General features: G+C 61.2%; 50 protein-coding genes and 1 pseudogene (1 of these 51 running past the window's edge). 29 read left to right on the top strand and 22 right to left on the bottom strand.

What is annotated here, in order from left to right:
• Both QZR30_RS26215 and QZR30_RS26210 read left to right on the top strand, forming a co-directional pair.
• On the top strand, positions 1–619 hold the 3' portion of the coding sequence (locus QZR30_RS26215; protein WP_043050558.1) for a carboxynorspermidine decarboxylase. The gene continues 479 nt to the left of window position 1, outside the view; only the last 619 of its 1,098 coding nucleotides appear in the window; its start codon lies beyond the left edge, outside the window; the stop codon is at positions 617–619.
• A gap of 28 nt (positions 620–647) precedes the next feature.
• Positions 648–1,892 (top strand): saccharopine dehydrogenase family protein, encoded by a 1,245-nt coding sequence (locus tag QZR30_RS26210; RefSeq protein ID WP_274358385.1) that lies wholly within the window; start codon positions 648–650, stop codon positions 1,890–1,892.
• Between the two features lie 201 nt (positions 1,893–2,093).
• Here QZR30_RS26210 and QZR30_RS26205 read toward each other — a convergent pair whose 3' ends face one another.
• Complete coding sequence (locus QZR30_RS26205) at positions 2,094–2,873, bottom strand: IclR family transcriptional regulator (protein ID WP_311904581.1); 780 nt, start codon at positions 2,871–2,873, stop codon at positions 2,094–2,096.
• Positions 2,874–3,087: 214 nt separating this feature from the next.
• Between QZR30_RS26205 and QZR30_RS26200 the strand changes: the two genes are divergently transcribed.
• The 8 genes and pseudogenes from QZR30_RS26200 to QZR30_RS26160 all read left to right on the top strand — a co-directional run bounded on the left by QZR30_RS26200 (position 3,088) and on the right by QZR30_RS26160 (position 9,575).
• Positions 3,088–3,870, top strand: a complete 783-nt coding sequence (locus QZR30_RS26200; protein WP_311904580.1) for an ABC transporter substrate-binding protein — start codon at positions 3,088–3,090, stop codon at positions 3,868–3,870.
• Complete coding sequence (locus tag QZR30_RS26195; protein WP_046072262.1) at positions 3,867–4,535, top strand: amino acid ABC transporter permease; 669 nt, start codon at positions 3,867–3,869, stop codon at positions 4,533–4,535. The genes QZR30_RS26200 and QZR30_RS26195 overlap by 4 nt, the downstream gene beginning before the upstream one ends.
• Positions 4,532–5,284, top strand: coding sequence for an amino acid ABC transporter ATP-binding protein (locus QZR30_RS26190; protein ID WP_046072261.1), 753 nt, complete (start codon positions 4,532–4,534; stop codon positions 5,282–5,284). Before QZR30_RS26195 ends, QZR30_RS26190 begins: the two co-directional genes overlap by 4 nt.
• Positions 5,281–6,549, top strand: a complete 1,269-nt coding sequence (locus QZR30_RS26185) for an NAD(P)/FAD-dependent oxidoreductase (protein ID WP_056846478.1) — start codon at positions 5,281–5,283, stop codon at positions 6,547–6,549. The genes QZR30_RS26190 and QZR30_RS26185 overlap by 4 nt, the downstream gene beginning before the upstream one ends.
• Positions 6,550–6,670: 121 nt before the next feature.
• Positions 6,671–7,435 carry a methanethiol S-methyltransferase gene (gene mddA / locus QZR30_RS26180; RefSeq protein ID WP_442967609.1) on the top strand — a complete coding sequence of 255 codons (765 nt, stop codon included), beginning with the start codon at positions 6,671–6,673 and terminating at the stop codon, positions 7,433–7,435.
• A 430-nt stretch (positions 7,436–7,865) separates the two neighbouring features.
• A pseudogene (locus QZR30_RS26170) lies at positions 7,866–8,104 on the top strand (DUF6124 family protein).
• A gap of 210 nt (positions 8,105–8,314) precedes the next feature.
• Positions 8,315–8,689, top strand: a complete 375-nt coding sequence (locus QZR30_RS26165) for a hypothetical protein (protein ID WP_311904578.1) — start codon at positions 8,315–8,317, stop codon at positions 8,687–8,689.
• A 625-nt stretch (positions 8,690–9,314) separates the two neighbouring features.
• A complete protein-coding gene (locus QZR30_RS26160) occupies positions 9,315–9,575 on the top strand; it encodes a phosphopantetheine-binding protein (RefSeq protein ID WP_311904577.1) in 261 nt (86 codons plus the stop codon).
• Positions 9,576–9,648: 73 nt separating this feature from the next.
• Here QZR30_RS26160 and QZR30_RS26155 read toward each other — a convergent pair whose 3' ends face one another.
• The 4 genes from QZR30_RS26155 to QZR30_RS26140 all read right to left on the bottom strand — a co-directional run bounded on the left by QZR30_RS26155 (position 9,649) and on the right by QZR30_RS26140 (position 11,957).
• Complete coding sequence (locus QZR30_RS26155) at positions 9,649–10,038, bottom strand: hypothetical protein (RefSeq protein ID WP_311904576.1); 390 nt, start codon at positions 10,036–10,038, stop codon at positions 9,649–9,651.
• Between the two features lie 125 nt (positions 10,039–10,163).
• Positions 10,164–11,072 (bottom strand): glutaminase B, encoded by a 909-nt coding sequence (gene glsB / locus QZR30_RS26150; protein ID WP_046072259.1) that lies wholly within the window; start codon positions 11,070–11,072, stop codon positions 10,164–10,166.
• Positions 11,073–11,128: 56 nt separating this feature from the next.
• Positions 11,129–11,473 carry a hypothetical protein gene (locus QZR30_RS26145; RefSeq protein WP_046072258.1) on the bottom strand — a complete coding sequence of 115 codons (345 nt, stop codon included), beginning with the start codon at positions 11,471–11,473 and terminating at the stop codon, positions 11,129–11,131.
• 73 nt (positions 11,474–11,546) lie between these two features.
• The gene (locus QZR30_RS26140; RefSeq protein ID WP_311904574.1) at positions 11,547–11,957 is read right to left on the bottom strand and encodes a hypothetical protein; all 411 of its coding nucleotides are present in this window, start codon (positions 11,955–11,957) and stop codon (positions 11,547–11,549) included.
• Positions 11,958–12,066: 109 nt separating this feature from the next.
• On the opposite strand from QZR30_RS26140, the gene QZR30_RS26135 reads away from it, so the two are divergent.
• Complete coding sequence (locus QZR30_RS26135; RefSeq protein ID WP_056846494.1) at positions 12,067–12,921, top strand: AraC family transcriptional regulator; 855 nt, start codon at positions 12,067–12,069, stop codon at positions 12,919–12,921.
• 165 nt (positions 12,922–13,086) lie between these two features.
• Positions 13,087–14,169 carry an LLM class flavin-dependent oxidoreductase gene (locus tag QZR30_RS26130; protein WP_057022699.1) on the top strand — a complete coding sequence of 361 codons (1,083 nt, stop codon included), beginning with the start codon at positions 13,087–13,089 and terminating at the stop codon, positions 14,167–14,169.
• Between the two features lie 57 nt (positions 14,170–14,226).
• On the opposite strand, the gene QZR30_RS26125 is transcribed toward QZR30_RS26130, so the two are convergent.
• The gene (locus QZR30_RS26125) at positions 14,227–15,021 is read right to left on the bottom strand and encodes a class II aldolase/adducin family protein (RefSeq protein ID WP_046072256.1); all 795 of its coding nucleotides are present in this window, start codon (positions 15,019–15,021) and stop codon (positions 14,227–14,229) included.
• A 106-nt stretch (positions 15,022–15,127) separates the two neighbouring features.
• Positions 15,128–16,033 (bottom strand): LysR family transcriptional regulator, encoded by a 906-nt coding sequence (locus tag QZR30_RS26120; protein WP_046072255.1) that lies wholly within the window; start codon positions 16,031–16,033, stop codon positions 15,128–15,130.
• 212 nt (positions 16,034–16,245) lie between these two features.
• Between QZR30_RS26120 and QZR30_RS26115 the strand changes: the two genes are divergently transcribed.
• The 5 genes from QZR30_RS26115 (at position 16,246) to QZR30_RS26095 (ending at position 21,658) form a co-directional block, all read left to right on the top strand.
• Complete coding sequence (locus QZR30_RS26115) at positions 16,246–16,857, top strand: cysteine dioxygenase (RefSeq protein WP_046072254.1); 612 nt, start codon at positions 16,246–16,248, stop codon at positions 16,855–16,857.
• Positions 16,854–18,437: a rhodanese-related sulfurtransferase gene (locus QZR30_RS26110; RefSeq protein WP_311904572.1), complete on the top strand. Its 1,584-nt coding sequence runs from the start codon at positions 16,854–16,856 to the stop codon at positions 18,435–18,437. Before QZR30_RS26115 ends, QZR30_RS26110 begins: the two co-directional genes overlap by 4 nt.
• 85 nt (positions 18,438–18,522) lie before the next feature.
• Positions 18,523–19,482 (top strand): ABC transporter substrate-binding protein, encoded by a 960-nt coding sequence (locus QZR30_RS26105; protein ID WP_068967020.1) that lies wholly within the window; start codon positions 18,523–18,525, stop codon positions 19,480–19,482.
• A gap of 65 nt (positions 19,483–19,547) precedes the next feature.
• Positions 19,548–20,717 carry an acyl-CoA dehydrogenase family protein gene (locus tag QZR30_RS26100; RefSeq protein ID WP_311904570.1) on the top strand — a complete coding sequence of 390 codons (1,170 nt, stop codon included), beginning with the start codon at positions 19,548–19,550 and terminating at the stop codon, positions 20,715–20,717.
• The gene (locus QZR30_RS26095) at positions 20,714–21,658 is read left to right on the top strand and encodes a D-isomer specific 2-hydroxyacid dehydrogenase family protein (RefSeq protein ID WP_311904569.1); all 945 of its coding nucleotides are present in this window, start codon (positions 20,714–20,716) and stop codon (positions 21,656–21,658) included. The genes QZR30_RS26100 and QZR30_RS26095 overlap by 4 nt, the downstream gene beginning before the upstream one ends.
• Before the next feature lie 126 nt (positions 21,659–21,784).
• Here the strand turns inward: QZR30_RS26095 and QZR30_RS26090 are convergent, their stop codons facing one another.
• The 5 genes from QZR30_RS26090 to QZR30_RS26070 all read right to left on the bottom strand — a co-directional run bounded on the left by QZR30_RS26090 (position 21,785) and on the right by QZR30_RS26070 (position 28,256).
• Complete coding sequence (locus tag QZR30_RS26090; RefSeq protein WP_056846484.1) at positions 21,785–22,534, bottom strand: energy transducer TonB; 750 nt, start codon at positions 22,532–22,534, stop codon at positions 21,785–21,787.
• Positions 22,531–22,977 (bottom strand): protein TolR, encoded by a 447-nt coding sequence (gene tolR / locus QZR30_RS26085; RefSeq protein WP_311904566.1) that lies wholly within the window; start codon positions 22,975–22,977, stop codon positions 22,531–22,533. The genes QZR30_RS26090 and tolR overlap by 4 nt, the downstream gene beginning before the upstream one ends.
• Before the next feature lie 14 nt (positions 22,978–22,991).
• Positions 22,992–23,684 carry a protein TolQ gene (gene tolQ / locus QZR30_RS26080; protein WP_046072248.1) on the bottom strand — a complete coding sequence of 231 codons (693 nt, stop codon included), beginning with the start codon at positions 23,682–23,684 and terminating at the stop codon, positions 22,992–22,994.
• Between the two features lie 48 nt (positions 23,685–23,732).
• Positions 23,733–25,598 (bottom strand): phytase, encoded by a 1,866-nt coding sequence (locus QZR30_RS26075; protein ID WP_059397627.1) that lies wholly within the window; start codon positions 25,596–25,598, stop codon positions 23,733–23,735.
• Between the two features lie 144 nt (positions 25,599–25,742).
• Positions 25,743–28,256 carry a TonB-dependent receptor gene (locus QZR30_RS26070; protein ID WP_311904564.1) on the bottom strand — a complete coding sequence of 838 codons (2,514 nt, stop codon included), beginning with the start codon at positions 28,254–28,256 and terminating at the stop codon, positions 25,743–25,745.
• 381 nt (positions 28,257–28,637) lie between these two features.
• On the opposite strand from QZR30_RS26070, the gene QZR30_RS26065 reads away from it, so the two are divergent.
• Both QZR30_RS26065 and QZR30_RS26060 read left to right on the top strand, forming a co-directional pair.
• Positions 28,638–29,552 carry a GGDEF domain-containing protein gene (locus tag QZR30_RS26065; RefSeq protein ID WP_046072245.1) on the top strand — a complete coding sequence of 305 codons (915 nt, stop codon included), beginning with the start codon at positions 28,638–28,640 and terminating at the stop codon, positions 29,550–29,552.
• Position 29,553: 1 nt separating this feature from the next.
• The gene (locus QZR30_RS26060) at positions 29,554–30,591 is read left to right on the top strand and encodes an AraC family transcriptional regulator (RefSeq protein WP_046072244.1); all 1,038 of its coding nucleotides are present in this window, start codon (positions 29,554–29,556) and stop codon (positions 30,589–30,591) included.
• Here QZR30_RS26060 and QZR30_RS26055 read toward each other — a convergent pair.
• The 5 genes from QZR30_RS26055 to QZR30_RS26035 all read right to left on the bottom strand — a co-directional run bounded on the left by QZR30_RS26055 (position 30,578) and on the right by QZR30_RS26035 (position 35,870).
• Positions 30,578–31,459, bottom strand: coding sequence for a LysR family transcriptional regulator (locus QZR30_RS26055; RefSeq protein WP_046072243.1), 882 nt, complete (start codon positions 31,457–31,459; stop codon positions 30,578–30,580). The genes QZR30_RS26060 and QZR30_RS26055 overlap by 14 nt on opposite strands.
• A 199-nt stretch (positions 31,460–31,658) precedes the next feature.
• Positions 31,659–32,276 (bottom strand): isochorismate family cysteine hydrolase YcaC, encoded by a 618-nt coding sequence (ycaC, locus tag QZR30_RS26050; protein ID WP_043051487.1) that lies wholly within the window; start codon positions 32,274–32,276, stop codon positions 31,659–31,661.
• A 24-nt stretch (positions 32,277–32,300) separates the two neighbouring features.
• Complete coding sequence (locus tag QZR30_RS26045; protein WP_046072242.1) at positions 32,301–34,139, bottom strand: amidohydrolase; 1,839 nt, start codon at positions 34,137–34,139, stop codon at positions 32,301–32,303.
• Positions 34,136–34,726: an antibiotic biosynthesis monooxygenase gene (locus tag QZR30_RS26040; protein WP_043051489.1), complete on the bottom strand. Its 591-nt coding sequence runs from the start codon at positions 34,724–34,726 to the stop codon at positions 34,136–34,138. Before QZR30_RS26040 ends, QZR30_RS26045 begins: the two co-directional genes overlap by 4 nt.
• Before the next feature lie 238 nt (positions 34,727–34,964).
• Complete coding sequence (locus QZR30_RS26035; RefSeq protein ID WP_274358373.1) at positions 34,965–35,870, bottom strand: LysR family transcriptional regulator; 906 nt, start codon at positions 35,868–35,870, stop codon at positions 34,965–34,967.
• A gap of 204 nt (positions 35,871–36,074) precedes the next feature.
• Between QZR30_RS26035 and QZR30_RS26030 the strand changes: the two genes are divergently transcribed.
• Complete coding sequence (locus tag QZR30_RS26030; protein ID WP_043051491.1) at positions 36,075–36,473, top strand: helix-turn-helix domain-containing protein; 399 nt, start codon at positions 36,075–36,077, stop codon at positions 36,471–36,473.
• Between the two features lie 58 nt (positions 36,474–36,531).
• Complete coding sequence (locus QZR30_RS26025) at positions 36,532–39,303, top strand: ATP-binding protein (protein WP_311904558.1); 2,772 nt, start codon at positions 36,532–36,534, stop codon at positions 39,301–39,303.
• Here the strand turns inward: QZR30_RS26025 and QZR30_RS26020 are convergent.
• Positions 39,250–40,704 (bottom strand): winged helix-turn-helix domain-containing protein, encoded by a 1,455-nt coding sequence (locus QZR30_RS26020; RefSeq protein ID WP_311904557.1) that lies wholly within the window; start codon positions 40,702–40,704, stop codon positions 39,250–39,252. The two genes, QZR30_RS26025 and QZR30_RS26020, sit on opposite strands and share 54 nt — an antisense overlap.
• Before the next feature lie 150 nt (positions 40,705–40,854).
• Positions 40,855–41,805, bottom strand: a complete 951-nt coding sequence (locus tag QZR30_RS26015) for a GlxA family transcriptional regulator (protein WP_043051494.1) — start codon at positions 41,803–41,805, stop codon at positions 40,855–40,857.
• 180 nt (positions 41,806–41,985) lie between these two features.
• Between QZR30_RS26015 and QZR30_RS26010 the strand changes: the two genes are divergently transcribed.
• Entirely contained in the window at positions 41,986–42,708 is a 723-nt protein-coding gene (locus QZR30_RS26010; RefSeq protein WP_046072237.1) for a pirin family protein, read from the top strand.
• Between the two features lie 142 nt (positions 42,709–42,850).
• Entirely contained in the window at positions 42,851–43,237 is a 387-nt protein-coding gene (locus tag QZR30_RS26005; protein ID WP_082561440.1) for a hypothetical protein, read from the top strand.
• A gap of 321 nt (positions 43,238–43,558) precedes the next feature.
• Here QZR30_RS26005 and QZR30_RS26000 read toward each other — a convergent pair whose 3' ends face one another.
• Positions 43,559–44,518 carry a GlxA family transcriptional regulator gene (locus QZR30_RS26000; protein ID WP_046072236.1) on the bottom strand — a complete coding sequence of 320 codons (960 nt, stop codon included), beginning with the start codon at positions 44,516–44,518 and terminating at the stop codon, positions 43,559–43,561.
• A gap of 108 nt (positions 44,519–44,626) precedes the next feature.
• Here QZR30_RS26000 and QZR30_RS25995 point away from each other — a divergent pair, with 108 nt between their 5' ends.
• Complete coding sequence (locus tag QZR30_RS25995; protein ID WP_046072235.1) at positions 44,627–45,169, top strand: acyl-CoA thioesterase; 543 nt, start codon at positions 44,627–44,629, stop codon at positions 45,167–45,169.
• Between the two features lie 21 nt (positions 45,170–45,190).
• On the opposite strand, the gene pvdP is transcribed toward QZR30_RS25995, so the two are convergent.
• Positions 45,191–46,816, bottom strand: a complete 1,626-nt coding sequence (pvdP, locus tag QZR30_RS25990) for a pyoverdine maturation tyrosinase PvdP (protein WP_046072234.1) — start codon at positions 46,814–46,816, stop codon at positions 45,191–45,193.
• Positions 46,817–46,958: 142 nt separating this feature from the next.
• Here pvdP and pvdM point away from each other — a divergent pair, with 142 nt between their 5' ends.
• The 3 genes from pvdM to pvdO are packed head-to-tail and all read left to right on the top strand — an operon-like array spanning position 46,959 to position 50,496.
• Positions 46,959–48,308: a pyoverdine-tailoring dipeptidase-like protein PvdM gene (gene pvdM / locus QZR30_RS25985; RefSeq protein WP_068967006.1), complete on the top strand. Its 1,350-nt coding sequence runs from the start codon at positions 46,959–46,961 to the stop codon at positions 48,306–48,308.
• Positions 48,309–48,326: 18 nt separating this feature from the next.
• Entirely contained in the window at positions 48,327–49,595 is a 1,269-nt protein-coding gene (gene pvdN / locus QZR30_RS25980) for a pyoverdine-tailoring periplasmic protein PvdN (RefSeq protein WP_059397634.1), read from the top strand.
• A 28-nt stretch (positions 49,596–49,623) separates the two neighbouring features.
• Positions 49,624–50,496 carry a dihydropyoverdine dehydrogenase gene (gene pvdO, locus QZR30_RS25975; protein ID WP_046072231.1) on the top strand — a complete coding sequence of 291 codons (873 nt, stop codon included), beginning with the start codon at positions 49,624–49,626 and terminating at the stop codon, positions 50,494–50,496.
• A gap of 86 nt (positions 50,497–50,582) precedes the next feature.
• Here the strand turns inward: pvdO and QZR30_RS25970 are convergent, their stop codons facing one another.
• A complete protein-coding gene (locus QZR30_RS25970; RefSeq protein ID WP_046072230.1) occupies positions 50,583–53,072 on the bottom strand; it encodes a TonB-dependent siderophore receptor in 2,490 nt (829 codons plus the stop codon).
• A gap of 393 nt (positions 53,073–53,465) precedes the next feature.
• On the opposite strand from QZR30_RS25970, the gene QZR30_RS25965 reads away from it, so the two are divergent.
• Together QZR30_RS25965 and QZR30_RS25960 are read left to right on the top strand one after the other, a co-directional pair.
• Positions 53,466–55,115, top strand: coding sequence for a cyclic peptide export ABC transporter (locus QZR30_RS25965; protein WP_046072229.1), 1,650 nt, complete (start codon positions 53,466–53,468; stop codon positions 55,113–55,115).
• Between the two features lie 132 nt (positions 55,116–55,247).
• Positions 55,248–56,837 (top strand): condensation domain-containing protein (locus tag QZR30_RS25960; RefSeq protein ID WP_311904550.1); only part of this gene is annotated, 1,590 nt, incomplete at its 3' end.

Genomic DNA, 56,837 nt, shown 5'->3' with positions numbered 1-56,837 from the left:
GTTCCACAACAACTGCGAGAACGGCGACTTCAGCCTGTTCGACAAAATGCTTGGCACCATCGAGGAACGTTTCGGTGAGCTGCTGCACAAGGTCAAGTGGGTCAGCCTCGGCGGCGGCATCCACTTTACCGGTGAAGGCTACGCGCTGGACGCGTTCTGCGCGCGCTTGAAGGCGTTCTCCGAGAAGTATGGCGTGCAGGTGTACCTGGAACCGGGGGAAGCTGCGATCACCAACAGCGCCTCCCTGGAAGTCACCGTGCTCGACACTCTCTACAACGGCAAGCACCTTGCCGTGGTCGACAGCTCCATCGAAGCCCACCTGCTGGATCTGCTGATCTATCGCCTCAATGCCAAGCTGGCGCCAAGCGAGGGTGAACACACCTACATGGTGTGCGGCAAATCCTGCCTGGCCGGGGACATCTTCGGCGAGTATCAATTCGATCGTCCGCTGGCCATCGGCGATCGGCTGTCATTCATCGACACCGCGGGCTACACCATGGTCAAGAAAAATTGGTTCAACGGCCTGAAAATGCCGTCCATCGTAGTGAAACAACTCGACGGTACAGTCGAGGTGGTTCGTGAATTTGGTTACGACGACTACCTGTCCAGCCTTTCCTAAGCTGGCGGATATAGGAGAAATAAAGCAATTGAAAAAGAACGTTCTTATCATTGGTGCAGGAGGTGTCGCCAAGGTGGTGGCCCACAAGTGCGCGCAGCACAACGACGAACTCGGTCGTATTGCTATCGCGTCGCGCAACATCTCCAAATGCCAGGCCATCATCGACAGCGTCAAGGCCAAGGGTAGCCTCAAGGTACCCGCCGATATCCAAGCCTTTGCGCTGAACGCCCTGGACGTGGAAGCGACCAAAGCCTTGATCCGCGAAACTGAGTCACAGATCGTTATCAACGTCGGTTCCGCGTTCCTTAACATGTCGGTACTGCGCGCCTGCATCGATACCGGCGTGGCCTACCTCGACACCGCCATCCACGAAGAGCCGGGCAAGGTCTGCGAGACCCCGCCGTGGTACGGCAACTACGAATGGAATCACCTGGAAGAATGCAAACAGAAGAACATCACCGCCATCCTTGGCGTGGGCTTCGACCCAGGTGTCGTCAACGCGTACGCCGCGCTGGCGCAGCAACAGCATTTCGACCGCATTGATTCGATCGACATTCTCGACGTCAATGCCGGCTCCCATGGCAAATACTTCGCCACCAATTTCGATCCGGAAATCAACTTCCGCGAATTCACCGGGCAGGTGTGGAGCTGGCAGAACAGCCAGTGGACCAGCAACACCATGTTCGAAGTCAAACGCACCGACGACCTGCCGGTAGTTGGCTCGCAGAACCTCTACCTCACCGGCCACGATGAAGTGCACTCGCTGTCGAAAAACCTCGACGTGCCCAACGTGCGTTTCTGGATGAGCTTCGGCGAACACTACATCAACGTGTTCACCGTACTGAAAAACCTCGGCCTGCTCTCCGAGAAGCCAGTCAAGACCGCCGAAGGCCTGGAAGTGGTGCCGTTGAAAGTGGTCAAGGCCGTGCTGCCTGACCCGTCTTCGCTTGCCCCGGGCTACACCGGCAAGACCTGCATCGGCGACCTGGTCAAAGGCACCAAGGATGGCCAGTCGCGGGAAATGTTCATCTACAACGTGGCTGATCACGAAGAGGCGTATGCCGAGACCGACAGCCAGGGCATCTCCTACACCGCAGGCGTTCCACCGGTCGCTGCTGCGCTGCTGGTTGCGCGTGGCGAGTGGGATGTGAAGCACATGGCCAACGTCGAGGAACTGCCGGCTGAGCCGTTCCTGAAAGCGCTGGATGTGATGGGCCTGCCGACCCGGATCAAGGACGAGAACGGTGATCGCGCTTGGGATGCGATTGCCTGATAGGCGATAGCTGACTACACAAAAAAATGCGCCCAACCGGGCGCATTTTTTGTTTGGGTATTCTAGATATTCCCAGAACGCTGGAGAGCCAAATGTGGGAGGGAGCTCGCCCCCGATGGCTGTGTGTCAGCCAGCCTGTTCTTTACTGACCCACCGCTATCGGGAGCAAGCCCCCTCCCACATTTTGATCTGCTTTGCCTGTTATTCCAGGTTACGCGCCGAGTTGCTCAGCGCTCTTGAGCATTGCAACAACGCCGGTGCAAGCTGCTTTTCAGCCGCCGCCTGGCTCCAGCGACTAGTGGGCGCCACCACATGCACCGCCGCTACCGGTCGACCGTTGGCGCCCAGCACAGGCGCGCCGATGGTCATGTCGCCCAGGAACAGTTCCTGGCCATTTACCGCATACCCCTGCTCACGTACTTGCTGCAGCGACTCCAGAATTTGGTCGACGTCTGTCACGGTATGGCTGGTATGCGCCACTCGCTGACTGTTCTGGATAAGTGCCAGCGCTTCATCCTGCGGCAAGGCGCTCAAATACGCCCGCCCCGACGCGGTGCAGTACATCGGCACCCGCGAGCCGATCGGCATGTGCACCGGCACAAACCCGGCGCTGACAAACCGCGCAATGTAAGTCATGTCATGGCCCGCCGGCTCGGTCAGGCACGACGTCTCACCGGTCAACCGCGTCAACTCGGACAAGAACGGGTTGGCCACTTCAATCAGCGAATGCGCATCCAGGTAACTGAACCCCAGCTCCAGCACTCGAGGTGTGAGTTGGTAATGCCGTGTGCGCGAGTGTTTCCGAAGGTAACCCAGGCTTTCGAGGGTAAACACCATGCGCTGGGCCGAGCTTTTGGTCATGCCAGCAGCCTCGGCCGCCTCTGCAAGGCTCATGCTGCGGCGTTGGGCGCTGAATGCCTTGAGCACCGACAGGCCTTTTTCCAGGGATTGGTTGTGCAAACTATTGCGGTCTTCGGGCATGGCGAACTCGCGGGCTGGTCAATCAGGCGTGGCGATATTTCTACCTTAAAAGCTGTAAAATGACCACAAAATATCGCATATCGATACGATAAGTTCATTTATAAAACTTTATTAGGTCGTTTACGATTTTTCTGATTCAAAATGGCATAGAGCTTGCGGTTTTATCAGCAGTCGCTTGCGCAACTGACTTCTGTTTTTCTTATGGAGCAACCCGATGAACAGTCTTTCGCCCTTGTTTCGCCGCCTTGCCTTCGGTGTGTGTGCCACGCTTTGTATCAGCGTTGCGCACGCAGAGAGTGCGTCCTCGTACAAAGTCGGGGCAACGGCCAGTGGTTCGCCGTTTACCTTCCTCGATATCAAGAGCAATAGCATTCAGGGTGTGATGGTCGACGTGGCCGAAGCCGTGGGCAAGGCCGGTGGGTTCAGCAGCCAGATCGAGCAGACCAACTTTGCCGCGCTGATCCCTTCGCTGACTTCCGGCAAACTGGACTTTATTTCCGCCGGCATGCTCAAGACCGAAGAACGCACCAAGGTGGTCGACTTCAGCGCACCGGTGTATGCCTACGGTGAAGGCCTGATCGTCAGCGCCGACGACAATGGCGCATATCCCGACCTCACCCCGCTGAAAGACCAGGTGGTCGGCGTGCAAGCCGGGACGATCTTCTACGACCAATTGAACAAGCTGGGCATTTTCAAGGAAGTCCGCACCTACGACTCCATCGGCGAGATGATCCGCGACCTGTCCCTGGGCCGCATCAAGGCCGCCGTCGGCGACCAGCCGGTGGTGGCTTACCAGATCCGCCAGAAGCTGTTCAAAGGCGTGAAACTGGCGTCTGACTACCAGCCCACCAATGTCGGCGAAGTTTGTCTGGTGGTGCGCAAGGGCGATGTCGCAACCCTGGAGCGCCTGAACAAAGCCATCGCCAGCATCAAGGCCGATGGCATCCTGGACAGTATTCTCAAGAAATGGGGGCTGGATACCCAGGCGCGCCCATGAACCTGGCTGAGTTCCTGCAAAACGCCCAGGACTTCCTGCCGATCCTGCTGCAAGGCGCCTGGGTGACAATCCAGATCACGGTGTTGTCGTTCCTGCTCAGCAGCGCCATCGGCCTGGTGCTGGCGTTGCTCAAGCTGTCGCCGATCCGTGCGTTGTCGTGGACGGCCAGTACCATCATCAATGTGATCCGTGGCCTGCCGATCATCGTGCAGCTGTTCTACATCTACTTCGTGCTGCCGGACATGGGCATCCACCTCACCGCGTTCTACGCCGGAGTAATTGGCATGGGCATCGCCTATTCGGCGTACCAGGCCGAGAACTTCCGCACCGGCATCATTGCCGTCGAACAGGGCCAGCGTGAAGCCGCCGAGGCCCTGGGCATGCGCCCGATGCTGATGATGCGCCGGGTGATCCTGCCCCAGGCATTTCGCATCGCCCTGCCGCCCTACGGCAACACTTTGGTGATGATGCTCAAGGACTCGTCCCTGGTGTCCACCATCACCGTGGCGGAGATGACCCGCCAGGGCCAGCTGATCGCCTCGTCGACCTTTCAGAACATGACCGTCTACACCCTGGTCGCCCTGCTCTACCTGCTGATGAGCTTGCCGCTGGTATATGGCCTGCGCCGCATGGAGCAGTACCTGGGCCGGAGGAAAAAAGCATGATCGAGATTCGTCAGCTGCAAAAACACTACGGCGACCACCGCGTGCTGCACGGCGTCGACCTCGACGTGGCCAAGGGCGAAGTGGTGTGCCTGGTCGGCCCCTCGGGCTCGGGCAAATCCACCCTGCTGCGCTGCATCAATGCACTGGAAGCCTACGACGGTGGCCATATCAAGGTGTTCGGTGAAACTGTGCAGCGCGCCAGCAAGACCGTGCACACCCTGCGCAGCCGCATGGGCATGGTGTTCCAGCGTTTCAATCTGTTCCCCCACCGCACCGTGCTGGAAAACGTGATGGAAGGCCCGGTGTACGTCAAAGGTGAGCCGCCGCGGCAAGTGCGCGAGGAAGCCCTGGTGCTGCTGGAGAAAGTCGGCCTGAGCGCCAAGGCCGACGCCTACCCGGAACAACTCTCCGGCGGCCAACAGCAACGCGTGGCCATCGCCCGCGCCCTGGCGATGAAACCCGAGGCCATGTTGTTCGACGAACCCACCTCGGCCCTCGACCCGGAGCTGGTCGGCGATGTGCTGGCGGTGATGCGCACGCTCGCCGATGAAGGCATGACCATGATCGTGGTCACCCACGAAATGGGCTTCGCCCGTGAAGTAGCCGACCGTGTGTGCTTCCTGCATGGCGGCTATATCGTCGAAAGCGGCCCCGCCGAGCAGGTGCTGGGCAACCCACAGCATGCGCGCACCCAGGACTTCCTGCGGCGCGTGCTGCACCCCACCGGCAACACGCGGAGCCTGTCATGAAGTCGTTGTGGTCGGCGACTGCACCGTCAGTAGTGCCCACGCCCGCGTTGAACGAGTCAGTGAAGGTCGATGTGGCGATTGTCGGCGCTGGCTATACCGGCTTGTCGACAGCGCTGCACCTGGCCGAGCGTGGCGTGCACGTGTGCGTGCTGGAAGCCCATGAGCCAGGCTGGGGCGCATCGGGGCGTAACGGTGGGCAGGTCAACCCCACGCTCAAATATGACCCGGAGCAACTGGTAAGGATGTACGGGCCGGAGCGCGCCGAGACGCTGATCTCCACGGTGTCGGGCTCGGCAGACCTGGTATTCAAGCTGATCGAGCGACATGGCATCGATTGCGCCCCGGTGCGTAAGGGTTGGATGCAGGTGTCTTACAACGAAAGAGGCGTGACCAGGCTGCATGCGCGGGCGGACCAATGGGCTCGGCGCGGTGTGCCGGTGCAACATCTGGATGCCCGTGCAGTGGCGGCGCGCATGGGCAGCTCGGCGTTTGCCGGCGGCTGGCTGGATGGGCGTGCCGGCGCGATCCAACCCTTGGCATACGCCCGTGGCTTGGTCGCAGCGGCATTGGCGGCCGGTGCGCGGGTGCATGGCCACAGCGCGGTGACAGGGTTGCAGCGCCAGGGTTCGGCTTGGCAGTTGCAAACAGCGGGTGGCGCGCAGGTCACGGCCGATCAAGTGGTGCTGGCGACCAATGGCTACAGCAGTAACCTGTGGCCCGGCATGGCTCAGAGTGTGCTGGCGGCCAACAGTTTTATCGTCGCCACCAAGCCATTGAAGGGTCACGCAGCCCAGAGCATCTTGCCGGGCCAGGAAACCGTGTCTACCGCACAGAGGTTGCTGCTGTATCTTCGTAAAGACGCCTATGGGCGTCTGCTGATGGGTGGCCGCGGGCTGTTCAATGACCCCACCGGACCAGCCGACTTTGCCCACTTGGAGCGCTCATTGGCGCTGCTGTTTCCGCAATTGGGACCGCTGGAATTCGACTACCGCTGGGCCGGGCGTATCGCGATCACGCGGGACTTCATGCCCCATGTCCACGAACCGGCGCCGGGGCTGACCTTGGCACTGGGCTGCAATGGGCGTGGGATCGCGCTGTGTACCAGCCTGGGCCAGCAACTGGCCGGGCGGCTGTGCGACAGCCATACAGAGTTTGCCTACCCGGTGACGCCGTTGCAGCGGTTGCCGTTGCATGGGTTGCAGCGGTTTTATATTGGCGCTGGGGTGGCTTGGTACAGCTTGTTGGATCGGCTCAATATCGGTTGATCACATTTCAAGCACTGTCAATTTTCACAGGTTACCGCACGAGCAATACCCGCTAGGCTCACGCATCGGAGTTCAGGATGAGCTGGCTGAGTTGCAGGGCGATGAGCCGATGGAAAGGGACATGTTTATGAACAATCCAGACAGTCGCGCCGCCCGAGTCATCGGGCTGGCGTACAGCACCTGCTGTTATTTGGCGTTTTTGTTTACCTGTTTATATTTGATCGGTTTCGTTGGCAGTGTGGTGGTGCCTAAAAACATCAACGATGGGCCATTGGTTGCGTGGCCCACAGCCGTCTTGATCAACGGCGCACTGATCATTTTATTCGGCGTGCAGCACACGGTAATGGCCCGCAAAGGTTTCAAGCGCTGGCTGGCTACATTCATTCCCGCGCCGGCTGAACGCTCCACCTATGTACTGCTCAGCAGCCTGGTGCTCGGGGTGATGTTCTGGCTGTGGCAACCCATTCCCGACAGCGTCTGGGAGGTTGAAGCCGTGTGGGCCAAGACACTCCTGACCGGCCTGTTCTGGATGGGCTGGGGTATCGTTTTGCTGGCAACCTTCTTGATCAGCCACTTCGAACTGTTCGGGTTGAAGCAGGCGATTGATCGTTGGCGCAACACGCCGCAGCAGGCACCGATATTCAGGACCCCGTTGCTCTACAAAATCGTGCGTCACCCGCTGTACCTGGGGTTTTTGATCGCGTTCTGGGCAACACCACATATGACGGTGGGTCATCTGGTGTTTGCGCTGGGGATGTCGGTTTATCTGTTCATAGGCGCCCGCTTCGAAGAAAGGGATTTGGTGGTGCTGTTTGGCGAGCGCTATCGGCGTTATCAGAGTGAAGTGGGCATGGTTGTGCCGCGCCTCAACAGGCCCCGTCGCTAACCCACTGCCGCCTACCCACTGTAGGAGCGAGCTTGCTCGCGAAGATCGTCAACGATAACGGGGGTAACCTGGATGACCGTAGGGCCAGTAAGTTTTTCGCGAGCAAGCTCGCTCCTACGGGGGGGTATGGCTCGGACGTTTCCCACAGCTGTTTCAGGTTGTCGCTCGGAACTTCGCTGACTAACCTCTGGCCGTCGCTGCCAATTCAGCGACCGGATTTGACCGTCCGATTAATTGAAGTACTGTCACCCCGATACCTATTTCAGGCGTTTTTTTGTGTCTGAGGTATCGTGTCGCGGCGGCTGTACGCGGGATACCTTCGGGTATGCCGGATTTCCTTTGATTGCCGGTCGGTCAACCTGCGTACAGCTGCCACCCTCTTTGCTTGACCGCGAATGTTGGCAGTTCCACTAATCTTAGGACCTTCAACATGATCAAAGACACTCCCAATCCCCCAGAAAAACTCTTTACCGTGCGCCCCAACCTCGGCACGGAAACTCTGCTGATCAACGCCTCCAAGACCTAGCCTCGATTACCGACATCGCCACCCAACTCGCTTTCGAAATCGACGGCCCCCAACGCAATGTAGCGCTGGGCATCTGCCGAATGCTCGAAGGCGTGCAGTTGCTTGTGGACAAAGTCTTGGATACCGCCCATCCAGTCGCCTAGAAAGTGATCGTTCCTGCGTTCACTGCATGGGAACGATCAAACTGCGTAGGGCAGTGTATGCAGACGCAGTAAACACTCCATGAGTTGAAGCGCTATCGCTAAATCGCCTAAAAAACTGTCAACTCTCACAGGCTATTAGTGAACAAAAAACCGTCATCATAGCCGCGTCAAAGTGATGCTTTGGGCAAAAACAGCGAAAGGAAACTTATCATGACCTACCCACTTCAAGGCAATTATGATGGCGGTGTCGGAAACGTATACCGTCTGGTTATTAAAAACTTCAACGAATCAGGGGGGAGCTTCAACGCTGACTTTCATGACACGCGTACTAACGTATGGGAGACCGTGAAAGGGAGTTATAATTTTTTCAGCGATGATCGCCAAGAAACCGTACTTGAATTCCGAACCAAGGCAGGCTCTTGGCGCTGGGAGGCGGACTTCGTTGACAAAGCGCCTTCCTTTAAGAAATGGGTAGCTCACTTTACGCCCGCCACAAGTACCGTCAAAGAGCCAACCGAGTTTATTAAGGAGTCCGACACACCGAAACCCCGCCCCACGGCAGACGAAGTGCAACTTGAACCTTGACTCGACACTTGGCGATCGATCTCACGCGCTGCGTGGGATCGATGTCAGTTAAAACACCGACCACCCAATCCGCTCACTCGACAATTCCAACGCCTTCATCCCCGCCAGCGAGTTCCCCCGCCGCCTACCTGCTCTTGCCCGGTTTGGTGGGCAATATCGACGGTAACAGCGTGAAGTGAGCATGATTGTGCCGCAACTCAGAAAGCGGCGCCGTTAGCCTCCTTGTAGGAGCGAGCTTGCTCGCGAAGATCGTCAACGATGACGCAGGTAGTCTGGATGAACGCGGGGCCAGTGAGTTTTTCGCGAGCAAGCTCGCTCCTACAGTGAGGTCGTGGAACCTAGTAACCACTCAGACTTCTCCAACGGTTTTTTCAGGTCGTCGCCTTGAATGAAGCTGCCTACCCTGGTGCCGTCGCGCCCACCCCAACAAGCCGCCAGCTCAACTTTTTAGTGTTCGGAACTTTTTCTAAAATTACAACTGCCAAACATGACAGTTTATTGAAACTTATCTCAATAAAAAACGAAAAAATATTCTTATTTCGTCTATAAGAACCCACCGAAAAACTTGACACCTAATTACATGATAACTAATGTTCAACGTAACCTATCAATAGAGAACCTAACCATGAGCACTGCCAATGACCTCTCAAGAGAGGACATCACTAGACGAGTAATTAGTGTCATAGAAGACCATAAAGAAGTCACAGATAAAGTCTCGCTCCAGTCATCGACTTCTAGTCTCGACTTGGACTCTCTGAGTACTATTGGAATAATCATGGCAATAGAAGATGAATTTTCATTAGACATTCCGGACGTAGAGGTAGAACAGTTAAGAACTATAGAACAACTTATTGACTATATTTCAGCAGCCACGCAGGCTCTCTGACCCTCTTGACGTGCCTAGCTTTAAAGTCGCCCCTGCATTCTAAGCAGGAGCGGCTCCTTACCTGACCCCAAAACTATTTTATTAGCCAGGTATCGGTAGAGCTGATTAGAGGCGGGCACGAAGTTTCTTGATAAGCAAGAAATTTATCATCACTTTGGAGGAACGCATACTTTGCGCCTCTCGCCCGTACAAACGTCATCGACCCACACCCATCAACGTTAAAGGTATAGACGTCACCCACACTTGTCGGAATTCTAAAAAAGTATAAATTAATCTCACCTCGGGAAAACGCTGTCATCGTTGCACCTGTGTGCGCCTTACCTTCATTATCGCTTACAGAAACGGTATATCCCCCTCCTCTTGCAGGAGAAATCACTCCTATGTTTTCATGGGATTTTACATCGCGTTCCGCATAAGCATTAATACAAATAAAACTAATTAAATATAAAAATTTAGAATTCATAAGCTATCGTCCTTGAAACAGCACATCTGTGCCGGAAATTTGAATGCCAAACCGCTCAAATTGAGCAACCCTAGATATCATAATGCCATCATCCATTGAATGGAATGCTTGATTCCTTGATATCTTCAGAACACCGACCACCCAATCCGCTCACTCAACAACTCCAACGCCTTCATCCCCGCCAGCGAGTTGCCCGCCGCATTCAACTCCGGCGACCACACGCACACCGTGAACTGCCCCGGCACCACCGCGACGATCCCGCCACCTACCCCACTCTTGCCCGGCAGCCCGACGCGGTAGGCAAAATTGCCCGCCTCGTCATACAGCCCGCTGGTGGCCATGATCGAGTTGACCTGCTTGGTCTGGCGCGCTGTCAAAATCTGCTCGCCACTGTGGGCACTCACGCCTTCGTTGGCCAGGAAACTGAACGCCCGGGCCAGGTCCAGGCAGCTCATCTGCAAGGCGCAGTAGTTGAAGTAGCTGTGCAGCACCGCGTCCACATCGTTGTGAAAGTTGCCGAAGGATTTCATCAGGTAGGCCATGGCCGCATTACGTGCGCCATGCTGGGCTTCGGACTCGGCAACCAGGCTGTTGACCAGGATCTGCGGGTTGCCCGACAGGCGCCGCACAAAGTCACGCATCGACAGGATCGGCACGGCGAAGCGCGATTGGTTGATGTCGCAGATCACCAGGGCGCCGGCATTGATAAACGGGTTGCGCGGGCGGCCGCGTTCGAATTCCAGTTGCACCATGGAGTTGAACGGCTGCCCCGACGGTTCATGGCCCAGGCGTTCCCAGATGCTCTCGCCGCCGTGATCGATGGCCTGCACCAGGCTGAACACCTTGGAGATGCTCTGCACCGAGAACAGGGTGTCGGCGTCACCGGCGCAATAAGCTGCGCCGTCATTACCGTATACCGCGATACCGAGTTGGTCGGCAGGCACATCGGCCAGTGCGGGAATGTAGTCGGCCACTTTGCCGAGGCCGATCAGGGGGCGCACTTCGTCGAGGATCGACTCGAGCAGCGCCTGCATATCTTGTCCTGTCATCTTTGTTTGAATCAGTAAAAAAACCAGGCGCGCAGGATACGTTAATGGGCGCGGAAGCCCCACACAATCTCTACCACCCGCTCGGCAACCACAACGTACATCAGGATCAACAACAGTTGCAGCGCCAAGTGATAGCGCAACTTGGCCAGCCTTCGAATGCCATCACTGACGTTCAGCAACATCAATAGCGTCGACAGGATAATCAGCCCCCACCCGGCGACGTTGGAGGCGAACACCCCGATAAACAACTCACGCTGCCCCACCAGCGTATTGGTCCCCGCCGCGAACAACAGCGCGCACACCAGCAGATTCTTTACGTTGTCGAAGATCTGTGTGCTCAGGTCGTTGTCCAGCAACGCCAGATACCGTGTCCATAACGTGCGCATGCTTGAGTACCGAGTGGGAAGGCTCGTCAATCAAGGTAGTTCAATTGTGGGCGCTGTCGAGCGTTGGCCAGGCTTAGAAATGCGCCACATCCGAGACCTGCTCATCCAGCACATCCCGGGCCAGCGCCCAGGCGCGGTCCTTGGACTCCACCACCAGCAACGGGTAGCCCCAGGCCTTGCCGAATGTCACGGCAAAGGGCTTGAGGGCCAGGCGCTTGGCGGCGCTGGGTTCGACCTGGATCATGCCTCTGACGTAAGCGCGTAACGCCGCCTTGTGCGTCTTCATCCAGATCGAGGCCTGCTTGCGTTCTTCATGGGAGTGCGCGTGAGTGTCTTCATCCACGGCTTTCTCGTGCAGCAGCACGAAGGGCTGCTTGCGGGCCAGCAGGCGTTCGAAAAGCAGAAAGGCATCCTCTGGGCCGCCCTGATTTGGCGCGTCGAAAACGATTTTCACCACAGGAAAAGTTGAACTGTCGAGTCGCATGGCAAAGCTCCTTGGATGAGATTGGTTCTCATCATAAGCGCCAAGGTGCTGGACGGCATTGCACATAATAGCCAGAATGTTTCGCAAACCAGCCAAGATAGCCAGCACCATGGTTCATCACCGCCTCGACCACTACGACCCCAGCCGGGTACGCGATGCCGCTGCCATCCCGCGCCAGATAGTTGCCGTGGGCGCATCCAGTACTTCCGAGCGCTGGGAACATACCCCCCACCACCATCAGCACGGGCAACTGATCTACACCTTGCGCGGCGTGGTGCATTGTGTGATCGAGGCCGGTATCTGGATCGTGCCGCCACAGTGCGCACTGTGGATACCCGGCGGTGTGATCCACGCGGCGCGGGGGGCCGGGGAAGCCGATGTGTATTGTCTGCTGATCGATCCCGGCGCTGCCAGCGCCCTGCCCCGCCAATGTTGCACCCTGTCGGTGTCGCCATTACTGCACGCGTTGATCGGCAAGGCGGTCAGTTTCCCCCCGCTCTACGACGAAGACGGTGCCCAGGGCCGGCTGGTGGCGACCTTGCTGGATGAGCTGGCCGAGGCCCCCATCGAGGCCTTGCATTTGCCGATGCCCCAAGACCCACGCTTGATGCGATTGGCCAATAGCTTACTGGCCAACCCCGGCGACAAATCCACCTTGGGCGAGTGGGCCATGCGCATAGGCATGAGCGAGCGCAGCATGACGCGCCTGTTGCTGGAGCAGATCGGTTTGAGTTTCGGCCGCTGGCGCCGCCAACTGCACGTGATCCTCTCGCTGCAACGCCTGGCCAACGGCGAAAGTGTGCAGAGCGTGGCCCTGGACCTGGGTTACGAAAATGCCAGCGGGTTTATCACCATGTTTCGCAAGGCGATGGGCCAGCCGCCGGCGCGCTACCTGGCGGACCGCATGGGTGCGACGAGTCAGGACGCCCAACCCGGTATCGCGATGCGCGAGGTCGCGGACTAAATGCAAATTTCTGATATTGAATAAATATCAACATTTTATATTTTAATAATTAGGTTAGAACCAAACGGCATTTTACAGGCTCGGCCGCTGGCCCTACTTTCACGTCTACGGACCGACCCCCTGCCCGGTGGAGGCTTGTTTACCGACCTCGACAAGGACCTGACCATGAGCATTGAATTCATCGGCTATATCGGCGGCCACCACGCCTCGGAAATCCACCCGCGCAGCGGCCCGACCCTGCAACCGGACTACGTCGAAAGCGTCGCCCGCGCCCATGAAACGGCGGGCTTCGACCGCGCCCTGATAGCCTTCCACTCCAACAGCCCGGACAGCACGCTGATCGCCGCCCATGCGGCCAGCGTCACCACCAGGCTGCAGTTTTTAATCGCCCACCGCCCGGGTTTTGCCCAGCCCACATTGGCTGCACGCCAGTTCGCCACGCTGGATGTGTTCAACGGTGGGCGTACTGCCGTGCACATCATCACCGGCGGCGATGACAACGAACTGCGTGCCGATGGCAGCCATATCGGTAAGGACGAACGGTATGCGCGCACCGACGAGTACCTGAGCGTGGTGCGCCAGGAGTGGACCAGCGAGCAGCCCTTCGACTTCACCGGCACTTACTACCAAGTGCAAGGCGCGCACTCCACGGTGAAGTCGCCACAACAGCCGCATATCCCGCTGTATTTTGGCGGCTCTTCAGCGGCGGCGATTGCCGTGGCCGGCAAGCATGCGGATGTGTATGCGCTGTGGGGCGAAACCTATGAGCAGGTGCGCGAGGTGGTGACCCAGGTGCGCGCCGAAGCGGCCAAGCATGGGCGTACGATTCGCTTCAGCCTGTCGTTGCGGCCGATCCTCGCCGACACCGAGGAACTGGCGTGGCAACGTGCCGAGCAGATTCTGCAGCAGGCCACGGCGCTGGCCGAGAAGAATGGATTTGTGCGCCGCGAGCCGCCGAATGAAGGCTCGCGACGGTTGCTGGCGGCGGCGGCTCAGGGGTCGCGGTTGGATAAGCGTTTGTGGACCGGGATTGCCGGGTTGCTCGGGGCGCAGGGCAATTCCACGTCGTTGGTGGGCACTGCTGAGCAAGTCGCAGAGGCGCTGTTGGATTACTACGACCTGGGAATTACCACCTTCCTGATTCGTGGGTTTGACCCGCTCAATGATGCGATTGACTATGGCAAGAAGTTGATTCCCCTCACCCGCCAGTTGGTTGCCGAGCGGGAGCAGGCCCAGCAAGTGGCTTAAGAACAATGTGGGAGGGAGCAAGCCCCCTCCCACATTTGATTTGCTGCGCACTCAGGATCAGTTTTTGTAGTCGGTATCAGTCCGCTCCAACTGCCGCACCAGCGCATTCCAATGCCGCGCCACTCCGGGCCCTTGCCCATTGCTGAACACCTTGGCCTGCTCCTCGACCTTGGCCACCACCTCTGCCGGCGGGAAGATCAACTCGGCATTCCCCGCCGCCTGCGCGGCGATCTGTATGTTGCAGGCGCGCTCCAGGCTTTGCAGTTGCTGGAAGGCGTGCTCGACGCTGACGCCTGCCGTCAACAAGCCATGGTTGCGCAGAATCATCACGCTCTTGTCGCCCAGGTCTGCCACCAGCCGCTCACGCTCATCCAGGTCCAGGGCCACACCCTCATAACCGTGGTAGGCCACGCGCCCGGAGAACGCAATGGAGTGCTGGGAAATCGGCAGCAAGCCGTCCTTCTGCGCCGACACCGCAATACCATCGCGGGTATGGGTGTGCAGCACCGCTTGCAGGTCATGGCGCGCGCCGTGGATGGCGCTGTGGATCACGTAGCCGGCGTAGTTGATCCCCAGGCCAGTGGGGTCGTCGACGATGGTGCCATCGAGGTCGACCTTGACCAGGTTGGAGGCGCTGATTTCATCGAACAACAACCCGAAGGCGTTGATCAGGAAATGCTCGTCGGGCCCCGGTACACGGGCCGAGAAGTGCGTATAGATATGGTCAGTCCACTTGTACAAGGCCGCCAGGCGGTAGGCGGCGGCCAGTTTGACGCGCACCTCCCATTCCTCTGGCGTGACGCGCTGGCGGACGGTATTGGAAACACTGGAAAGCGAGGTGACGCTGCTCATGGCAAAACTTCCTGGATGGCCTTAAGGACTCAAGGCCAGCCTAGGGGAAGCAAAAAAATAATAAAAAGCACATTTTAATCTAAGCTAATTATTATTTTTTTTCATATCACGCGACGTTGCGGATCTTGTGCAGGGAGTCTGCCACCCACTGGCCAAACGCATCCACCGGCCCCTGCAGGTTGCCAAGGAAGTGCGGGTAGATCAGCCACAGGTCCATCACCGGCTTGAAGTCCTTGAGCGGCATCACTGCCAGCTGCTCGCGATGGGCACTGCGCTCCAATAACGGGCGCGGTACCAGGCCAAGGCCGAGGCCGTCGGCCACCAAACCTAATTGCAGTTCGGTGCCGAAGGTTTCCAGGTTCACTCGCAGCGCCAGGCCCTGGTCAGACAAGGTGCGTTGCAAGCCGGCTCGGAAGCCGCAGCCGTCCGGGTTGAGGATCCAGCCGTTCTGGTACACATCCGCCAGCTTGCACGGCTTTTTCGGCAACTGCGCCTTGGCGCAGACCACCACCAGCTCCATCTTGCCGATGGACTCACCGACGATGTTGTCCGGGAAGATCTTGCCCGCCGGGAACAACGCCACCGCCGCATCCAGCTCGCCGCGTTCGATCTTGCCGACCAATTGGCTGCCCCAGCCGGTGGCGACCTGGGCGCGCAGGTCGGTGTATTCAGTGCGCAGGTGCTTGAGCGCGTCCAGCAACACCACGTCGCCGATGGTCTGCGGTACACCCAGGCGCAACACGCCGGTGGGCGGCGCATCGGTAGCTACCAGTTCGCGCAGGGCGTCCATCTCGCGCAGGATCAGCCGGCATTGTTCATAGACGCGGGTGCCGATCAGCGTCGGCTTGAGGGGCTTGGTGTTGCGGTCGAACAGCTCCACGCCCAGGGCCTGCTCGAAGTTCTGCACACGGCGGGTAATGGCCGGCTGGGTCAGTTGCAACGACTCGGCGGCATGGCTGATGGACTGGCAACGAATCACTTCGACAAAGGCATCGATATCGTCAATTTTCATTTGGGCCGCACATAGAGATCAGTCATTAAGATGTGCGTGAAGCATAGTTGCCGCCAACCGGTCTGGATAGCCCACGCTGTGATCGATAACGTCTAACCCTATTCAAACCGGATCTAAATTACCTTCGGCTATAAGCTAATCATTAAAAAATAGCATATTAACCATAAACATTATGCTTATATAAAGCCATCAACCCAGCCGATGGAATGGTCATGACCCAGGCCCGACACCCCGAGAGACTCAGAGCCTTCATAGGCGCCCTGGCGGAACTGATCGACGCCAATCCGCGTGAAGGCGACCTGCTGCACCGTGGCGGCAAGCTGCTGGCGCAACTGGTCAGCCATGATGACTGGCTCCCTGACGAATTCGCCCAGCCTGACCCCGAGCGCTACCAGCAATTCTTGCTGCATGCCGATTCGCGCCAGCGTTTCAGCCTTGTCAGCTTCGTGTGGGGGCCGGGGCAACGCACACCGATTCATGACCATCGGGTATGGGGGCTGATCGGCATGTTGCGCGGCTCGGAATTTTCCCAGGGGTTTGCCCGTGCCCCCGATGGCAGCCTGATGGCTGAAGGCAAACCGACCCAGCTATTGCCGGGTCAAGTCGAAGCGGTATCGCCCAGGATTGGCGATATTCATCAGGTCAGCAATGCCCACGCCGACCAGGTGTCCATCAGCATCCATGTGTACGGTGCCAATATCGGTGCGGTACGCCGTGCGGTGTATCAACCGGACGGTAGCGAAAAACTGTTTATCTCTGGTTATTCCAACGCCTATCTCCCGAATATCTGGGACTTGTCCAAAGAAAAGAGCCCTGCCCTATGACCACCGTATCGACCCGCCGCTATGCGCAGATTCGCCAGGCCCTGTTGGACCGTGAAGAAGTCGCGCTAATCGACGTGCGCGAGGAAGCGCCGTTTGCCGAGGCCCACCCGCTGTTCGCCGCGAATATCCCGCTGTCCAAGCTGGAACTGGAGGTGTATTCGCGCATTCCACGCCGCGACACCCAGGTCACCCTGTATGACAACGGTGAAGGGCTGGCCAGCCGCGCGGCCGAACGCCTGGTTGCGCTGGGCTACACCCAGGTCAGCCTGCTTGAAGGCGGGCTGGAGGGTTGGCGCCGGGCCGGTGGCGAGCTGTTTATCGACGTCAACGTACCCAGCAAGGCCTTTGGCGAACTGGTCGATAGCCAGCGCCATACGCCGTCCCTGGCCGCCGAAGACGTGCAGGCCCTGCTCGACAGCCAGGCCGATGTGGTGGTGCTCGACGCCCGCCGTTTCGACGAATACCAGACCATGAGCATCCCCACCGGCATCAGCGTGCCGGGCGCCGAATTGGTACTGCGCGCCCGCGAACTGGCACCCGACCCGGCCACGCGCATTATCGTCAACTGCGCCGGGCGCACCCGCAGCATTATCGGCACCCAGTCGCTGATCAATGCCGGCGTTCCCAACCCCGTGTCAGCCCTGCGCAACGGCACGATCGGCTGGACATTGGCCGGGCAAACACTGGCCCATGGCCAAGCCCGCCGCTTCGCGCCAACGCCAGAGGAACACCGCCAGCGCGCCGCCGAGGCTGCGCGCCGCGTCGCCGACAAGGCACGGGTCGGTCGCGCCAGTCTTAACGATCTTCACCGCTGGCAGCAGGATGCGACTCGCACCACCTACCTGTTCGATGTGCGCACCCCGGAAGAATTCGAAATCGGCCATTTGCCCGGCGCACGCTCCACGCCCGGCGGCCAATTGGTGCAGGAAACCGATCACGTTGCCAGCGTACGCGGGGCGCGCCTGGTGCTGGTGGACGACGACGGCGTGCGCGCCAATATGTCCGCTTCCTGGCTGGCCCAGTTGGGCTGGCAGGTGCATGTGCTGGATGACCTGCAAGCGACGCATTTCAGCGAACGTGGCGCGTGGGTCGCACCGGTCCCTGCGCCGCCCCAGGCCGAACTGATCAGCGCGCCTACCCTCGCCGACTGGCTGGGCCATGGCGACACCCTGGTGCTGGACTTCACTGCCAGCGCCAACTATGTCAAACGCCATATTCCCGGGGCCTGGTGGATCCTTCGCGGGCAACTGCCCCAGGCCCTGGCCAATGTGCCGCCTGCGCAACGCTACGTATTGACCTGCGGCAGCAGCCAGTTGGCGCGCCTGGCGGTGGCCGAAGTCGAGGCCCTGACTGGCAAGCAGGTGTTCCTGCTACAGGACGGCACCGCCGGCTGGATCGCCGCGCAACTGCCTCTGGAAGAAGGCGAAACCCACCTGGCCTCGCCGCGTATCGACCGCTACCGCCGCCCCTATGAAGGCACCGATAACCCTCGGGAAGCCATGCAGGCTTACCTGGACTGGGAGTTCGGCCTGGTCGCGCAACTGGCCCGCGACGGCACCCATGGTTTCTATGTGATCTGAGTCACCGCTGCACCGTTCCCACGGACATCCGACCCCTTCTCCAGGCGGAGGTATCTCCTTTTATCCAACGCCTGGAGTTTGCCCCATGCTGTACGCCACCCCATTCAAACGCCTGCTGCTGGGCGCTGCATTGGCCCTCGGCCTGTCCACCGCCCAGGCCGCCGACCTGCAACCGCTGCGCGTAGCCAACCAGAAGTCCACGATCAAGGCACTGCTGGACGCTTCTGGCGAAAGCCAAAACGTTCCCTATGAAATCAAGTGGTCGGAATTCCCCTCGGCCTCGCCCCTGGGCGAAGCGCTGAATGCCGGCGCCGTGGATGTAGGCGCCCTGGGCGATGCTCCCTATGTATTCGCCTTGGGCGCGGGCGCATCGATCAAAGTGATCAGCATCATCCATGCCGAAGGGCGTAACACCACTGCACTGCTGGTGCCCAAGGACTCGCCGATCAAGACCGCGGCGGATCTCAAGGGCAAGAAAATCGTCACCGGCCGCGGCTCCATCGGGCACTACCTGGCCATCAGAGCCCTGAACGATGCCGGCCTGAGCACCCAGGATGTGCACTTCATTTTTCTGCTGCCCGCCGAGTCACGGCTGGTGCTGGACAACGGCACTGCGGATGCCTGGGCAACATGGGACCCCTACACCACCGTGGTCACCTCACAGAGCAACGCCCGCGTGCTGGTCAGCGGCAAAAACCTGTTGAGCAATCACCTCTATTTCGCCGCCACCGGCCAGGCGATCGCCGACAAACGCGTGCAACTGGACGACTTTGTCGCACGGGTTGACCGCGCCTACGCCTGGGCCAACACCCACCCCGATGAATATGCCGCCGCCCAGGCCAGGATCACTGGCTTGCCATTGGCCGTGCACATCGAAGTGGCCAAGGACACCCACCTGTCACCCGTCAAAATTGACGACAGCGTGGTCCGCGGCCTGCAAGCCACCGCCGACACCTATGTCAAAGAAGGCCTGCTACCCAAGCACATCGACGTCTCCCAGGGCTTCGACCCAAGCTTCAACGCCAAGCGCGGGCCCCAGCTGTAGTGCCAGCCCCGCTCAAGGCGCTGGCCTGGACACTCTCCCTTCCCACTTTGACCGAGTACCTGCTGATGACTCACTCGTCTCTACGGGCTGTGGACGTCGTCGATTTCGACACCACGCTCGAACGCCTCAGCGCCGAACTGGCCAGCACCGCCCACGTCTATGACGAAAGCGGCGCCTTCCCCCACGCCAACTTCAAGCTCTTGCACCAGCACGGCCTGCTCGCCCTGACCGTGCCCAAGGCTCTCGGCGGCGGCGGTGCCAGCCTGGCCCAGGCGCGCAAGGCCATCAGCGCGATAGCCAAGGGCGAACCGTCCACGGCGCTGATCCTGGTGATGCAGTACCTGCAACACAGTCGCCTGCAAGACAGCCAGGCCTGGCCCGCACACCTGCGCGTCAAAGTCGCTGAGGATGCAGTGCGCAACGGCGCGCTGATCAACGCCCTGCGTGTCGAACCAGACCTGGGCACCCCGGCCCGTGGTGGTCTACCGGCCACCACCGCGGTGCGCGGTGCCGACGGCTGGCGTATCAGCGGGCGCAAGCTCTACTCCACCGGCAGTCATGGCTTGAGCTGGTTCAGCGTGTGGGCGCGCAGCGATGATGCCGACCCGCTGGTGGGCGCCTGGCTGGTGCCCAAGGACAGCCCCGGCGTGAGCATCATCGACACCTGGAATCACCTGGGCATGCGCGCCACCTGCAGCCATGAGGTGGTACTCGACAACGTGCTGGTGCCGCTGGACCACGCCGTCAGCACCAGCCCCTGGAGCGCACCGCAGTCGGAGCTCGACGGTGACGGCTTGCTGTGGATGTCGGTGCTGCTGTCGTCGGTTTACGACGCCGTGGCCCAGGCGGCGCGGGACTGGCTGGTGAGCTGGCTGGAGGAACGCAAGCCATCCAACCTCGGCGCGGCGCTGTCCAGCTTGCCGCGTTTCCAGGAGACCGTCGGCCATATCGACACCCTGCTGTTCGCCAACCGCAGCCTGCTCGACGCCGCCGCCGAGGGGCATACCCCGGCCGCTAACGCTGCACAATTGAAGTACCTGATCACCCATAACGCCATTCGCGCCGTGGAACTGGCCATTGAGGCCTCCGGCAACCCCGGCCTGTCACGCCACAGCCCGCTGCAACGGCATTATCGCGACGTGCTGTGCAGCCGCGTACACACCCCGCAGAACGACGCGGTGTTGCAAGGCGTCGGTAAAGCCGTGTTCACCCAACGCCAGAAGGAACGCACATGAGCCAGGTGATTATTGCCAGTCAGTTGGACGAAGACTTCAACCAGGTGATCCGCGAGCGCCTGGCACCGCTGCACCCCGAGGCCCAGGTGTTCGGATTGCCGGTCGGCGTGCCCAGCGACCTGCCGCCCCAGGCCAATATCCTGTTGCTGCGTCCGATCAACGTACGCGGCTACACCGCGCCCGACACACCGCCGCCGGGCTGGCCCTATGGCGCGCAATGGGTGCACCTGGTGTCGTCGGGTATCGACTTTTACCCACAGTGGCTGTTCAACGGCCCACCCGTGACCACGTCCCGGGGCAGCGCCGCCGACAACCTCGCCGAGTTCGCCCTGGCCGCGATCTTTGCCGCGTCCAAGCACTTGCCGGATATCTGGGTGAAGGACGCGCAGTGGCATTTCACTGCTCTGCGCCCGCTCAAGGGCACCACCCTGGGCATTCTTGGCTTTGGTGCGATTGGTGAAAGCCTGGCGCAAAAGGCCCTGGCCCTGGGCGTCAAGGTGGTCGCGCTGCGTCAGAGCCAGGCACCCTTCAGTGCCGGTGTTGAAGCGGCCACGGACATCCACGACCTGTTCGCCCGCGCCGACCACCTGGTGGTGGCGGCACCGCTGACCGAAGCCACACGCCATATCATCAACCGTGACGTGCTGGCCAGCGCCAAGCCTGGGCTGCACCTGATCAACATTGCGCGTGGAGGGTTGCTCGATCAGGAGGCATTGCTGGAGGCGCTGGATAACGGCCAGGTCGGCCTGGCCTCGCTTGACGTGACCGAGCCGGAACCCTTGCCGGATGGGCACCCGTTGTACAGCCATCCACGGGTGCGGTTGTCACCGCATACGTCGGCGATTTCGACCAACAGCAAGGATGAGATTGCCGATGCGTTTTTGGCGAATCTGCAGCGGTATATTTCAGGTATCGAACTAGCGAATCTAGCTAACGCCTGACGCAGTTCAAAATGTGGGAGGGGGCTTGCTCCCGATAGCGGTGGGTCAGTCTCTATATCTATGACTGACCCACCGCTATCGGGAGCAAGCCCCCTCCCACATTATTTCTGTGTTGGCTGGGAGAGATCATTTGATGCGGTAGTGGAAGGTGTTGCGCACTGCCGGCACGGCCACGGGCTTGCCGTCGACGACTCTGGGCTGGTAACGAAAGGTATTCGCCGCCGCCAATGATGGCCGGATAAACAGCGGGTGGCAGCCGTCCAGTACCTTGGGATTCTCCACGCGACCCTGAATGTTGACGCTGTACTCCAAGGTGCAATCGCCTTCAATATTCTTGTCCAGGGCGCGCTCGGGATAGTCCGGTGCTGCCTTGCTCAGGGGTTGATATTGGCGGCTGTCGAAGGCTGGCGCAGGTATGGCAGCCCGGGCTTTTTCAGCGGCCAGGCGTTGCTGATCAAGGCGTTGTTGTTCCAGCTCGCGGTTGCGTTGTTCGGTGGCGAGCCGCTCCTGCTGTTGTTCGGCTTTCTTCTCCTCGACACGTTTACGCGCCAAGGCGGCTTTCTCGAGTTTTTGCACCTGCACCTGCGGGTCGACCCTGGGCTTTGCCGGCACCGGTACAGGCTCAGGCTCAGGGGGTGCGGAGGTAGCCACCAACGGTTCAGGCGCGGGCGCAGCTGGCAACATGACCAACTGCGTGTGCATCACCCGAGGCGCATCCACCACCGGCTTTTGCGTCGACCAGCCCATCATCAACGCGGCCAGCACGCCCACATGCAGCGCCACCGCCAGGCCGGCAGCGAGGCTGTTTCTCCAAACCCCCGAAGCATCCCTGGGCGTCATCGCCGGAGTGGGACTATGCATGATCATCGCCGTCATTGCGGGGCCTCGGTCACCAGTCCCAGGTTGCTGACACCGCTCTTTTGCAACACCGCCATGGCCGCGACCACCCGGCCATAACCGGCGTTGTCGTCAGCGCGGATATACACCTGGGTGTCACTGCGCGCCGCCACCACCTGCATGACCTTGGCGCCCATTGCTTCCAGGCTTACGGCGCTGTCGGTCTGATGCTGGGTATCGAGTTCGCCGCCGAGGTTCCAGTAGTAGCCACCGTCGGCCTTTACCGACAGCGTGAGGATCTGCTGGCGGGTGTCGGTGGCCAGCGCCTCGGCGGCGACCTTGGGCAGTTCGATCTTCACGCCCTGGGTCAGCATCGGCGCGGTGACCATGAAGATCACCAGCAGCACCAACATCACGTCGATATACGGCACCACGTTCATTTCGACCTTGGGCCCGTGCTTGCGTTGCGGCCTGACTAACATGGGAATTGCTCCTTTCAGGCGGCCACGGCCAGGTTGCTCGACGTGCCGCTCAGGGAGCGGTGCAGGCGCACTTGCAGCTCATTGCCAAACGCGTAGTAGCGGGTGAGCAGTGTCTGGCCGCGGGCCGCGAAGCGGTTATAGGCGATTACCGCGGGGATGGCCGCAAACAGGCCGATGGCCGTGGCGATCAAGGCTTCGGCGATGCCCGGCGCTACGGTGGACAACGTGGCCTGTTGCACCTGGGACAGGCCGATAAAGGAATTCATGATGCCCCACACTGTGCCGAACAGGCCGATGTAAGGGCTGACCGACCCCACAGTGGCGAGAAATTGCAGGCCCTTTTCCAGCTCGATTTCCTGCTCGGTGATCGCTACTTGCAAGGCGCGCTCCACGCCTTCGAGCACAGCCGGGTCATGATTGTGCAGGTGCTGGTATTCCTGGACCCCGGCGATAAAGATCGGCGCGATGCCGCCCTCGCCCGCCTGCAGCGTGTCGCGGTACAGCGCCTGCAAATCTGGTGCGGCACGAAAACGCTGCACGAAACCGTTCAACTGCCGTTCCAGGCGGCGCAGCACACTGCCGCGCTGGATTATCAGGTACCAACTGAGCAAGGACGCCAACAGCAAGGTCAGCATGACCGCCTTGACCAACAGGCTGGCGTCGCTGATCAACCCCCAGATCGTCATATGTTCCATCGTCGCGTGCATGGTCAAACTCCTATTCGATTGAAAATGAATGACTGCCTGATGACAGACTCAAGGCAACTTCAAGGCGCGGGCCACCTCGGCCCAGGGCACGAACTTGAAGTTCTGGGTTTGCTCGGGCATGCGCTTGCGTCCGTCCTGCACCACCAGCATGCCCTGGCTCCATGGCCCGCCCAGGTTCACGGCCGTGACCTCGAGGCCGTCGGTTTCGGAGGCACCATCGATACCGGCGGCGGCATTCAAGCCAACGCGCAGGGCACCGTGCACGGCAAACGGCGGTTCGGCGTCCACCACCAGGTAGCTGTCATTGCCCTGGCTGGAGATCACCAGATAGTCACGTTGATCGCTCTGGTACAGCGCCAGGCCCTCGACATCCGCATGCAGCTGCGGGCCGACCTTGATCACGCTGGTCAACGTTGCCGGCTGATCGGCGCGTGCATCCACTGCCCATACACCGACGTCTTCCTCACCGATAAACAGGCGCTGGCGTTGATCATCGGCCACGCAGCCTTCGGGTTGGCTGTCGACCTTGAACTGGCGCACCAGCTCGCCTTGCACACGCCCATCCGGCGCGCTGAGACGGTATTGCAGGAAGGTGCCGTCCTTGCCGTTGGCAATCGCGTAGATCTCGCCGCTGGCAGGCTGGAACAGGCAGATGCCATAGATGTCCTTGAGCGGCGTGGTCACTTCCCCGGCTTCACGCAGCTCGCCGCTCTGACGGTCGATGCTGAACAGGCTCAGGCTGTTGCGGTCGCGGTTGCTCGCCACGGCCAGGTCGACCGTTTGTGCGCCGAGCTTGAAGTTGGAACGTACATCGACGTTATTCAGACGGCCCACCGCCAGCTCCTGCAACAGCTTGCCGTCGAGGTCATAGGCGAGCAGGCCCTGTTTTTTGTTGGTGCCGAGCACACGGCTGCTGGCCGGTGTCTGAGGGTGAATCCAAATCGCCGGGTCATCCGCCGCATCGCCTTGACGGCCGACCGGGTCGCTCTGGCGCAAGGCCGCGACCTCCGGCAACACCGGGGCGACTACAACGGGCTTGGCCTGCCAGTCGAGCCTGGCCTGATAAAGCTTGCCGCTGTCGTCATCGCGCACCAACAATTGGCGACCATTGATCGCCAATTGCTGTGGCTCTTTCAGACCCGCCAGGCTCAAGCTCGATTGCTCCGCCCAGCGCTCGCCGGCTTGCTGGAACAGGTGCAACTGGGCGGTCTTCGGGTCCAGCGCAACCATGCCACCCGGCACCAGCGCCATGGCCCCGGCTTCGCGCTTGGGGTTGTCGAACAGCGCCACAGGCGTGCGTTTCACATCAGCTTCGGGATGCGCAGGGTAGGCCCACCAGCCGACATTCTCTTCATTGACAACCAACTGCTGGGTGGCGTCGTCCACCTGGCAGAACTGCGCCGACGGCGGCAGCGGCAAACCGCGTACCCGCTGGGGTTCAGTGAGCAGCGTCGAGCCGTTGCCTACCAGCCATTGCTCGCCCTTGCCCTCTTCACCTACCAGGAATACGAACAGGTTGGCCGCCGAATCGCGATAAAGGCACAGGCCATTCACCGAGTAGTCACGGGTTGGCAGGTACAGGGGCTTGCCCCAGTTTTTGCTGGCGGTATCCAGGCTGATCAGCAACGCCTGTTGGCGGTCATTGTCGAGGCTGGCGACCAGTACTTGTGCACCGGCAGGCCGGGTGTCGAGGCTGGTGAAGTTGCCTTTGAAGCGCGCCAGTTCGACGCCCTGGCTGTCGAGCAGTTGTAGCCCGTCGCGGGTACCGGCGGCCAGGCGCTCGGTGGCGTTGGGCAAGAAGGCCACGGCTTCGGCATTCAAGCTCGGCGCCCAAGGCGACAGGGCCAGGTCGGTGGCAAAGGCATTGGCGCTGGTGACCAGCGCGATCAACAGGTACAGCTTGGAAATTCTCATGAACAGGCAAAATCCTTCGAATACGATAAAGATCCAATGTGGGAGGGGGCTTGCTCCCGATGGCAGTGGTTCAGTGAATACAATGGAGGCTGACACACCGCTATCGGGAGCAAGCCCCCTCCCACATTGGAATCCAGGTGTGGTTTAGAAATGGGTGAAGGTCAGGCCCACTTTGTAGGTCGGGCCGTACTCTTCGTACTGGCCGTTGTAGCTGCGGTGGCCGGTGTAGACGAAGTACGATTCATCAGTGAGGTTCTGGGCCTCGAAGCTGACTTGCAGGTTCTTGGTCACCGAGTAGCGCGCACTGAAGTCGACGAAGGTCTGCGCGTCGACGTGCAGGTCATGGGCCTTGTCGTTGATCGAGGCCAGTTCATACAGGTAGGCCGATTTATAGTTGGCCGACAGGCGCAGGCTGAGCTTGTCGTCTTCCCAGCCAAGCATCAGGTTGCCGACCGTGTCCGACTGATTGGGCAGGCTGATGCTGCGCTTGCGGTTGCGCCCGCTGGCGCTGTCGAAACCCTCGATATCCGCGCTGGAGCGGCTGAAGGTGCTGTTGGCACCGACCAGCAAGCCGTTCCACGGCGCGGGCAACCAGTCGAACTTCTGTGAGTAGGCCAGCTCCAGGCCGTAGAGTTTGGCGCTGTCGCCATTGGCGTAGGTGTGGGCCTCGGAGAAGTTGGCCCAGGCACCCGTGCCGGCCACGTCGGTGTTGTAGACGAAGTTCTGGATATCCTTGTAGAACACGAACGCCGATACGGTGCCGGCGCGGCCCATGAAGTGTTCGATGCCCAAGTCCAGGTTGCTCGATTCCAGGGGCTTGAGGTCCGGGTTACCGAAGGTGGCTTCGTCATCATCGATCACGAAACCCGGCGCCAGCTGGCCGAATGTTGGGCGCACCACGGATTTGGTCCAGGCAGCGCGCACCTGGGTGTTCTTATCGATCTGATAGCGGGCGTGCAGGCCCGGCAACCAATGGTGATAACGCCGCTTGGTCTCTGTGGCGCTGAACTGGCCGTCGGTGGCGCCGGTGCCCTTGGCTTCGAACTCGGTGCCCTCGTAACGCATCCCGGCGATGAACCGCCAGTCGTCGATATCGACGGTGTTCATCAGGTAGCCGGCGTTGATATCTTCGCGGATGGTGAAGTCGTTGACCCTGGATTCGGTGGGGTCGTAGAAATCATCCCGATTGAGGCCACCAATCAGTTGGCGGATATTACCCGCGCTGATGCCTGGGCCATATCGGCCGAGACGGTAGTCAACGCTGCCCTTCTGGAACTGCGCGAGGTTGAGCTGTTCATCGCTGAAGCCTTGCTGATCCAAGTCCTTGTAGACCCAGGCCTCCAAGTCGTTGTCCTTGTTGCGGCGGCTGACCTTGCCACCGAACTTGAACTGGGAGGCATAGCCACTCAGGTCATAGTCACGGGCCAGGTCCAGGCGCAGGTTTTTCTCGGTGTCCTTCGTGTACTGTTTCTCCCAGTCGACCTTGTCGAGGCTGAAGTTGCTGGCGTCGTAGAAGCCGCTGGCGATGATCGGACGGGGTTTGTCCTTGTCGTAGAAACCGCTGTTGGCAAAGTCGCCGCCGTCGAAGGTAGCGCCCGCAATGTGCGCCGGGCTGTCTTCGCTGGATTGGCTGTAGCCGGCCTGGCCGCTGAGGGTCCACAGGCCCAGCATGCGCTCGCCGCCGAACACGTAGGACTGGATCTGCTGGGTTTCCTCACGGTTTTTCAGCTTGCGCTTGCCCTCGGCATCGCCCAGCTCGCCAGGCGCTTGCGGGTCGGCAAATTCAAGGCTGGCGGCGTTGCGGGTTTCGGTGTCCTTGTAGCGGCTGTAGAGGGTACGCAGGTAATAGCTGCTCAGGTCGTCGGGCTTGTAGTCGAAGTTCAGGCCGCCACCTGCGCGTTCGCGGCTGATGTCGTAGTCGCGCTGTTCGAACTCGTTGAGCCTGGCGCCGTCGGTGAAATCCCAGGCGCCACCGGTTTCGACGTTGTCTGAGCCAAAGTCGCGCTTTTGCCAGCTCAGCGCTGCGGCCACGCCGAAGTTGTCGATGCCGTCGCCGAGGCTGAAGCGATTACTGGCGGCACCGGAGAATTTCGGGCTGGTCTGGCGAGTGTTCTTGTCGTAGCTGGCTTCGGTGCTACCGGTATAGAACAGCCCCTTGTGATCGAACGCCGACAAGCTCTTCACATCCACGGTGCCACCGAGAGAGTTGGCGTCCATGTCCGGTGTCAGGGTCTTGATCACCGACAGCGACTGCACCAACTCCGAGGGCAGCACATCGAGGGCCACGGCGCGGCGCTCGCTCTCTGGCGCGGGCACCAGGGTGCCGTTGATGGTGACGCTGTTGAGGTCCGGGCCCAGGCCGCGCACGCTGACAAAACGCCCTTCTCCCTGGTCGCGCTCCACGCTGATGCCCGGTAGGCGCTGCACCGCTTCGGCGACGTTTTCATCCGGTAACTGGGCTACACCGTCGGCATGTACCACGCTCCTGATGCTGTCGGAAGAACGTTGTTCCTTGAGGGCGCTGTCCATGGCAGCGGCCTGGCCGACCACTTCGACATGCTCGGTGGTGGCCGCCTCGGCCGCCGTGAGCCGCTCGCTGGCCATCGCCAGGGCCAAGGCGGTAAGCGTGAAGCTGACGAGCCCGGTGCGCTTGTACATGCAATCCTCCCCAAGAATCCGTTGGCGCCAGGCAAGAGGGCCCGGCAACTGGGAGGGCACGCTAGGGGTGGGGGATGACGGTTCTGTGACAGCATTGAGTGGCCATGTCCGTAAACCGCAGGTTTGCACGGATTTTTGGCTTGGAATGAGCTGATATGACCTCAGCAGTTCTCATGTGGAAGGGGGCTTGCCCCCGATAGCGGTGTGACAGCTACAAATAAGCTGACTGATACACCGTCATCGGGAGCAAGCCCCCTCCCACATGTTTAATCTTTGTTGCCTGTGAGATGAGCTGATTCGACCCTCGCCCACCGTCATCCAACGGTCACATCCATCTGCTGTGCTGGCGCCCATCGCTCATTCGCCCAAGGAATCGCAGCCATGCCTGGCGTGCTCAAGCCCCACCGCTGGAAACTCTCATTGCTGCTGGTCGCCGCCAATCTCGGGCTGATCCTGCACCTGGCCTGTGGCGAATTGAAAAGCGTCAGTGAGTGGGTGTGGCTGGATATTGTGGGCGAAGGCGGTTCCGCCCTGCTCGCCCTGGTATGGCTGGGGCTGGTGCTCAAAAGCCGCCCCGCAGGGCGCGTCACCAACTACCTGGCGCTGGGCCTGTCGTGCATCTTTTTCTCCTGGTGGATCGACAGCCTCGACGAGTTTATCCGCCTGCCCGACAGCATCACCTGGGACCATTGGCTGGAGTCCGGACCGATGCCGGTGGGCATGGTCCTGCTGACCATCGGCATCTACCACTGGCACCGCGAACAACTGGCGATCAGCGCGCAGATGGAAAAACGCGAGCGGCTGTTCCGTGAGCATCGGCTGTTCGACAAACTCACGCCGCTGGCCGGCGCCGATTACCTCAAGCGCCAGTTGGCTGACAGCCTGCAAGACAGCCGCGACCAGCAACAGCCGCTGTCGCTGCTGGCCCTGGACCTGGACAACTTCGCCGCCATCAACCAGGCCTACGGGCATGCCGAGGGCGACGCGGTACTACAAGCCCTCAGCCATTTGCTGCTGCTCAACCTGCGCCGCCAGGACCTGCTGTGCCGCCTGGCCGGCGACCGCTTTGTGGTGCTGCTGCCCAATACCGGTGAACGCCAGGCCAGGGAGCTGGCGCTGGAGTTGCAGCAGGCAGTGCTCGGCCTGGCCCACAAGACCCGGCACCAAGGCGAACGCCTGCAACTGGCCGCGACTACCGCCGTGGTCATGGCCCTTGAAGAACCGCCCCAGAACTTGCTCAAGCGCCTGAACCTGGCGTTGGCCAGGGCCAAGCAACCGCTTGCGAAAAGTGCCTGAGATGGCCGTGAAAACCAGCTGGTATGAAGTCGACAGCCGCTTCATCCCAGGACATTACCAACCCGCCGCGCTGATCGACCTGGCCTTGTCCCGCGACATCGACAGCCATCGCCTGCTGCGCGGCACCGGCCTGTTTCACGAGGACATCCTGGCCGGCACCGCGCACCTGAGCCCGCAACAGTTCTTCGGCCTGATCGGCAACAGCCGCAAGTTATTGGACGCCGACGACAGCAGCTTCCTGTTTGGCCAGCGTTTGCTGCCGGGCTATTACGGCGCCGCCAGCCACGCCCTTGGCCATGCGCAGAACCTGCACCAGGCCCTGGAGATCCTGGTCCAGCAACAGGTGCTGCTCAGCCCGTTGGCCACCCTGCAATTGGAGCTGGATGAGCATCGCGCCTACCTGTACTGGCTGGACAGTTGCGGCGCCGGCGAGCACTGGCGTTTCCTGCTGGAAGCCTGCATGACCTCGCTGATCGCCATGAGCCAATGGCTAAGCGGCGAGCGCCTGCCATGGGCATGCAGTTTCAGCCATGCCGAGCCGCGTTATATCGAGCAGTACTGGGTGCACCTGGGCGAAGACACGCGCTTCGAACGCCCGCTGGACATGATGAGTATCCCGCGTGAATACCTCACCCGCCCCTGGCCTGGCGCCTCGGTTACGGCCGGTCAGGTTGCGCGTAGGCAGGCCCGCGAGCAGATCGAACAGCTGGGTTTTGCCGGCAGTTTTCTCGACTGTCTCTACGACTACCTGCGCGATCAAGTACGCCAGCCGCCCAGCCTGGAACAGGCGGCCCAGGCCTTCGCCATGAGCCCGGCGACCCTCAAGCGCAAGTTGAACAAGCACGACACCGGTTTTCAACAGCAGGTGGACCGGGTACGCAAGCAGGTGGCGTTGCACCTGTATCAGCTCAAGGGCTACAGCAATGATGAGGTGGCGGCGTACCTGAACTTCAACGATGCGGCGAACTTCCGGCGCTCATTCAAGCGCTGGACCGGCAGCACCCCGAACCTGATCCGCCAGCTGTTCAACAGCCGCTAGCCAGGCGCTCACGTAAAAACTCCACCAGCGCCTGCACCGGCCGTGAGCTTTGCCGGTGCTGGGGATACACCGCCGACAGGGTCAGGGCTTCGGGGGCGAAGTCGTCCAGCAGTGTCACCAGGCGCCCGTCTTTCAACGCATCCGCGACGATAAAGGTCGGCAGGTAGGTCACCCCCAGACCGGCAATGGCGGTATCACGCAACAACTCGCCGTTATTCACGCGCATACGCCCACTGACATTCAACCCCTGCAACTTGCCTTTGAAGCGCCATTGCACCTGGCGACCATGGCCGTAGGGCAGACAGTCGTGCGCGGTCAGGTCCTCGGGTTTCAATGGCGTCCCGCGCAGCGCCAGGTAATCGGGGCTGGCGCAGTACACCCGCTGCACGCTGGCGATCCGTCGGGCGATCAGGGTGGAATCTTCCAGGGTGCCGATGCGCAGCACCAGGTCGTAGCCCTCGCCGATCAAGTCCACAGGGCGGTCGCTCAGGTCGACTTCCACCGACACCTGCGGATGACGTTGCAGGAACAACGGCAGCAGGCAGCCCAGGTGAGCCATGGCGAATGACAACGGCGCGCTGAGGCGGATGGTACCGCGCGGCTCGCTGTTCTGGCCAGCGATGCCCTGCTCCACTTGCTCGACTTCACCGAGCAGGCGCAGGGCGGATTCGTAGTAGCTCTGGCCCAGTGGCGTGACATCCAGGCGCCGCGTAGAACGATTGAGCAGGCGCACACCAAGGCGCTCTTCCAGCTGGATCAGGCGGCGGCTGACGAATTGCTTGGACAGGCCCAGTTGCTCGGCGGCGGCGGTGAAACTGCCGGACTCCATGACCTGGCAGAACAGGCGCATGTCTTCGAAGGGGTTCATTGTCGCTTCTCGGTGGACGATGGGCTGATTTATAGCCTGTCGGTGGCCACACCACAAACCTAATATGGGAACACAATCAAAATGTGGGAGGGGGCTTGCTCCCGATGGCGGTGTGTCAGTCAAAAATGCTGTGACTGACACACCGCCATCGGGAGCAAGCCCCCTCCCACATGGGATTACCTACAGGTTTGAGAACCGGTTACTTGGCGGTGAACGCCGAATAGCTGTTCATCAGGTTGCGGTAGTTGGGGATGCGTGGCGACAACAGGTTGGCCAGGCCTTCCATGTCGTTGCGCCAGTCAACCTGCAGCTCGCAGGCCACCGAGAACCAGTTCACCAGCTGTGCGCCGGCGGCAGTCATGCGTGCCCAGGCGGCCTGTTGCACGGTTTCATTGAAGGTGCCGGAGGCGTCGGTGACCACGAAAACCTCGAAGCCTTCGTCGAGAGCGCACAGGGTCGGGAAGGCTACGCACACATCCGTGACCACGCCGGCAATGATGATCTGCTTACGACCGGTCGCCTTGACGGCCTTGACGAAATCTTCGTTGTCCCAGGCGTTGATCTGGCCTGGGCGGGCGATATATGGCGCGTCCGGGAACAGTGCCTTGAGCTCTGGCACCAGTGGGCCGTTAGGACCGCCTTCAAAACTGGTGGTCAGGATGGTCGGCAGGTTGAAGAACTTCGCCACGTCGGCCAGGGCCAGCACGTTGTTCTTGAATTCGTTGGGGGAGAAATCCTGCACCAGCGAGATCAGGCCAGTCTGGTGATCGACCAGCAGGACAACCGCGTCATCTTTGTTCAAGCGCTTATAAGTCATGGGGTAACTCCTTTGGTTTCTGGATTAAAAGGCAAAGCATGAACAGCCAAACGCACCCCAGAAGCCCTGGAAGTCGCTGACTGGCACGCTGGAAAGACGGGCTTTTTCATGGCTGTGGGCATGCACGCCGCACGGGCCGCTGCACTGGTGGACCTGGGCCTGCAAGGGCGAGGTCGGACGCCAGTGCCCTGGTACATTGACCACCGGCGACCAGTCCGGCAGCACCGGCACGCGTGGTGGGGCGAAATCTTCGAAGTCACCCGCGCCGTACACCACCTTGCCGCCGACCACGGTCAGCACCGATTCGATCCACTTGATGGCTTCCTCGTCGACACTGAAGAAGTCCGCCGACAACGCGGCCACGTCCGCCAACTGGCCGACCTTGATCTGGCCTTTCTTGCCCTGCTCGGACGAGAACCAGGCGCTGCCGTGGGTAAACAACTCCAACGCGGTGAGGCGTGGCAGGCCTTCGGCGTGCAGCTCCAGGCCGCCAACGGTACGGCCGCTGACCATCCAGTACAGCGAGGTCCACGGGTTATAACTGGAGACCCGCGTGGCATCGGTGCCCGCCCCTACCGGCACGCCTTCGGCGAGCATGCGCTTGATCGGCGGCGTGGCTTCGGCGGCCTTGGCACCGTAGCGCTCGACAAAGTATTCACCCTGGAACGCCATGCGGTCCTGGATCGCAATGCCGCCACCGAGGGCGCGCACGCGCTCGATGTTTTTCGGGGTAATGGTTTCGGCGTGGTCGAAGAACCACGGCAGGCCATTGAAGGGAATGTCGCGGTTAACCTTCTCGAACACATCGAGCATGCGTGAGATGGATTCGTCGTAGGTGGCGTGCAGGCGGAACGGCCAGCGCTGTTCCACCAGGTGGCGCACCACTGGCTCCAGCTCCTGTTCCATGGTCAGCGGCAGGTCCGGGCGCGGTTCGAGGAAGTCTTCGAAATCCGCCGCCGAAAACACCAGCATTTCGCCCGCGCCGTTATGACGCAGATAATCATCGCCCTGATGCAGGGTGACGCTGCCGGTCCAGTTCTTGAAGTCGCTGAGTTCTTCCTTGGGCTTCTGAGTGAACAGGTTGTAGGCGATGCGCACCGTCAACTGTTGGTCCTTGGCCAACTGTTCGATCACCGCATAGTCATCGGGATAGTTCTGGAAGCCGCCGCCAGCATCGATGGCGCTGGTCAGGCCCAGGCGATTGAGTTCGCGCATGAACTGGCGAGTGGAGTTGACCTGGTATTCCAAGGGCAGTTTCGGACCCTTGGCCAAGGTCGAATACAGGATCATCGCGTTAGGTCGTGCCACCAGCATGCCGGTGGGGTTGCCGTGGCTGTCGCGCACGATCTCGCCGCCTGGCGGGTTGGGCGTGTCCTTGGTGTAGCCGGCCACCCGCAACGCCGCACGGTTGAGCAAGGCGCGGTCGTACAGGTGCAGCACAAACACCGGAGTGTCCGGCGCAGCCTGGTTGAGTTCTTCGAGGGTGGGCATGCGTTTTTCGGCGAACTGGAATTCGTTCCAGCCGCCGACCACGCGTACCCATTGCGGCGTAGGGGTACGGTCGGCCTGGTCCTTGAGCATGCGCAAGGCATCGGCCAGGGACGGCACGCCTTCCCAGCGCAGCTCGAGGTTGTAGTTCAGCCCGCCACGGATCAGGTGCAGGTGCGAGTCATTGAGCCCTGGGATTACCGTGCGGCCCTTGAGGTCGATGACCTGGGTGCCGCTGCCGCGCAGGGCCATGGCCTCGCCGTCAGTGCCGACCGCGACGAAGCGCCCGTCGCGGATGGCGACGGCTGTGGCACGTGGGTTTTCCCGGTCCACGGTGTGGAACTGGCCATTGAACAGAATCAGATCGGCGTTCATAGGGTTTCCTTTACAGAAGGTTGAAGCCAGGGGGCAAACAAGCGGGTAGCCGCTGGCATCAGCAGGTAGACCACCAACAGCACAATGGTCAGGGTGACCAGGAAGGTGGAGACCACATAGTTGGACAGCAACGGGTGCAGGCGCAGGATCGGCCCCCAGATAAACGGCAGGAGCAAGGTTTGCGGCAAAATCACGCACAGGCTGACCACTGCCTGTTTCCAGCGCGGCGGCTGGGCAGCGCCGTCGGCCTGGGGCGCGAACCAGAACTCATTGACGGCGCCGATTTCAGTCTGGTCGCCGTCCGCCAGCATCGGCGCGGCTTCGTCGATCAGGGCCTGGCGTTGGGGAGAGTCAAGCCACAACTCCAGGGCATCGGTGGAGCGATAGCGCAGCACACAGGTGAACAGCGCCATGCCGTTCTGCCGGCTGCGTACCACATCGACGCCCAGATGGCCGGGGCGCTCACCGGCAATACGCACGATACGGCGCAGCCAGGCTTCGTACTCGGTTTCGCGTCCGGGCTTGACCCGGTGCTTGACCACCAGCGTGACGACTTCGTCAGGGCTGGTCTTGGGTGTTGGGTCCATGGTTGGGTGACTCCCCCGCAGTATTGAGCGATGGGAGGAGTTTGCCGGGCCGTGGATATTGGGAATTGGATGTATGTGCTGTTTGGCGCCTGAGGATGTTGGAGGGGGCAAGCCCTATGCCTGTAGGAGCGAGCTGGCTCGCGAAAAACCCCTAGGCGCCGCGTTTATTCAGGATACACGCGTTATCGTTGACGTTTTTCGCGAGCAAGCTCGCTCCTACAGGGGGTCACTGACAGAGTCACTTGGCGGCCATATGCTCCGCAATCCGCCCCCGTAACCAGCGCTCCGACGGGTCATTGTCATGCACCCCACTCCAGACCATCGACAGCTCCGCTGCGTCAATGGCGAACGGCGGGTCTTCAGCGCGCAAGCGGGTGCCCTCGGTCAGTGCGCACGCCGCATAATCCGGCACGGTGGCGATAATCTGCGTGCCCGCCAGCAATGCACGCAACCCGCTGAACTGCGGTACAGCCAGCACCACACGGCGCGAGCGGCCGATGCGTGCCAGGTCGAGGTCGATATTGCCGCTCAAGTCGCCTGAAAACGACACCATCGCATGGGGCCTGGCGCAATAGTCATCCAAGGTCAGAGGCGCCACGCCGTCATCGCCGCGCAGTACCTTGCAGGGGATGTCCCGCAGTTTCTTGCGCTTGGCATTGGCCGGCAGTTCGGTGGTGTAGCTGACGCCCACCGAGATCTCACCGCTGGCCAGCAGTGCCGACATCAACAGGTAATTGGCCCGGCGCACCACCACGATGATACCCGGTGCCTCTTCGCGCAGTTGGCTGAGCAACGCCGGAAACAGCCCGAACTCGGCGTCATCGGACAGGCCGATGCGAAACACCGCGCTGCTGCTGGAAGGGTCGAAGTCCTTGGCGCGGCTGACGGCGCCCGAGATGATGTCCATGGCCGGTTGCAGCTCCTTGAGTATCGCCACCGCACGGGGCGTGGGCTCCATGCCGCGGCCGTTGCGCAGCAGCAGTGGGTCGTCGAACAAGTCGCGCAAACGGCCCAATGCGGCGCTCACCGCCGGTTGGCCCATAAAGAGTTTTTCGGCGACCCGGGTCAGGTTTTTTTCAAACATCAAGGCTTCGAAAATTACCAGCAGGTTCATGTCGACGCGGCGCAGGTCGTTGCGGTTCATGGCGGTATCCAAACGTTTTCCAGACGGCCAGGGAAGCATATCCGCACTCCCCGCGATTGCATGCCTGTGCTGTCTTTTCCACGCCTGCAGCTGGCGAAATTAACAACGTTTAACTCGTCAGGCCGGAGCTCCTGCACCAAGAATGCAGGCGTCTACACTGCATCCATCCACCGGGAACGCTCCCATCGACTACGGATATCTGTCATGGCCCGACTCGAGCAATACGCCCCACGTTTGTCCGCCACCGGCGGCCTGTGCCCCCGGCGCGAACGAATCGCCAAGCAACTGATCCTCGCCAACCTCGGCGAAAGCCTGGCTATCGCCGACCTGGCCCAGGCCTGCGCCTTGTCGCGCAGCCACTTTTCCCGCGCATTCAAATGCACCACCGGGCTATCGCCCCAGGAATGGATCCGCCAGCAACGCATCCAGCGCGCCAAGGAGTTGATCACCGGTTCGTCCTTGAGCCTCACGCAAATCAGCCTGGAATGTGGTTTCTGCGACCAGGCGCACTTCTGCCACATGTTCACGCGCAGCGAAGGCGTGAACCCGATGACCTGGCGAAACCATCAGTCGCGCCACAAGCCTTTGGTGATCGCCGCCTAGTGGTCTTCACGCACCTGGAATATGCTGGCCCATCTTCGACTCCGGAACCTGGGCAGCCATGACTGACTTGAGCGACCAGGCCGTGCACTTCGGCCCCTACCGTGTCCACCCGCGCCAGCGCCTGGTGCTGGAAGCCGGCCGCCCGCTGCGCCTGGGGCGGCGGGCCGTGGATATTCTGCTGGTCCTGCTGGAGCAGGCCGGCAATGTGGTGAGCAAGCAGGAGCTGATCTCGCGGGTCTGGCCCAAGACCGTGGTGGAAGACGGCAACCTGCGGGTACACATGGCCGCGTTGCGCAAGGCGCTGGGCGATGGCCAGGCCGGGCAGCGCTATATCGTCACGGTCGCTCAGCGCGGCTACAGTTTTGTTGCGCCACTGAGCATTGAACCGATGACGCTACCCACAGGCGGCATGCCCCAGCGCCCGAGCCATAACCTGCCGTTGCGGCGTACGCGAATGATCGGCCGCCAAGCCCTGATCGACGCCCTGGTGCAGCAACTGCCGCAGCAGCGCTTCATCACCTTGACCGGCGCCGGTGGCATCGGCAAGACCACCGTGGCCCTGCGCGTCGCCGAGTTGTTGATCGGGCATTACCGTGACGGCATTCATCTGCTGGACCTGGCCCCACTCAGCGCAGCCTCGATGATCCTGCCCAACCTCGCCGCGCTCCTCGACCTGACACCCGCTGCGAATGCACCGCTGGTCAGCTTCGCCCGTAGCCTGCAGGCACGCCAGATGCTGCTGGTGATCGACAACTGCGAACACTTGCTCGACGACATCGCCCTGATCAGCGAAACCCTGTTGCGCCATGCGCCGCACCTGCACATCCTCACCACCAGCCGCGAAGCCCTGCGCGCCGACGGTGAGTATGTGCAACGCCTCGAGCCGCTGGCTTGCCCACCCGCCACCGGCAACCGTGCCCAGGCCCTGGGTTACCCGGCCATGCAATTGCTGATCGAGCGGGCCATGGCCCATCAGGACAGCTTTGCCCTCAGCGAAGCTGACCTGCCCCTGGCGATTGATATCTGCCAGCGCCTGGACGGCATTCCCCTGGCAATTGAACTGGTGGCCGCGCAAATCGAGCGTTTTGGCTTGCAGGGGCTGCTGGTACAGATGGAAGACAATTTCCGCCTGCTGACCCGCGGGCGGCGCAGCGCCCTGCCCCGCCAGCAAACCCTGCGGGCCACCCTCGACTGGAGCTTTGACCTGCTCGGCGAGTGCGAAAAAACCTGCCTGCGTCGCCTCGCGGTTTTTCGCGCAGGCTTCAGCCTGGCCAGCGCCGCAGCGGTGATCGCCGGGGAAACGATCGCCCCCGGCGAAGTGCTGGGCTCCATCACGCAATTGGTGGCCAAGTCCTTGTTGAATGTGGAAGCCGGCGATGACGAGATGGTGTATCGCCTGCTGGATATCACCCGCACCTACGCCCTGGAAAAGCTTAGCCTCGCCGGCGAACTGCCAGCCACTCGAGAGCGCCATGCGGCACGCTGCCTGGCACTGATGGAACAGGCCCGGACCGACTGGGAACTGCTGGCCACGCAGCCCTGGCTTGACCGCTATGCGCCGCTGCGCGAAGACGTGCGCGCCGCACTCGATTGGGGCTTTGCCGAGGACGTCGGGCACTTGCTGGCCATCCGCCTGACGGTCAGCGCAATGCCCCTGTGGCAGGAATTGTCATTGCTGCGTGAGCACGGCGGCTATGTGGACAAGGCACTGGCACTGATAGGCCAGGTCGATACGCCCTGCACGCAACTGATCCTTCAATTGCAATTGGCCCTGGGCAGCCTCTCCTACCACGCCATGGGCGCTGCGCCCCGCACCATTGCCGCCTTTGTCAGTGCCGAACGCCTGGCCCTGGCACGTCGCGACGTTGCAGGGCAACTGCGTGCGGTCTCCGGGCAAATGGCTGTAAACCTGTGTGCCGGGCGCTATGCCCAAGCACTGCAACAAAGCCTGCAGTTTGATCGCCTCGACCCGCGTACCGAACCGTTGCTGGAGCTGAGCGCCCAACGATTGCGCGCACTGGCCCAGCATTACACCGGGGACCAGGCGCTCGCCCGGCACAATGCCGAGCAAGTGCTGCAGCGCATGAGCCACAGCGGCCATGTAAACCGGTTCGCCCATGGCGTCGGCGTGCAATACGATCAAAGCGTGGCATCCTTGACCCTGCTGGCGCGGATCCTGTGGTTACAGGGTTTTCCCGACAGTGCCTGGCGTAGCGCCAGCCAGGCGCTGGAGCTGGCCCTGCAGATCAATCATGGCACCTCGATCTGCTACACCCTGGCCCTGGCCGGGGTGGTAATCGCCCGCTACAACGGCGCCGAAGACGATGCGCAAGCCCTGCAAAGGCTACTGCTGGAACAGGCGCACAAGCATTCGGCGCAGTTGTTCCAGACCTGGGCCGGGCATTACGCCGGTATTCTGGTCGACCAGGATTTGCAGGGACTGGGACTGATCGAGGACACCCTGATTACATTCGGCGCCGACGAAGTCAATGAAGCAGCCTTCGAGCGCGCACGCGCAGGCTCTGCGGGCTGGTGCGCGCCTGAAATCCTGCGGGTCTGTGCCCAACAGTGGGTGCAACGGGGCGACAGCCGCGCCGCTGAAGCCCTGTTGCTCGAAACCCTGGGCCTGGCGCGCCAGCAAGGTGCCTTGGCCTGGGAACTGCGCTGTGCGACTTCCCTGGCACAACTGTGGCAACGGCAGGGGCGTTTGCAGGCCGCGCGGGACCTGCTGGGTTCAGTCTACGGGCGATTTACCGAAGGCTTCACCACTCGCGACTTAGTCCGCGCAAGCAGCCTGCTCGACGAGTTGCAGGACAAACGGCCGGCCTGAAAAAGCCCCCACACATGGCTCGTAGCCCTGCTGCAAACGCTCGACCTGACGCGGGTCACGCAGTTGCGCCAGGGCATAGCTGCGCACACAGTTGAGCAGGCGGTAGCGGCGCTGCGGGCCTAGCCCAGGTTCGACGCTCAGCAGCGAGACATTCACCAGGCGCGCCAGCAGATAGGCCAGGTCGGCGTGCTCAAGCTCGGTCCCGCTCACCAGCTTGCTCAAGGCAGGCAAGGTCACTGCCATCTTGAACAACCCCAACTGCAGGAACAGCCAGCATTCCGGCAGGCTCAGGCGTTCGTAGCTCCAGTCCAAGGCAGCAGTCAGTGATCGATGGTGTTCCACCGCCGTGCGGCGCCCGCGGGTCAACGTCTGCAGCCCCGTGCGCAATTGTCTCTGCACACCGCTGATGCCCAATGCGTCAACTTGGGCCGCCGCCAGTTCGAGGGCCAACGGGATACCGTCCAGGCGCCGGCAAATATCGCGCAGCGCTGCCAGATCCTGATGCCGTAATACAAACCCCTGCTGGCTGGCACACACCCGAGCGATAAACAGCTGCACCGCGGGACAAGCCATGGCCTGCTCGACACTGCTCAATGCCGAGGGCGACTGCACGGCCAGCCGAGGCACGCGCAGCACCCACTCGCCGGGGGCCAGCAAGGCTTCGCGGCTGCTGACCAGCACGCTGACGCCGGGCGCCTGTTCGCGCAATGCACGTACCAGCTTGCGACACGCACCCAACAACAGGTCAGCACCATCGAGTACCAGCAGCAACTGGCGCGAGGCCAATTGGCGGCACAGCTCATCAACGCGCTCGCACTGCTGTAGTTGCAATACCGTGGCCAGACTGCCGAGCAGTTCGTGGGGTGCATGCATGCGGGTCAGGTCGACCCACCACGCCCCGTCGCGATAGCGGGGCAATACCCGCTCGGCCAAGGCCAGGGCCAATGTACTTTTGCCAATGCCGGCCATCCCGGTGAGCGTCAACAGCCGCTGCCCGGGCAAGCGTCGCGCCAGCACCCGCACAAGCTCATCGCGGCCACATACCGGGCTGAGCCGCGCAGCCAGGTTGTGCTGTGGCAGTAACGTCGGCGCCGAGCCTTGCACGGGGGCGACGAAACAGTAGCCGCGCTGGGGGTGATTGAGGATCAGGCGTGGCCCGTCGAGCGCCCGGCGCAATGCGGCAATGTGCACGCGCAGGTTATTGTCCTCGACGACGCTGCTGGGCCAGACCCGCTGGATCAAGGTCGCCTTGCTGATGAATTGCCCAGGCGCCTCGAGCAGCACCGCGAGAATATCCAGGGCGCGTCCGCCCAGCGCCACCGGCAGGCCCGCCTTGCTGACCAGGCGCTGTTGCCGATGAAAAGTGTAAGGGCCGAAGCTGATCGCCGCAGAGTTGTGCATGTCCGCTAAAAGCGCTGGAACACCCGTGCTTGAGTGCCTGCGCGTCCTTTTCCGTGGGCTCGGCGCTATCTTGCCAGCTGGCGATGACGGGGCAATGCTGGCACGGGGAGCGATACGGACAATCGAGTGCCCTGGACGGACATTGTGTCGTTAACTGAACTGTTGTCGGTATTGGGTAGGGTTCAGGCCAAGCTTTTCACTGAACAGAAAGCGCATATGCCGCACGCTGCCGAAGCCTGCGTGGAACGCCACGGTCTTAAGCGGCAGGTCGGTGGTTTCCAACAAGTGCCGAGCCCGGTCGATGCGTGCGCCCTGCAGGAACGCCATGGGCGTCATCTGCACGTCCTTGGCGAACAGTCGCGCAAAATGCCGTGCACTCATGCCGGCCAGTTCGGCCATGGACTCGATGGTAAAGGCTTGCTCCAGATGCGCCAGAACGTGGTTCTGTACGCGGGTGATCGCAGTTTCCTGGGGCGCTACGGCAGCGGTCATCGGGCTGAACTGGGCCTGACCGCCCTGGCGCTTCATCACCACCAGCAGCACCTTGGCCACATCCACCGCCACTTGCTTGCCGTGGTCCTGGGCGACCACCGAAAGGGCCAGGTCGATACCGGCGGTGACGCCACCCGAGGTGATCAGGCGCCCGTCCTGCAAGTAGATGCGATCGGTCTCGACAATGGCGTTGGGGAACGCCTTGATCAACCGCTCGGTGTAATGCCAGTGAGTAGTCACGCGGTGCCCGTCGAGCAAGCCCGCATGCCCGAGCACGAAGGCGCCGGTGCAGATCGAGCCGAAACGCCGGGACCGTGGTGCCGCTGCTTTCAGCCAGGGCAGCAGTGCGGGATGGCATTCGTTATAGGCGCCCGGACCGCCCGGCACCAGCAGCAGGTCATAGGCGGCATGGTCCTGCTCCAAGAGCAAATCGGTCTGCACCATCACCCCGTTGGAGGCCCGCAACGGACCGGGCTCTGTGCCAATGGTCAGGATCTGATAGTGGTCGGCTGCCGGCAGGTAGCGGTTGGCAATCGAAAACACTTCCAGCGGCCCGGCCATGTCGAGCAGCAGGAAGTCCGGGAACAGCGCCATGGCCACGGTTTTCATAAGCGGGGAAAGTCCATTGAACAGAAATGCGGCGGGCATTATGGCACGACTTTGAGTGTCAACCAGAGAGAGACAGTTATTCTATTTTCAGCTCGTTAATGAATAATTCGATAACCATTAATCTTCTCCTCACCCAAGCGCCCTGCATCTCGCAGCCCGCGCTCACTTGAGGACTGGACCATGCTGACCCTTCGCAAAGCTTCCGAACGCGGCGCCGCTAATCACGGTTGGTTGAAGTCGTTCCACACCTTCTCTTTCGCCAACTACTGGAACCCCAACGAACAGGGTTTTTCCGACCTGCTGGTCATCAATGATGACCGCGTCGCCGCCGGCAAAGGCTTTGGCCAGCACCCGCACCGCGACATGGAGATTTTCTCCTACGTGCTCGAAGGCGCCCTGGAACACAAGGACACCCTGGGCACCGGCTCGGTGATCCGCCCTGGCGATGTGCAGTTGATGAGCGCCGGCAGCGGCGTGGCCCACAGTGAGTTCAACCACAGCCAACGCCTGGGGGTGCACTTCCTGCAAATCTGGATCGTGCCCAACGAGGCTGGCGCCAAGCCGCGCTATCAGCAGGAGCACTTCAGTCAAGCGCAGAAACGCGGGCGCTTGCAGCTGATCATCTCCCCGGACGGCGCCAATGGCTCGCTGAAAGTTCGCCAGGATGCACGGGTGTATGCCGGGCTGTTCAACGGCGACGAAAGCACACGCCTGGAGCTGGCGCCGGATCGCTACGCCTACGTTCATGTAGCGCGCGGCAGCGTTGAACTCAATGGCCAACGCTTGCAGGAAGGCGACGGTGTGCGGGTGCGTGATGAGCGCCAGCTTCGCCTGAGCCATGGCGAGGACGCCGAGGTGCTGGTGTTCGACCTGCGCCCCAATGAACTGCCGCAGATGCCGTGACGCTTGCAGTGATGGTTCGGCAAGGACCATCGCTGGCATCGATAGTCACCATCAGCGCAATGAAGTTCTCTTAAAAAAACCAACGCGTAACATCAAACCCATGCCAAACGGCACCCAACCAAGACACTCGGAGCACACCATCATGAAACGCCAACTCTTGCTTAGCCTCGCTTTCTCGGTACTCGCTGCAAACGCTTTTGCCCACCCGGTAGTCGCCGAAGGCGGCTCGGACCGCCTGATAGAAACCCGCGTTGCCGAAGGTGGCGCGGATCGTTTGCAGGAACGTGGCCTGGCTGAAGGTGGTGCTGACCGCCTGCAGGAACGTGGCCTGGCCGAAGGCGGTGCGGATCGCCTGCAGGAACGTGGCCTGGCCGAAGGTGGTGCTGACCGCCTGCAGGAACGTGGCCTGGCCGAAGGCGGTGCGGATCGCCTGCAGGAACGTGGCCTGGCTGAAGGTGGCGCGGATCGCCTGCAGGAACGTGGCCTCGCCGAAGGTGGTGCCGAACGTTTGCTGAGCACCCACGTATAACCCCGCTCTGTTGGCGGGACACCCCAAACCGGCCTGATCAGCCGGTTTTTTTTCGTCTGCGATTTGCATGAAAATCGCAAAATCCTGCACCGCTCAACGCTAACCACGATGCGCAGCGAGCCGCTCTTGATCTGGCTTTTGATCTGAGGCGCCCCCCCAAATCCATGGCGGATTACGGGCACACCGAGCCTGAGCGAGGTGCCGAGTGGTGGGGCATGCACTCGGTCTGATCCAACATTCTGGTTGGCTGTCAGGCCGTCATCGGGGGCAAGTCCCCTTCTATATTTGGACCGAGGCCATCAGGCAGGTCTGCTGCCATCTTCATCCCTGGGCAACCAGGAATTTCTTGCGATACGCCGTCGGCAACATCCCCACCCGTTGCTGGAACAATCGGCGAAACGAGTTGCTGTCCTCATAACCCACCGCATAGGTGATGCTGTCGAGGGTCATGCGGGTGGTTTCAAGCATCTGCTTGGCCCGCTCCAGACGCAGGGTCTGCAGGTAGGCAATCGGTGTACAACCAGTGGCGTCCTTGAACCGCCGCTTGAAATTGCGCACGCCAAAGCCAAAGCGCTGGGCCACCTCATCGATCACCAGTGATTCAGCGAAGTGCTGCTCCAACCAATGCTGCACGCGCAGGATCTCAACATCCCCGTGGTGCTTGGGCAACGACCACATGGCGTACCCCGACTGCTCGGTGCGCCCGGCATCGATCAGCAAGTATTTGCTGCAGGTATGGGCCAGTTCCGGTGAGCCGAAACGACGGATCAGGTGCAGTATCAAGTCCATCGCCGCCGTGGCGCCGCCGCTAGTGATCAGGCGGTTTTCTTCGCAGAGGATCTGCGCCTCATCCAGGCTGACCTGGGCATACCGACGCCGGAAGAACTCAGCAAACGCCCAATGGGTCGTGGCGCGCAAGCCGTGCAACAGCCCGGTCTCGGCGAGCATGAAGGTGGCCGTGCACATCGAGGCCAGTACGGCACCTCGCCCGTGCTGCTCACGCAGCCAGGGGCCATAGGCTGCAAACGCCGGCAAGGCTTGTTTGAGGGTGAAGAGAAAACCGGGTATCAGTACGAGATCGGTGTGTGCAATCTGCTCCAGTGAGCAATCCACGTGCAGGCGCTGCCCGCCCCAGGCCGTCACCGGCTGGCCGTCCAGGGAGGCGAGCACCACCTCGAAAGGCGGGCGGTCGGCGAACAGGTTGGCTGCGCTTAGCATCTCCATGACCAGGGTGGCACCCGCACCCGAACATTGGTCAGCCAGGAGCAGAGTAATGTGCATATAAGAACCCGATTTGCGCTTTTCGCATGTAATAAGTCATTTGCGCACCTACCTTAGCCGATCCCGCACCGTTACAGTGCCGCCATTGATCAACTGTCGAGTAGTTTCATGAATCTCTGGTTTCGATTACTGCACATGCTCCTGCGCCGTCCCTGGCGCAAACCGGTACATGGCCTGGACACCACGGTGGTGCGCATGCGCGTCTGGCCGCTGGACCTGGACCTCAACCGGCACGTCACCAATGGCCGGTATTTCACCCTGGCGGATGTGGCGCGCATGGATTTTGTCTTGCGCACGGGCGCCTTCCGCGTGGCGCTGCGTCACAAGGCCGTGCCGATCGTGGGCGACACCTGGGGCAAGTTTCGTCGAGAGTTGAAGCTGTTCGAGGTCTTCGAAGTGCACACCCGCATGCTCGGCTGGGACCATAAGTGGAGCCTGATGGAGCACCGTTTCGTCAGTAACGGCCGGGTGATTGGCGTGGTGGTGATACGCGGGGTGTTTCGCTCCGCAAAGGGCACCCTGCCTCCGGCGGAATTCGTGCGCGAACTGGGTTTGAACGAAACCTCGCCGCCGATGCCGCAATGGCTAAGCGACTGGGCGCGCAGTTGCGATGAGATGAGTGTGCAACTGCGGGATGAAGAGCAGGTTTGAAAACATCTATTGGGCCACACTTTATGTCTGGCGCTTGAGCTTCAAGTGCCGTGCATACCACGGCCGTTTTGGTACGCGCTTGAACAACCCCTCGAGCAGCTCCTCATCGGCGCCAAAGGTGATGCGCAGGGCCAGCTTCATGATTTCCGGGTCCATTTCCATCGAGCGCCCCTGTTGCAGCCCTGGTGTGGTGCTGCAGCCGTGGGTGTCCGGGCCCAGCCATGGATCGCCCACCTCCACCCAGCGACCCGGAGCAAACCAGGCCACGTCGTTGACCTTCATCCGCGTCACCTCGCCAGGGTTGAACCGTTCGTGGGCACGGAACCAGTCTTCGATACGGTCGTCGATCCAGCCATGAAAATGCCAGAACACCGGGTTTACATGGGATGAAAACGGATCGCCGAGAAAGTCATTTTCCGGCGCGTACCAACGTGGGGCGAAGTCCGCAGGGTCGCGGGCGAACGGCACCGGCGCACCGTTGGAAGGGTCGCGGGGCACTGAGGCCCAGCGCATGTGCAGCCAGTCGTGCAGGCCCAGCTCCATCTCCGAGCCCAGTTGGCCCAGGGTCAACTTGGCCAGGTAACGCGGATCGCGGTATTGGGATTCCCACACCTGGAAGTTGCTGTGGTAGGTCTCGGCCGCCTTGATGTCGCTGACCCACTGGGTGTAGTCAGCGTCATCCGGTGCCGACCAACAAGGGGGTAGCGCAAAACCGTCGTGGTTGTCGAAGTACCGCACAAAACCCAGGCGATCACGCTCCAGCGCCGGTTGCGGTTCGGGGAATTGCGGCCATGAGGGCAAATCCTGCATGGAGCGTGCGGTGCCGAGCATATGGCGGTGCATGAAGAAAAAGTCGATACCCGAGCCGTTGCGATCCTTGCGTTTGCCTCGGGCGTCGCGCTCCTGGCCCCGGGGCCCGGGTTGCCAGCCGATGCCGCGCAGGGCTTCGCGTTGTTCTTCGGAGAGCTTGTGCCACCGATCACGGCTGGCGTGCCAGAGTTGGTGAAACAGGCGGTGTTCGGGAGACACCAGCCAGGCCAGCAAGGTCGGATTCAGGCCAATGCGCTGGCGGGCTTCGGGAAACAGCTGTTTGTGGGCGATGAAACGGTTGTCGCGCTCGGTCAAGGCCAGGGGGCGCTCAAGGTCGAGAATCTGCCCGCTCAGGGTGCCGCTGCCGGCATTGCCGAAGTCGGCCCAGACTTCATCGAGGGTCATCTTGAACTCATAGGCGGGCACATCGGCCTGCGCATCGCGGTCGATCAAGCGCCAATAGAGCACGGCGCCATCGCCGGTGAGCAGATCGCCCAATACGCGGTAGCGCGGTTCGCCGTCGGCGCGCAGGTTCTCGGCGGTGTCCAGGTAACCACGCAGGCCGCGGCCACGGGGGGCGATGTCGAGCAGCAGTTCCAAGCCGTCCCGCGGCAAGCCCTTGAGCCCGGCATCGCGCCCTTCCAGGCGCAGGCTCCACACACCGCGCAGGGTGTCCGCCAGGTGTTGGCCCTGGGTATCGGCCAGGTCGACCGTGGCTTCGCCGGGGGTGATGGGGAATTCTTCCCGCGTCAGCTCGCGATGGGCGTAAAAGGCCGCCGGCACGGCCGCGCCGGTCAGCGCCAGGCCTGCGATGAACCCACGTCGAGAGATTGTCATTGTCTACCTTAGGAAACGGCTTAATCAGAGCTAGAACGTTTGCAGCCCGCTGAAATTTACCGCCGCGCCCCCCGCACCTAAATTTCCCCCGTCATCGCTCGTTCTTTCCTGATAGCAAAGGCCTCAACTGACTGAGATGGCAATGACAAAATCACGTTCGAAAAAGGCGCTGTATATCGGCCTGCCGTTGGCCCTGGCTATCGGCGCCGGGTCCGGTTTTCTGATCTGGGACCAGTGGTTCAAGGGCAACGCCGGCTACTCGCTGGAGGTGATCAAGCAAGCCAATGAAATGCAGGATCGCCTGTTGTCGTTTGACAGCCATATCACCGTGCCCCTGGATTTCGGCACGGCGGGTAATGAGGCCGACAAGGATGGCAGCGGCCAGTTCGACCTGGTCAAGGCAGCGCGTGGCCGATTGTCCGGCGCCGCGCTGACGATTTTTGGCTGGCCGGAAATCTGGAGCGGCCCCAACGCCCCCCACAAGCCCACCGACGGTTTTGTCGAAGAGGCCCGCCATGAGCAGGAGGTGCGCTACAAAATCATTTCCGGCATGGTCCGCGACTTTCCCAACCAGGTGGGCATCGCCTACACCCCGGACGATATGCGGCGCCTGCACGGCGAAGGCAAGTTTGCGATCTTTATCAGCATGCTCAACGCCTACCCCCTGGGCAATGATCTGAACCAGCTCGACCTGTGGGCCGCACGCGGCATGCGCATGTTCGGTTTCAGCTACATCGGCAATAACGCCTGGTCCGACTCGTCGCGCCCGTTGCCGTTTTTCAATGATTCGACCGACGCCCTCGAGGGCCTGTCGCCCATCGGCCAACAAGCGGTGCACCGCCTGAATGACCTGGGAGTGATCATCGACGTGTCGCAGATGTCGACCAAGGCCCTGGAGCAAGTCGCGCAATTGAGCCGCACGCCGATGGTGGCATCCCACTCGGCGCCACGGGCGTCGGTGGATATCCCGCGCAACCTCAGTGACAAGGAACTGCAACTGATCAAGAACAGCGGCGGCGTGGTGCAGGTGGTGGGCTTCCCCGCATACCTGCGCCCCTTGAGCCAACCGACCCAGAACAAGCTCAACGCCCTGCGTGCGCGCTTCGACCTGCCGCCGTTGCCCAACCTGGCCATGGCCTTGATGCCCGGCGACGCAATCATTGCGGCCTGGCCTGAGCAACGCTTCGGCCAATACGCCAGTGCGCTGTACGCCATCCTCGAGGAAGAACCCAAGGCCACCCTCAAGGACCTGGGGGACGCCATCGACTACACCGTGCGCAAGATCGGCATCGATCACGTCGGCATCGCCTCGGACTTCAACGATGGCGGTGGCCTCAAGGGCTGGGAGAACGTCGGCGAGGTGCGCAACGTCACCGCCGAACTGATCCAGCGCGGCTACTCCGAAGCCGATATCGCCAAGCTGTGGGGAGGCAACTTCCTGCGCGTGTGGGACCAGGTACAAAAAGCCGCCAAACCCTTGGCCAACCGCTAATCACCACGAAGTAAGTCCATGACCGACCGCCGTACATTTCTCAAGCAGGCCGGCGTCTTTGCCGCGAGCCTGCCACTGGGCGCCGCCCTGCTACCCCCCGCAATGGCAGCCACTACGAATGACCCATGGACGGGATTGAAACAGCTGTTCAACCAGGACCCGGATTACCTGCACCTTTCCAACTTCCTGGTGGCCTCGCACCCCAAGCCGGTGCGCGAGGCCATTGAACGCTACCGCATGCAAATCGACCGCAACCCAGGGCTGGCAATGGACTGGGACCTGCAGCAAACCTGGAAGCGTGAAGGCCAGGTGCGCGAATGGGCCGGTCGCTACCTGAATGCAACACCGGCACAGATCGCCCTTACCGGCAGCACGTCCGAAGGGCTGGCGATGATTTATGGCGGGATCAAGGTACGACCGGACCAGGAAATCCTTACCACGGTGCATGAGCACTACGCCACGCAGAGCAGCCTGGATTTTCGTGCGCTCAAGCAGGGCACCCGGGTGCGTCGTATCCACCTGTTCAAGAACGCCGCCCAGGTATCCGTCGACGAAGTGATGGGCAATATCAAGCGCAACATCCGCCCCAATACCCGCGTGCTGGGTATGACCTGGGTGCAATCCGGCAGCGGTGTGAAACTGCCCATCGGCGAGATCGGCCAACTGGTGAACGAACATAACCGCAACCGTGACGACAACGACCGCATCCTCTATGTGGTCGACGGCGTACACGGCTTCGGCGTCGAGAACCTCGATTTCCCGGGCATGCATTGCGACTTCTTTATCGCCGGCACCCACAAGTGGATGTTCGGCCCGCGCGGCACCGGCCTGGTGTGCGCCCGTGACGCCGAGAACAAATACGTCACGCCGATGGTGCCGACTTTTTCCGAGGACAAGGACTTCGCCACCACCATGACGCCAGGTGGTTACCACGCCTTCGAACATCGCTGGGCCGCCGACGAAGCCTTCAAGCTGCACCTCCAGCTGGGCAAAGCACCGGTGCAGGCACGTATCCATGCCCTCAACACCGAACTCAAGGACCAGTTGCTGGCCCACCCGCAGATCGAGCTGGTCACGCCGCGCAGCCCTGAGCTGTCGGCGGGTTTCACCTTCTTTCGAGTCAAGGGCCAGGACAGCGACGAGGTGGCGGCCTACCTGATGAAAAACCGCGTGGTGGTGGACGCAGTCGATCGTGACGTCGGCCCGGTGATTCGTACCGCGCCCGGCCTGCTCAACAGCTCGGATGAGCTCCAGCGCTTCGTGACCTTGCTGAGCCAACGGCTATGACCTTTTTCCCTTTGGACGAGATGCCCACATGACTCCATTCCGACTCAAACCCCTGACCGCACTGGCGCTCACCGCCCTGTGCGGCGCGCTGCTGCCCAACCTGGCTCAGGCCGCCACACCACAACCCGGCAAGGTATTCAAAGACTGCAAGGACTGCCCGGAAATGGTGGTACTGCCTGCCGGCACCTTCACCATGGGCACGCCGGAAGGTGAGGTCGGCCGCGAACCGGACGAAGGCCCGATGCATGCCGTGACCTTCGCCAAGCCCTTCGCCATGAGCCGTTTCCATATCACCGCCGCTGAATGGGACAGCTACGTGCGCCAGACCGGCGTGAAGATCGCCAACGGCGACGATCGCCCTGGCCGCGAATGCATCGCCAGCAAGCCGCGCTACCCTCAAGGCCCGCGCCAGCCGGCGGTGTGCATGGATATGGACGACATCAAGCAGTACGTGAGCTGGCTGTCGAAGAAGACCGGGCAGCAGTACCACATGGTCAGCGAAGCCCAGCGCGAATACGCCGCTCGTGCCGGCACAACCGGCCCGTTCCCCTTCCCGTTCGACGAGGGCAAGGGCTACAGCATCGCCAAGCACGCCAACACCTACGGCCCGGCAGATGGCTATAGCTATTCGTCGCCGGTCGGCAGCTACCCGCCGAATGCGTTTGGCATGTATGACATGCACGGCAATGTGTATGAACGGGTGGCTGACTGCGAACATCCAAACTACATCGGCGCACCGACTGATGGCAGTGCGTGGGTGGAGCCCAACTGTGAGGGCTATCAGATTCGTGGCAATGACTGGGGTGAGGCACCGGTGTTTTCGCGCTCGGGCAACCGCAACACCATCTACCCTGATACCCGCGGGGACTGGCTCGGTTTCAGAGTCGTTCGCGACCTCTGATCCAGGCCGCCCTACCCATCAATACAGAACGAAAGCGGGAGGGAGTCAACTCCCTCCCGCCTCTTCGACCCCAGCGCCTCAGCGAATCAGAAGGTCCACTTGGCGTTGACCATGGCATTGCGCGGTTCGCCATAGGAGCCCGAGTTGAATGTACCCATGCCATCGTAGTACTTCTGGTCAAACAGGTTGTTGACGTTCAAACCTACGGTCAGGTGCTCATCGACCTTGTACTTGGCCAACAAGCCGACCACCGCAAACGGATCCTGGGTCGCCTTGTAATAAGGGCCTGTATAGTTGATTTGCGAAGACGCGTACATCTCGCTTTGCCAGGTCACGTTACCGCCGACGGTCAACTTGCTCCATTCACCCGGCAAACGATAAGTCGTGCCGAACTTGAACAGGTTGATCGGCTGGTTGGTCTGGACCCGACCGCCATCCTTGTCATGGGACTCACGGTAGGTATAGCCACCAAACACATTCCAGCCGCTGGCCACTTCACCGGAGATCTCGGTCTCGACGCCACGGGTGTTTGTGCCACTGATGGCCTTGTACACCGCGCGGCCGGCAGAATCCACGCCCGCTTGCTCAGGTGTGTTTTTCTGCTCAATGTCGAACACAGCGATGCTGGCATTCAGCGCGCCGTTGAAGAACTCACCCTTGAGACCGATCTCATAGTTGTCGCCCTCAAGCGGAGCCAGTGAGCCGCCCGATCCAGTTTTGTAGAAGGTCTGCGGCAGGAAGATGCTGGTGTAACTGGCGTACGCCGAATAGGTGTCGTTCAGCTCGTAGACAACGCCGACATAGGGTGTGACAACCCCGGTTTTCTTGGTCTTGTCGGTGGCCTTGGTGCCATTGAGGTAATTACTGACCTCGTCTTCCTGGTTCCACCAACTGAGCCGGGTGCCCAGAATGATGGTCAGCGGATCGAACGGTTTCAAGCGCAAGGCGCCATACAGGCCGGTCTGCTGCAAGGTGGTGACGGTGCCGCCATCCTTGAAGTACTGACGACGCCCGTACTCATTGCCATTCCAGTTGAAGATATTCGCCGACCCATAATCGCCGTCATCGTTGTGGCTGGCGTAGTTGGGGAAGTTAAGGTGCGTACGCGAGGCACTGGCACCGACCACCAGCTCATGCTCGCGCCCTCCCAGGTTGAACGGGCCGGAGGCGTAGGTATCGAGGGTGTCCTGGGTCTGGTAGCTGTCCAGGCGATAAATGAATACGCCTGTGCCCTGCCCTGTCGCCGGGTCAGGGTAGCCACCGCTGGCCGATGCGCCCTGGCCTTTACGGTAAGAATACTGATGACTGTAAGCCGTTTTCAGGCTCCAGTCATTGTCCAGCTTGTGATCCAACATGGTGGTGAAGTTGTAGCTGGTGTTGTCCATGTAACTGGAGCGCGAGGCCGGGTTGAATGAACGGGAGAAATTGGTTTGCTTGCCGTTACTGAAGAACAGCGGGATATGCCCATAACTGCTGCCATTGGCATCATTGTTCTGATAGTCGAGGCTGGTGCGCAGCGTCGTGCTGTCGTTCAGGTCGATATCCAAAGCGCCATACATCACGCGCTTTTCCTGGCCGTACCAGTCGATAAACGAATTCTGTTTCTGGTAGGCCGCGACAAAGCGCCCACGAACATTGCCCGTCTCAGTCAGCGGCCCGGAGACATCGACTTCGGAGCGGTAGCGATCCCATGCCCCCGCCTCCCCGGACACGTAGCCCTGGAAGTCCTTGGTCGGACGCTTGCGCACCAGGTTGATGGTGGCGGACGGCGTCCCCGCGCCACTCATCAGGCCGGTAGCGCCGCGAATCACTTCGACGCGGTCATAGATAGCCATGTCCGAAATGGCGCCGACGTATTGCTGGGACTCGTTGGCCACTTGCGACGGAATGCCGTCGTACTGGAAGTTCTGGATGGTAAAGCCACGGGAGTTGAAATCGAACCGTTCGCTGTCGCGATGGTTGATGCTGATACCAGGGGTGAAGGCCATCACTTCGTTGAGCGTAGACAGGTGCTGGTCATCCATCAGTTGCCGGGTGACCACACTGACTGACTGTGGGGTTTCACGCAGAGACAATGGCAACTTGGTTGCAGTACTGGTCGCGCCCGTGGTGTAGGAACCGCTGTTTTCGGTCGTTGCCCCGAGCCCCTCGGCACTGATATTGGTCGCCCCCAGCATCATCACCGCCGAACCACTGGCAGGCGGCATCACCACATAGCTGCCGCTGGCTTCGCGACTGGCCTGCAAGCCACTGCCCGACAACAACCGGGACAGCCCTTCATCCACGCTGAATTGCCCCCTCAGCCCGCGGGTGGTTTGCTGGCTGGCCAGCGCCGGGTCGTAGGAGATCGAGACGCCGGCCGCCGAGCCGAACGCCATCAGCGCTTGCGATAATTGACCGGCCGGAATCGCGAAGGCGACCTTGCCCGCCTCGCCCTGGGCGAACGCAGCGCCCGGCATCAACGTAGCAGCCGCCGGCACGACCAGTACAGCCCCCAGCATCATCAGGCGCACGGCCTGCGGCAATTTCTTCAACGCGTAACGCTTGGGCGTAGACAACCAAAGGGGATAAGACATCGACAGCAATCCTTGAGCAATGAGGCGTGTGATTGGCAGAAATAGCGGCGTCTTTGAGCGCCTCTGGTGAATGAGACGGATGGCCTAATGAAAACCAGACTCATTTACCTCTTTTTTTTAACCGCCCCACCGGAAATGGAATCCGGCCTTATCAGGACTAAAACGCTTGTCGGCAGAAAAAATTTAGGCGCGCCACCAAAATCTTGTCCCAATGCAGCGCCCGCCCTTGCTGATCAGCGCCTACAAGGGCCCACCACCTCCAGGTCCGGCGCGATAAAGCTAAATCGCGCCAGAGTCGAAACGTCTCCTACAAAAGCCCGCCGGCGATCAGCTCGATCGACGCAGCCCCCACTCGCCCATAGCACGTAGCCACGTCGCGACCGAGGTAGTTTCATGACTGCAAAACCGCGTAGCGCCCTTCGCGAACTCTTGAGCCTGCTCAAGCCCTATCGCTACACCGTCATCCTCTCGATTCTGTTCGGCATCCTTGGAGGCCTGAGCGTCACCGCGCTGCTGGCCACGGTTAACCAGGGCCTGCACAGCGAGTCCGGCCTCACCACTGCGGTGGTGCTGGCCTTTGCCGGCCTGTGCGTACTCGCGCTGCTCAGCAGCATTGCCGCCGACATCGGCAGCAACTTTGTCGGGCAAAAAGTCATTGCCCGACTGCGCAAGGATCTGGGTGCGAAGGTATTGTCGGCACCGATCGAGCAGATCGAACGCTATCGCAGCCACCGGCTTATTCCGGTGCTGACCCACGATGTCGACACCATCAGCGATTTCGCCTTCGCCTTCGCCCCGCTGGCCATTTCGATCACGGTGATCCTTGGCTGCCTGGGCTATCTGGCGAGCCTGTCGCTGCCTATTTTCCTCATGACATTGCTGGCCATCGGCATCGGCTCGGCCATCCAGTTCATCGCACAAGGCAAGGGCATCAAAGGCTTCTATGAGGCACGCGACGCGGAAGACAGCCTGCAAAAGCACTACTCGGCCATCGCAGAAGGCGCCAAGGAGTTGAGGATTCACCGCAAGCGCCGCCACGCCATGTTGACCCGCAATATCCAGGCCACCGCCGACCACATCTGCGACACGCACGTACGCTCGATCAACATTTTCGTGATCGCCAAAAGCCTGGGTTCGATGCTGTTCTTTGTAGTCATCGGCCTGGCGCTGACCCTGCAATCGTTCTGGCCCAGCAGCAACCCGGCGATGATGAGCGGCTTTGTGCTGGTGCTGCTCTATATGAAAGGCCCACTGGAAAACTTGATCGCCAACCTGCCGATCATCAGCCGTGCGCAGATAGCTTTCCGCCGCATCGCCGACCTGTCCGAGCGTTTTTCATCGCCCGAGCCTCACCTGCTGCTGGATGCCGACGAGCGCAGCATCCCACCCATGAAGCACCTGGAATTGCGCGACGTGCAATACGCCTTCCCGCCCGTGGCAGGCAGCGAGCCTTTCACCCTGGGCCCGGTCAACTTGAGCATCGAGCCCGGGGAGATCCTGTTCATCGTCGGTGAAAACGGCTGCGGCAAGACCACCCTGATCAAGCTGCTGCTGGGGCTGTACACCCCACAGAGTGGCGAAATCCGTCTTAACGGCATGGCCGTGGACGCGCGTGGCCTGGATGATTACCGACAGATGTTCACCACCATTTTTGCCGACTATTACCTGTTCGACGAACTGGTGCAGAGCGATAAAGCCCTACCCGAGGATGCCAACCAGTACCTGGAGCGCATGGAGATCGCCCACAAGGTCAGCATTCGTGACGGCGCGTTCACCACCACCGACCTCTCCACCGGGCAGCGCAAGCGCCTGGCTTTGATCAACGCCTGGCTCGACGAACGGCCGGTGCTGGTATTCGACGAGTGGGCCGCCGACCAAGACCCGACCTTCCGCCGCGTGTTCTATACAGAGCTGCTACCGGACCTCAAGCGCCTGGGCAAGACCATCATCGTCATCTCCCACGATGACCGTTACTTCGACGTCGCCGACCAGTTGGTGCGCATGCAGGCCGGGCGCGTCATCAGCGAAAAAGCCGTCGCCTGAACCTACCCTGTGGCGAGCGCCCTGCCGTTCGCCGCCGGCCATTGAAGTCCCGTGTCATACCTAAATCTCGTCGGCCACGCTTCGTCTTTCTGACAACGCATATTTACGCAGCCGATGGCGACGAGACCCAACATGAACCCACTGAATCAACTCCCCGACGACGACTTGCTGGCCCTGTTGATGGCCGACGACGCCGGCTCAGAGCATTCCATCAAGGCTCAACCCCATCGCAGCCCCACGCCTCTGTCTTTCGCCCAGCAACGCCTGTGGTTCCTGCAACAGCTGTCGCCCGGCAGCAGCGCCTACAACCTGCCCAACGCACTGCGCCTGCGTGGCGCCTTGAACATCGCAGCGCTGGGCGCGGCCCTGCAGCAGGTTATCGACCGACACGATGTGCTGAAAACTGCGTTCCAGACCCTGGACGACCAACCTCGGCAAGTATTTGACCCGAAAGCCCGAATCCATCTGCACGAAGAGAACCTGTCGGGTCTCGCGCCCGACGCCCGGGCCGCTGCCGTCGCCCAGCGTATTGCGGCCGAGGCCGGCACGCCGTTTGACTTGAGCCTGGCCCCGCTGATTCGCGCCACATTGATCACGCTCGAACACGATGACCACATCCTGCTGCTGAACATGCACCACATCGTCTCGGACGCCTGGTCCAATCCGATCCTGATGCAAGACCTCACCCAGGCTTACCGGCGCGCCTGCCAGGGCCATACCACGCCGTTGGCGCGACCTTCCATTCAGTACGCCGACTACGCCCGCTGGCAGCGCGAGGAATACCCCGGCACGCCCGAACAACTGCGTGCCGCCGAGTATTGGGCCGACTACCTGGGACAGGGGATTCCCACCCTGGACCTGCCGGCCGATTACCCCCGCAGCACCGAACAACAGCACCGCGCCGGCAATCTGCGCCTGTCATTACCTGCAACCCTGAGCCAACAGTTGCAGGGCTTCTGCCACCAACACGACTTGACGCCGTTTATCGTGCTGCTTGGCGCCTGGCAACTGCTGCTCAGTCGCTACAGCGGCCAGCGGGACTTCACGGTCGGTGTACCGAATGCCGGTCGCAACCAGAGCGAGACCCAGGACCTGGTGGGGTACTTTGTCAGCAGTCAGATCTACCGCGCACAACTCACCGACGACCTGACCGTCGAAGCTTTTCTCCAGGCGCTGCGTCAGCAATCCCGGGCGGCCATGGAACATGCCGACTACCCGATCGAACTGCTCATCGAGCGCTTGCAACTGCAACGCAGCACCCAGGCCAACCCGCTGTTCCAGACCCTGTTCAACTGGCGTGTCAGCCAGGATCAAACGGACACTCTGACGCTGGGCGAATTGACCTTGGCGTTCCTGCCAGTGGCGCAGCATGAAGCCAAATTCGAGCTGTCGATGCACGTGGACTACGCGCCGCAACAGATCACGACGGACATCGAGTACAGCACGGCACTGTTCAGCCCGGCTACGATTGAGCGCCTGGGCCGGCATTGGCTGCGCTTGCTGCAAAGTCTGATTGAGGCGCCACAACAGCGTTTGGCCGAACTGGCCATGCTGGATAGCGGCGAGCAACGACAGATCGTCAACGAGTGGAACAACACCGGTATCCAGTACCCGCTCGATCACAGCGTACAGCAGTTGATCGAGGCCCAGGTGGCAGCCAAGCCCGAGGCACCGGCGCTGGTGTTCGATGAGCAACAGCTGAGCTACGACCAGCTCAACCGC

The organism is Pseudomonas sp. rhizo25 (assembly GCF_031931935.1).
In the GTDB taxonomy this organism is placed as follows: Bacteria; Pseudomonadota; Gammaproteobacteria; order Pseudomonadales; family Pseudomonadaceae; genus Aquipseudomonas; species Aquipseudomonas synxantha.
The sequence above is the reverse complement of the archived record's forward strand: the minus strand, read 5'-3'. Positions and strand labels throughout refer to the sequence as shown.

What these genes read in the sequence shown, in the direction of transcription:
- QZR30_RS26205 (WP_311904581.1), bottom strand. Translation starts at nt 2,873, where the DNA reads ATGCCCGAAGACCGCAATAGTTTGCACAACCAATCCCTGGAAAAAGGC.
- QZR30_RS26200 (WP_311904580.1), top strand. Translation starts at nt 3,088, where the DNA reads ATGAACAGTCTTTCGCCCTTGTTTCGCCGCCTTGCCTTCGGTGTGTGT.
- QZR30_RS26195 (WP_046072262.1), top strand. Translation starts at nt 3,867, where the DNA reads ATGAACCTGGCTGAGTTCCTGCAAAACGCCCAGGACTTCCTGCCGATC.
- QZR30_RS26190 (WP_046072261.1), top strand. Translation starts at nt 4,532, where the DNA reads ATGATCGAGATTCGTCAGCTGCAAAAACACTACGGCGACCACCGCGTG.
- QZR30_RS26185 (WP_056846478.1), top strand. Translation starts at nt 5,281, where the DNA reads ATGAAGTCGTTGTGGTCGGCGACTGCACCGTCAGTAGTGCCCACGCCC.
- mddA (WP_442967609.1), top strand. Translation starts at nt 6,671, where the DNA reads ATGTTTATGAACAATCCAGACAGTCGCGCCGCCCGAGTCATCGGGCTG.
- QZR30_RS26165 (WP_311904578.1), top strand. Translation starts at nt 8,315, where the DNA reads ATGACCTACCCACTTCAAGGCAATTATGATGGCGGTGTCGGAAACGTA.
- QZR30_RS26160 (WP_311904577.1), top strand. Translation starts at nt 9,315, where the DNA reads ATGAGCACTGCCAATGACCTCTCAAGAGAGGACATCACTAGACGAGTA.
- QZR30_RS26155 (WP_311904576.1), bottom strand. Translation starts at nt 10,038, where the DNA reads ATGAATTCTAAATTTTTATATTTAATTAGTTTTATTTGTATTAATGCT.
- glsB (WP_046072259.1), bottom strand. Translation starts at nt 11,072, where the DNA reads ATGCAGGCGCTGCTCGAGTCGATCCTCGACGAAGTGCGCCCCCTGATC.
- QZR30_RS26145 (WP_046072258.1), bottom strand. Translation starts at nt 11,473, where the DNA reads ATGCGCACGTTATGGACACGGTATCTGGCGTTGCTGGACAACGACCTG.
- QZR30_RS26140 (WP_311904574.1), bottom strand. Translation starts at nt 11,957, where the DNA reads ATGCGACTCGACAGTTCAACTTTTCCTGTGGTGAAAATCGTTTTCGAC.
- QZR30_RS26135 (WP_056846494.1), top strand. Translation starts at nt 12,067, where the DNA reads ATGGTTCATCACCGCCTCGACCACTACGACCCCAGCCGGGTACGCGAT.
- QZR30_RS26130 (WP_057022699.1), top strand. Translation starts at nt 13,087, where the DNA reads ATGAGCATTGAATTCATCGGCTATATCGGCGGCCACCACGCCTCGGAA.
- QZR30_RS26125 (WP_046072256.1), bottom strand. Translation starts at nt 15,021, where the DNA reads ATGAGCAGCGTCACCTCGCTTTCCAGTGTTTCCAATACCGTCCGCCAG.
- QZR30_RS26120 (WP_046072255.1), bottom strand. Translation starts at nt 16,033, where the DNA reads ATGAAAATTGACGATATCGATGCCTTTGTCGAAGTGATTCGTTGCCAG.
- QZR30_RS26115 (WP_046072254.1), top strand. Translation starts at nt 16,246, where the DNA reads ATGACCCAGGCCCGACACCCCGAGAGACTCAGAGCCTTCATAGGCGCC.
- QZR30_RS26110 (WP_311904572.1), top strand. Translation starts at nt 16,854, where the DNA reads ATGACCACCGTATCGACCCGCCGCTATGCGCAGATTCGCCAGGCCCTG.
- QZR30_RS26105 (WP_068967020.1), top strand. Translation starts at nt 18,523, where the DNA reads ATGCTGTACGCCACCCCATTCAAACGCCTGCTGCTGGGCGCTGCATTG.
- QZR30_RS26100 (WP_311904570.1), top strand. Translation starts at nt 19,548, where the DNA reads ATGACTCACTCGTCTCTACGGGCTGTGGACGTCGTCGATTTCGACACC.
- QZR30_RS26095 (WP_311904569.1), top strand. Translation starts at nt 20,714, where the DNA reads ATGAGCCAGGTGATTATTGCCAGTCAGTTGGACGAAGACTTCAACCAG.
- QZR30_RS26090 (WP_056846484.1), bottom strand. Translation starts at nt 22,534, where the DNA reads ATGACGGCGATGATCATGCATAGTCCCACTCCGGCGATGACGCCCAGG.
- tolR (WP_311904566.1), bottom strand. Translation starts at nt 22,977, where the DNA reads ATGTTAGTCAGGCCGCAACGCAAGCACGGGCCCAAGGTCGAAATGAAC.
- tolQ (WP_046072248.1), bottom strand. Translation starts at nt 23,684, where the DNA reads ATGCACGCGACGATGGAACATATGACGATCTGGGGGTTGATCAGCGAC.
- QZR30_RS26075 (WP_059397627.1), bottom strand. Translation starts at nt 25,598, where the DNA reads ATGAGAATTTCCAAGCTGTACCTGTTGATCGCGCTGGTCACCAGCGCC.
- QZR30_RS26070 (WP_311904564.1), bottom strand. Translation starts at nt 28,256, where the DNA reads ATGTACAAGCGCACCGGGCTCGTCAGCTTCACGCTTACCGCCTTGGCC.
- QZR30_RS26065 (WP_046072245.1), top strand. Translation starts at nt 28,638, where the DNA reads ATGCCTGGCGTGCTCAAGCCCCACCGCTGGAAACTCTCATTGCTGCTG.
- QZR30_RS26060 (WP_046072244.1), top strand. Translation starts at nt 29,554, where the DNA reads ATGGCCGTGAAAACCAGCTGGTATGAAGTCGACAGCCGCTTCATCCCA.
- QZR30_RS26055 (WP_046072243.1), bottom strand. Translation starts at nt 31,459, where the DNA reads ATGAACCCCTTCGAAGACATGCGCCTGTTCTGCCAGGTCATGGAGTCC.
- ycaC (WP_043051487.1), bottom strand. Translation starts at nt 32,276, where the DNA reads ATGACTTATAAGCGCTTGAACAAAGATGACGCGGTTGTCCTGCTGGTC.
- QZR30_RS26045 (WP_046072242.1), bottom strand. Translation starts at nt 34,139, where the DNA reads ATGAACGCCGATCTGATTCTGTTCAATGGCCAGTTCCACACCGTGGAC.
- QZR30_RS26040 (WP_043051489.1), bottom strand. Translation starts at nt 34,726, where the DNA reads ATGGACCCAACACCCAAGACCAGCCCTGACGAAGTCGTCACGCTGGTG.
- QZR30_RS26035 (WP_274358373.1), bottom strand. Translation starts at nt 35,870, where the DNA reads ATGAACCGCAACGACCTGCGCCGCGTCGACATGAACCTGCTGGTAATT.
- QZR30_RS26030 (WP_043051491.1), top strand. Translation starts at nt 36,075, where the DNA reads ATGGCCCGACTCGAGCAATACGCCCCACGTTTGTCCGCCACCGGCGGC.
- QZR30_RS26025 (WP_311904558.1), top strand. Translation starts at nt 36,532, where the DNA reads ATGACTGACTTGAGCGACCAGGCCGTGCACTTCGGCCCCTACCGTGTC.
- QZR30_RS26020 (WP_311904557.1), bottom strand. Translation starts at nt 40,704, where the DNA reads ATGCACAACTCTGCGGCGATCAGCTTCGGCCCTTACACTTTTCATCGG.
- QZR30_RS26015 (WP_043051494.1), bottom strand. Translation starts at nt 41,805, where the DNA reads ATGAAAACCGTGGCCATGGCGCTGTTCCCGGACTTCCTGCTGCTCGAC.
- QZR30_RS26010 (WP_046072237.1), top strand. Translation starts at nt 41,986, where the DNA reads ATGCTGACCCTTCGCAAAGCTTCCGAACGCGGCGCCGCTAATCACGGT.
- QZR30_RS26005 (WP_082561440.1), top strand. Translation starts at nt 42,851, where the DNA reads ATGAAACGCCAACTCTTGCTTAGCCTCGCTTTCTCGGTACTCGCTGCA.
- QZR30_RS26000 (WP_046072236.1), bottom strand. Translation starts at nt 44,518, where the DNA reads ATGCACATTACTCTGCTCCTGGCTGACCAATGTTCGGGTGCGGGTGCC.
- QZR30_RS25995 (WP_046072235.1), top strand. Translation starts at nt 44,627, where the DNA reads ATGAATCTCTGGTTTCGATTACTGCACATGCTCCTGCGCCGTCCCTGG.
- pvdP (WP_046072234.1), bottom strand. Translation starts at nt 46,816, where the DNA reads ATGACAATCTCTCGACGTGGGTTCATCGCAGGCCTGGCGCTGACCGGC.
- pvdM (WP_068967006.1), top strand. Translation starts at nt 46,959, where the DNA reads ATGACAAAATCACGTTCGAAAAAGGCGCTGTATATCGGCCTGCCGTTG.
- pvdN (WP_059397634.1), top strand. Translation starts at nt 48,327, where the DNA reads ATGACCGACCGCCGTACATTTCTCAAGCAGGCCGGCGTCTTTGCCGCG.
- pvdO (WP_046072231.1), top strand. Translation starts at nt 49,624, where the DNA reads ATGACTCCATTCCGACTCAAACCCCTGACCGCACTGGCGCTCACCGCC.
- QZR30_RS25970 (WP_046072230.1), bottom strand. Translation starts at nt 53,072, where the DNA reads ATGTCTTATCCCCTTTGGTTGTCTACGCCCAAGCGTTACGCGTTGAAG.
- QZR30_RS25965 (WP_046072229.1), top strand. Translation starts at nt 53,466, where the DNA reads ATGACTGCAAAACCGCGTAGCGCCCTTCGCGAACTCTTGAGCCTGCTC.